Genomic DNA, 55,044 nt, shown 5'->3' with positions numbered 1-55,044 from the left:
ACCGGCCATAGATTACAATTTCGTTTCTGGGAATTTTAAGTTCATTGAGCAAATAACTCAGCCATAATTCCGCATCGGAATTCATCGATTTTTCGGAAATACTTCCGGAATTTTTTCCATACCCTCTATAATCTGTAATTAAAAGATTCCATCCAAGTGGAAGAAAATCTTCATAAATTCTTCCCCATGTTCTCAAACTTCCCGCGTTTCCATGAAAAAATAGTATTGTTTTTTTAGAAAGATTACTCTTAGAAGGAAAAAAAAGTCCATAACTCATTTCTCCATCGGGAGTGGCGAGTTTGATTTCCTGAAATTCATTCGGAAAATGGAATATAAAATTTTCAGAAAGTTTTTCTGGAAAAAAAATCAGTCTTTCTTGATTCCACCAAATTAGAAACAAAATTAAAAAAATAAAAGATAATAAAAATGTAATGATAAGACTCATCGATCGTTTCATACTAAATCAGGGATTTGAAAGAATTTCTTTTTTCCAAAGTTCTTTTCCATAAACGTCAAAAATCTGTAGGATTAGTTTTCTTTCATTTCGTTTTCCGCTTATGGAAATGGTTCCGAAATTCCTTTTGTCGACGAGAGTTTTTTCTACACGTAAAGGATTGTTTTCCGAGCTTGGAGAATGGGGCCTGGATGTTAGTGGAGAAATCGTAAGATCGTAAATCGGTATGTCTTTTTCTTTTAAAAAATTCAATTCCGTAAAATGGCGGTCCCCAGTTAGAAAAATTATATTTTTAACTTTTAAATCCCGAATCGCGGAAAGAATTTTATTTTTTTCTTCTAAATAAGTGGCGTAATTTTCAAAGATCGGATTCGGATTTAAAAATTGTCCTCCCATAACAATAAACTTAAAAGTAGCTTTTGAATAAGCCAATGAATTTGCAAGCCACTGAAATTGTGTTTCTCCTAAAATTTGTCTCGGACCTATCACCTTATTATTGTTAGCTGTTCTAAATGTCCTATTATCTAAAAGAAAAAATTGAACGTCACTCCATGTAAATGAACCGTAAATACCTTCCTTTGCATAATTTGGATTTCCCCAGTGGAGTTTGAACATTTCTTCAGAAGTTTCTCTCATCCAAAAAGAAGAGTCTGCATCGTTTGGACCAAAATCGTGATCGTCCCAAATTGCATAATGATGAACCGATGCAAAAAGAGGAGCAAGTTCTGGAATTCCCCTTTGATGTCTGTAACGATGAAAAAATCCAGTTCTTGAATCCCAATCTGGCTCTCTTAAATAAATGTTATCTCCTAACCAAAGCATAAAATTTGGCTTTTTAGAAAGAATCGAATTAAAGATAAAATATTCTCCTCCATAAGTTTTTCCTGGAGCTTCAAATTCTGGTTCATTTATATAAGAACAACTTCCAAGAGCAAAGGAAAAAGAAGGAGGGTCTTCATTAGAAGCGTATGGAAAAAAAGGTTGGGTTTGAAATACCTGAGAGTGTTCTGCCGGAATTCTTTTTTCATCTATAAGTATATTATAATTATATTTTTTACCTGGTTCAACTTGGTTTGCAATTAACTTTGCGATAAAACCAGTCTCTGGTTTTGTTTGAATTTCTTCGGAAAAAATTTTATGTTTTGAATTTCCAATTTCAGAATATTCTAATTTAACATTAGATTTTCGATCTGTTTGAACCCAAACCAGAACTTCTTTTAAAGTGGAGTATCCTAAAATTGGTCCTGAAACGATTTTTGCTGATTCTGCTCCGAGTATATGACTGAAAAATAGAAAGAGAAAATAGGAAATCGTCTCATATTTTAAAATTCGAAATTTCATAAGTGAATCTCCTTTTACTCGTTAATCGTAAAATTTGTAAAAACTTAAGGACGTATATTAAAAGCGTTTTGGGTTTTCTTTAGAATATTTTTCATAGAAAACGAATTCAAATTTCTGAAAGTAATTTAGCTTTGTTTTTAAATTGTTTTGCAGAGATGTCATCAGACAAAATTGATTTGTTTCGAGCAAGGGCACGGACTGGAAGTTTATTTCCATTTTTAGCCGCTCTTTTGATCCCTTTTTTCAATTCAGATTTCATATCATACAAAAAACCTTCAAAATCCACCTGCATCGTATGTCTTGCAGATGTTATATAACGTCTTTTCATTTTGGATTCATATTTTTCAATTGATTGATTCATTTTTTCTTCAGATGGAAGTTCATAGTTTCCGACCAGATATTCGGAAATCCATTTGCCTTGAAACTCGGATAAAGGAGCAATTGGTCCAAGAGGTTGAAATAACCCTACGAAAAAAAGATTTTTAAATTCTGGTTTTATCATTCTATGAAATAGAGGCAGATGATTGTCTTTTGCTGATAGGAAGTTTTCGTCAAAAAACGGAAATTTTACGTTGTAACCGGTACAATAAATGACTACGTCTATTTCTTCTTCGCTGCCGTCTACAAATATCACCTTATTACCGTTATACGACTCTATATTTGGTTTTGGAATTATATCTCCCCTGCCTAATCGAACGAGAATGTCCTGAGAAATTGTAAAGTGGGCAGCCCCTGGTTTATGATCCGGTTTTTGAAGACCGAAATCTTCAACATTTCCTACTCCTAATTTTAATGCAAATTTTATGATAAGACTTTTTAACCAAAATGGAGTATGAACAGGAAAGAGAGTAGCGATTTTATCTAAAGGTTTTCCAAAGAGATAGTTGGGAATGATATAAGCTCCTCTTCTTGCCGCTAAAAAAACTTTAGATGAAATTCCTGGACGACAGAGTTCGACTGCAATATCCATAGCGCTGTTTCCCATTCCGAGAATCACAACACGCTTTCCAGCCAGTTGAATTGGCTTATTGGGATCTACATACGAATGAGAATGAATGATATCTCCCGTAAATTTTCCTGAAAAATCCGGCTTGGGCCATCTTTGAGACCAGTGATGTCCATTGGATACTATGAGTACATCATAATATTTTTGTTTTCCATCTTCAGTTACTATTGACCATGTTCCGTCTTCTTTACGTTTTACGTGGGTTATTGGAGTTTTAAAAAAAATATGATTTCGAAATCCGAAATGATTAACGTAGTTTATGAAGTATTCTGAGATTTTTTGATGATCCGGATAAGCGGCGTAAGAATTTGGCATAGGATAGTCTTTGTATTCCATTTTGTCTTTATGAGTGTTGGTATGCAGAGACTTATAGATGCTACTCATTTTATTATCGTTCTTGAATTTCCAGTTCCCACCGACTTCACTTCCCGCTTCGTAACACTCAAACGGAATTCCTTTATCTTTAAGCGCTTTGCATACTGCGATTCCACTAGGACCTGCACCTATAATACATACGGTCGGTAATAAAGACATTTCTCTCCTAATTTTATAAATAATAAGTAGTTAAGATATATGATAGGTGTTTTGAAATTATAATATAGTCAATGAAAAAGTTTTGAGTAAAATAGAGAACGCTATAATTACTTAATACTTGTGTAATTAAAATAAGATTGTTATGAATTGTCCCTAAGGTAATTATTGCAGAGTTTATAATATTTATAAAATATAATGTGTTAGTAATTTTTGAATAATAAAATATTATGGAAATATATTTTAATTAGGATGGATTGTCACTTTAGATTTGATTGAATTTGCTATAAAACAATTTTTATGAGCTTTTTCATGAAGACCAGCTAACGTATCTAAGTCTGGAATTTTATCACCTTCAAAAATTACCTTAGGGTAAAGTTCTATTTTAGTGACTATTATCTTTCCTTCTTCGTTTTTTTCTAGAATTGCGATTGCGTTATCCTCGTAATTGGAAACGATGAATCTACTTTTTGATGCGATTGCAAGGAAGGTCAAAAAATGACAACTACATACGGAAGAAGCTAGTAATTCTTCTGGGTTTGTATATTCTGCTTTTCCATAAGTTTCCGGTGTGGATGAGCCATGTAACTTTTGACCACCTTCGTACCAAATCGAATGAGTCCTATCGTAAGAATCGTATTTAAAATCTTCGGGTCCTTTTTTCCAAAATAAACTAATTTTATGTTCGGACATTTTGTTTTCCTCGTAATAATTTAAAGTTTTTCAATAACTCTATAATGTTTATTTAGGATTATATAATAAACTATTTAAAATTCAACCTTACTAGATTCTACAGCATTTGTAAAATCTAACTTATTTTAATTAGATTTACAATTAAGATACGTAAAAATGCTTACTAAAATTAATAGTGAATTTTACAAAGATGCAGAAGTTTTTAAAATAAGTAGAGTTCGCATCGAAATTTGTTAGAATTTTTTGCAATTAAATACCACATTCATTTTTTCGAAATGAAACTTTCGCAGGTTTTTAGAAAAAAATAAAAAAATCTGCAAAATTCACGTACTGATAAAGGTTATGATTGTAAAGATATGGAATGGAAATTCAAAAAATATTTTATTCGTAAAATGAAGTAAACTTTTATTGTTTGATACAAAAAAATTCATCGTTGCTTTTAGTCTTTTTATTAAACGATTTGGGAATTCGTTATGTTTTAGGAAATGTTTTGTTTAAGACTTGTCTTAAAAATGATTTTTAATTTTGCATATAAATTACTTAGTAGAATTTTCTGAAATGATTAATAGTTATTTCAGAAATTTTGATAAAATGAATATTTAATGTACTTCTACTCTAAGTTTTTGGAAAAACCATTGATTTTTCAAAGTACGTAACACTATTAGGCTATGCCCTTAAAAAAAGAAATAAAAAGAAAAACCGATGAAGAGATCTTTGCCTCGGGTCCTGCCTATATCAATTGGATTCGATTTGGCTTGATTTTGCTTTTTTATGCTTCAATTTTAATCAACTGGAAACGCACTAATTCAATTCAAAATATTTTATATTTAAGTGGCACGACCGCTATGTTTTTTAATTTTATCTATAGTTTTTATAAAATTCGAAAAACAGGTAGTATATCTCATACTCTCAGCAAAGCATTTCTTCTGATGGATGTTTTTGTTCAGTTTTTGGTTATGGTGGGTGCAACTATGGATCATCCCGATTTTACCACAGGCGTGGTAAAAAGTCCTATTTTATACGGGATCAGTTATTTATATATAGTTTCCTCCGGGCTTTTGTTAACTCCTAATTTTGTACTTTGGATCGGGTTTTTGTCCGGGGGGGCACAGGCTTTGGCGGTTTTGACTGCGGCACGATACGGTTTGATTTTGACGGAACAAAAGAAACTTGCTAATTCGTTGGGTTATGCTTCTGTTTCGGAACAAATTACAAAAATCTTATTCGTATTTGCTTGTGCAGTAATTGTTCGAATTCTTGTAAAACTGTTTATGCGATTGAGAGAAAATTCCAAGTACAGACAGGAAGCATTAGAAGAATCTCATAAACTAATTGCTCAAAGAAGTTCTAAAATGAAAGATTCCGCATTATATCTGAAAGATTCCTCCAAGAATTTAAAAAGTTTTATGGATGATCTTTCTGTTTTAGTTTCTACGCACGCTTCTTCTTTTGAAGAGATTAGCTCAACAGTGGAACAATTTCAATCTCAAACTGAGAATTCTTCATATAATGTAAAAAATCAGTTTAAAAATATTGAAAGTTTAATCCTTCATAGTAATAATTTAAAATCGATTATAGAAAAAATTTCTAATTTCAACCAAACCTTGGATCAAAGTATGGATAAGGTTCGTAAGTCTGGGGTAATGGTCACTAAGTTTGTAGAAGAACTGTCAGGTTCTCTTTCTTCTTTGGGAGATTCTTTTAGAAGTGTGGGGGAGGTAAATCGAATCATGTCCGAAGTTGCGGATAGGACTAATTTACTTTCTTTGAATGCGTCTATTGAAGCGGCTAGAGCCGGAGAGGCGGGTAGAGGTTTTGCAGTTGTTGCACAAGAAGTTTCTAAGCTCGCAGAAAGTAGTGCTGGAAATGCGGATTTAATTTCAAAAATCATTCGAGATTCTTCTAATCATGTGCAAATGGGTCGAGAGTCTGCTGAAACAACTGCAGGGCATGTAAAAGAACAAGATACCTTAATTCAAGATTTGTTTGTTCGATTTGATGAGTTTTCGAATTTATTTCACGAACAGAGGAAAATTAATTCCGAATTCTTTTCTACTTTAGATCGTTTACGTTCTTTGTCTTCGGAAATAGAACTTGCTTCTTCCGAACAAAAGATGGGATTACGAGGAATTGTAGAAGCAATTTCCTTACTTCAAAATTCTATGGAATCTTTGGTTACAAAAAGTGAAAATTTAAGCGTGGTTGTCAGAGAATTGGAAACACAGTCAGATACGCTTATCCTTGCAGAAATAAACACCTAACAGTGAAAAGATGTATATTTTTTAAAGAAAACTTCTATTTTGAGTTTGTCTCAAAACCTAAACACCGATTCGTAGAGTGTGGTGTTTGCTGAGCTTCATAAAATGTGGGAAGTCATATAAATTTTAACATTAGGGTTGTTGAAAAATCCCATAGTCCAGTTTAATAAAACTGCTTTAATCGACCGTTTCCATAAAATAAAAACAGGCGTAGAATTAATTTTTCAACAACTCTAATGTAGAATTGAAAAATCATCTTGATTCTTGAAATGTGGGAACTACTGCAGATTTATGTTATACTGTTGATTTAGAACGTGCAAGAAACTACACTATTAACATTAAACTCAGGTTATTTTAAAAAACTATATTCTAAAATTATAATAAGCCTAGGTTTCTTTGTTTTTGGCCTTTGAGTTTTTTTGAAATATGTGATTTTTTTGATTCAAATTTGATCCGTTTTACTCCTTGCGAGAACCGTAATGAGTATGGGTGTTTTATTACTCAACTCTGACCATGAAATTAGTTCTGCACTTCAAAAAGATCCTTCCGAGACTGTGACTCTTTTGATTCCGGAAGATATTTGGCTTCTTTTTCCTGAAAAAGACGTTAAGTTGCTTACTAAAAGAATTCCTGCGCTTTTGAAAATTTATGGGAAATATCTTTCTTCGTCGAAACGTCTCGGCAACAAGGCGGACAGAACTTTATATCAACCTAGTCCAGGTAAATTAAAAATGAAACGAATCAATGTTCGTGTTCCTTCCGGAAGTTGGACTCTTTTGGGAACGTTGGCTCAGGCTCATGGTGTGTCTAAGTGTTATCTTTTTAATTATCTTTTGAAATTGGAAGCTCTTGGGGTCGGGAATTCTATCTTGAATACGGTTCGGGCGGGGGTTCCCGCATTTCACTGGTCTTACAGTTATATCCTGCACTTAGACCTGCCAAACAACCGAGTAACTCGAAAACTACACTGTGAACCAGAATCCTATTTTTATGCTTTAGATCTAGAACGGTTTTCTACATAAAAAAATTATAAACTAAAGGAGCCTAAAAAATAGAAACTCCGAACGAATCGACGAGAACAAATATTGATCCCTTATATCAAGATCACTTCGATTTACTATTAAGCTTATTATCTTAGATTTCCCATCCTTAAATAAAGGACCTGGATTTGGTTAAGGAGGTTTAAATTTGCAAAACTCAAATTACAAAGTATCCGCGAACTTTTCCAGGGTTATTTCAGTTGTCATTCTATCCTTTTTCAAATGTTTAGTAAAAAGGAACATTCGAGGAAAGAGAAAATGGCAAATATCTATTACGACGCCGATTGTGATTTAAACTCGCTAAAAGGTAAAACCATCGCGGTAATCGGTTACGGAAGCCAGGGACATGCCCAGGCTCAAAACATGAAAGATTCCGGGTTAAAAGTAATTATTGGTTTAAAAGAAGGATCCAAATCCGTTCAAGACGCAAAGAACGCTGGTTTCGAAGTGTATAGCGTCGCAGAAGCTTCACAAAAAGCGGACATCATACAAATTCTAGCACCGGATACAATTCAAGCGGATCTTTATAAAAAAGATATTGAACCGAATCTTAAAAAAGGAGACGCGCTCGTTTTTTCTCATGGGTTTAATATTCATTACGATTTTATCAAACCTCCAAAAGAAGTAGACGTGTATATGGTGGCTCCTAAAGGTCCAGGCCATCTCGTCCGTAGAGTTTATACCGAAGGAGGAGGAGTTCCTTGTTTGATTGCAATTCATCAAGATTCGTCTGGCGAAGCAAAAAAAAGAGCTCTTGCACATGCGGCAGGAGTGGGTGGGGGTCGTGCTGGAATTTTGGAAACATCATTCCGTGAAGAAACCGAAACGGATCTTTTTGGAGAACAAGTAGTTCTTTGTGGAGGACTTTCCAATCTGATCATGGCGGGTTTTGAAACTTTAACCGAAGCCGGATATGATCCTGAAATTGCATACTTCGAATGTCTTCATGAAGTGAAACTGATCACGGATCTAATTTACGAAGGTGGATTGGCAAGAATGAGATTTTCTATCTCTGATACTGCGGAATACGGGGATTATGTAAGTGGTCCTCGAGTGATCGATCCAGGCGTAAAACAGAGAATGAAAGAAGTTCTCAACGATATTCAAAAAGATAAAGGGGCAAAATTTGCTACCAATTGGATGGCCGAAACAAAAGCGGGCTATCCGAACTTTAAAAATATGAGAGATAAAAATGCATCTCATCCAATTGAATCTGTGGGAAAGAAATTAAGAAGTATGATGAAATGGTTATCTAAATAATTTCGTCTCAAATTTATTCTTAAAGAAAACCCGGCGGATGTTTATCATTTTCCGGGTTTTTTATTTTTTCTCGGATTCAATGATTGAAAGGAAAAAAGTTTTTGTATTTAAAAACTCTTTTGCTGATAGACATTGCATTTTCTGTTTTTTGTCCATAAGTGAAAATATGAATTTGCGGAGAAAATGAAAAAATTTTCTAAAAGTATGAGTTTCTATAGTTTTAAAACTTGTTTGTAAAATCTTGATCTGTGGTAGTTCCCACAAATTAAATCACATTACAAATTCTTAAACATTTACTTTTTGTATGAGTTCCCACATTTAGGAATTGATCTAGAAAATTCAGTCCCTAACTTTTTTCAGAAAAATGAATTCCTTCTGCCGAACTCACGTTAAAATAGGAGTTTTGTAATCTGAAACTATATGTTGAGTTCTTGTAAATCTAGGTATAATTAATAGAGTTTTTGAAAAATTAATTCTCCATCTGTTTCTGTTTTATAGAAACGGTAATTAAAACAGTTTTGTTAATCGTCGCTATGGAATTTTCAATAACTCTAATGTTATAGATTTGTATTTCGTTTTCGAATTCTTCGATCCCAGTGATCGCGATAGAATTTGGGCATAAGTTCATCAGGAAGACAACTGTCAATGTCTGGCCTCTGAGACCAAAAATGAATCAAATCTCTTCGAAATAAGATAAATCAGTGTCTGCATTGAGTTTACTTAGTTTAACCTTTTTTATAAAATAAGTCGAATTTTAGATTCTGTAAATTATTATGATATAGAATTGCAACTTGGAGTTACAATACGATTTATCTGAGATAGATTTCTTTCTGTTTCTTTTACGAATCGGTCGTAAAGTATATACTTTTCGATTCTAATTCGGCCAAATAAATTTTAGATAATTCTTTTTTAAATTGAAGAGTCTCAATTCTTGATTTAAAAAAATAATGACAAAAGGATTTCTTTTGTTACTTTGATTCCATTCTAAATGAATCTTTAGGAGGCTAGGTTTGAAATCCAAGTTATCAGCAATCGTTGTCTGTTTGATTTTATTTTTTGCAACGGATGCATTTGCACAAAAGAGATACGGACTTATTTTCGGAACTAACTATACAGGCAATAAGGCTGGAATTCCGGAACTCAATCTTTGTGAAGCGGACGCAAGTTATTTGAACGATGAAATTCGAAAGGTAGGAAACTTTGATGAAGTTAAAATCGTTCTCGGAAAAGAAGTCACAAAAGATAATATAGAAAAAGAAATCAAAGCTTTAGCAAAGAAAGCGGGAGATAACGATACCGTTCTGCTTTATTTTTCCGGACACGGTGCTTTTCAAAGAGATGCGTCTGCAAAAAATGGGATGAGAAATCTTATTATTTGTTACGACAGGCCTCACCTTCCAGACGATGAACTGAATAAATACTTAGAAAAAATAAAATCTCCTAAGACTGTATTTATCTTCGATTGTTGTTTTTCGGGTGGGATCGCTAAAAAAGGAAAATCGACTCGAGGTTCCGCTGATGTTCCGATTCCCGAAGGAAGTAATGGAACCGTAAAACAGGACGCAGAAGATTTTTTCTTTCAAGATAAAACGATCATTTCTTCTGCAGATGATAACCAAACTGCGATTGAAGTTGGCGGAAGTATCAATCATGGGATTTTTACTTATAACTTTGGAAAAGCCCTAGGTTCTGCAGATTTAAATAAAGATAACGTTGTTACGGCTCTGGAAGCATTTTTCAAATCAAGAGAAGAAACCGTTCAGATGGCAAAGAAATTCCAACATGAACAAGTGCCTCAGATTTCCGGAAACGCTTCTGGCATTTTTCTTTCGGGTAAAAAAAGTCCGGAACCTCCAAAGCCGGTTGATCCTCCAAAACCTCCCGCCCCTTCTGTAGAACCTGAACCAGATCCAGTCAAACCCGATCCTTCACAACCAGTGGTAACTCCGGAAGAACCTCCTGTAGTTCCTACAAATGAAAGAGGAGATTTAGTTTTAAAGACTACGATTATTCAAGATCGTGCATATGGACTTTCGGATCTTCCGCCCGATATTTTGATTTTCGCCAAGAAAAAAAGAAAAGGAAATCGAAACGTTAAAGTTTATATAGACGATCAAGAATTTTCTTCTACTATAACCTCTAATTCTTCCAATTTTTGGGGCGCCGTTAAAAGACAAGGACAGTTGATTCCTGGTAATATCTACACGATCACATTGAACAAGGTTCCAGCCGGAGTTCATAAAATTACGATTAAGGCGGATGATTATCCAGAAATCCAGGAAACGTTTGCAGTTCTTCCAAATAAGAAGAATGAACTTCCGATCAACGTTTCTATGAGCGGTTTTGGTGCTATTCAAGGAAAAGTTTTTTATAAAACTTTGGATAATCCTGTAATTAATCAGCCGATCTTTATGCCTACGATTTCGAGTGTTACTGGAATTCAAAAATTGAATACAGACAGCGAAGGAAATTTCTGGTTCACAAATCTAAAGCCAGGGGATTATGAAATCAAAGCTTCTTTTGCAGAGGATTTGAATCTCAACAATTCAATGATCAACGTAAGAGAAGGAGATGTGACTAAAGTGGATGTCATTTTAAATGTAAAGATGCCTTCTACCAAAACGAAATACTAAAGTATTATATTTCGTTTTTAAGTGAAATAAATGAAAAGCCCGCCAATGCAGCGGGCTTTTTTGTTTTAAAATTAATTCTTGATCCATTTCCGTTGTATTGAAATAGACAATTGAAGCAATTTTGTGAATCTTCACTATGGAGTTTTTCAACAACTCTAATTTAACGTGAGTTCGACGTAAGAAAATTGGGCGAATAATAAACTCAATGCTGCTCTGTGGATCGCAGCATAATAATCGCTTTTACATTTGTTATGCCGAACTCACGTTATTTTAGTCTTTCAAAAAGTTTTTCCATTCGCTAGATCTAAATCTGCGTTTGCGGATTTCCTTTAACTTTTTCATCTGATTTACGTTGAGAAGATTTCCTGCCTTTAGGCCGGCTTCTGGAAGAATGGTATTGTTGATTAGGTTTGCTACTGTTTTGTCGATTGAAAGAAAGGAACTTTTTAGATCTGGGTCCATCTCTGGATAAAACATATGCGCCTCCGTGCGACTTTCTGGTTTGGTTTTAAGTTTTGTTTTTATTGGGAATCCCGCTTATTCTCATCCTTGAGAAAGCAATTGACTCCCAGAACTATCTATCGAAGAAATTGGAAAATCCTTGAGTGTTTTTTTCTTGTACTAATTTTCTCAAAACAATAAAATTGCAAAAAAATGCAGATCCGAATGATCAACAATACGGGTAAAAGGACTGGAAGATTTGTCGCTTATGAATACGGCACAGATTTATTTGGCTACGTATATATGGATAAGATCAAAGGTAAGGATCGAGGTAAATTGGTTTCACGTTGGGTAATGCCGGACTTCGGGTCGTTGGTTCGTTTGTTGGATTTTGAAATTTATAAACGAGAAAATGAACACTACGAAAATATAAGTTCCGTTATTGGATGACTTCTTTTACTCGGATCGATTTGCTTAAACGCAGAGCTGAAAAGTTAAATCAACTTTACGATAAAATTTCCGTTCTTCTTTCCAAACTTTCATTATCTCGTCTTGTTTTCTTTTCCATCTTTTTACTTTGGATTTCTGTTTTCTACTATTTACGTTCTTCAATTCTTTATTATCTTCCTTCTCTAGTTTTTCTTTTTCTTTTTTTCTTTTTTGTCCGGAGATATAAAAAGACTCTTTTAACTCGGGAAAAAATTCGGCTTTGGATTTTTGTTTTGGAAAGAGAATCTGCAAGAATTTCAATCAAAGGTTTTGGTAAAAAATTTGGAACTAAAATTGTTTTGGAAAAAGTTTCTCCTTTAGCCAGAGATTTAGATCTGTTTCAAGAAAATGGCTTATTTTCTTGGTTGGATACTACTTTCACTTACAATGCAGAACAAAAATTGATTTCCCTTTTGGATCTAGAAAATTCTTCTTCGCCTAACAATAGGGAGAATATACTTTTACGTCAGTCTATTGTTCGATCGATTTCTGAAAAAACATTAGCAATTCCTAAAATACTTAGGCTCGCCTCTTATCTAAAGGAAAATCAAGATGTTTCTCACATTTGTACTAAAACTGAAACAAAATTAATTCGAGATGAAAATGCATCCAAATTTTGGGGAAGTTACCCTTGGTTGAAAAAGATATATAGACCAATTACGATTTTGGTGCTTGCATTTATCCCCGCAAACTTACTTTTAGGGGTTCCTTTTCCTGCCTCCGTTTTATTTTTAAATTTGATCCTGTTTGGGCTGTATCGTTCCCGTTCTTTGGAAATTTTTAGACAGTATTATTCTATTTCTAGAAGTATTTCGGGACTTCAGAAAATTCTAATATACTTAAAAGGCCTGAAAATCAGGGATAAAAATGGTAGATTTCTTTTGGAGGATACTTCCAAGGAAGAATTAAGATCTGCTTATAAAGATTTGGATCTGATTTTAAAACGTGTTTCTCTGACCGAAGCTCCTCTTTTACATTTGATTTTAAATAATCTGTTTCTTTACGATCTTTGGATTTTACAGAAAATTTCGAAATGGAGAGAAAAACATTTTATACTTTTGGAAAAATCGATCGAGGATTTAACCTTATTTGATTCTTTATTTCCTTTTGCGAATTTGAAATGGATGTTTCCTGATTATTGTTTTCCGGAAATTCTTTCTGAAAATTCTAAAGAAGGAATTTCAGGTAAGGATCTTTTTCATCCTTTGATTCCTTCTGGCTCCAGAGTTTCTAATCCATTGGATTTTACTGGAAAACAAGATGTAGTACTGATTACGGGCTCGAATATGTCTGGAAAAACCACTTATCTTCGTACGATTGGTGTGGCTTCTATTTTTGCCATGGCGGGTGGTCCGACTCCCGCGTCCAAATTTTCATTACCCGTTTTAAAAATTCATACGAGTATGAGAAACGAGGATAACTTAGAAGAAGGAATTTCTTTTTTTTATTCGGAAGTGAGAAGACTTTCCGAGATCGTAAAAAAGATCAGGGATAAAAATTCGTCTCATCTTGTTCTATTAGATGAAATTTTAAAAGGGACTAATACGAGAGAACGTTCTCTTGCTTGTAAGGGAATTTTAAAAGAACTCAAAAAAAATCGTACAATTGTTTTTGTAACGAGTCATGATCTTGAACTTGCAAAAGTGGAAGGTGTTGTCTTAAAACATTTTCAAGAGGAAGTTTTAGATGGAGATATGTATTTTGATTATAAAATTCGAGAGGGACTAGTTGAAACTAGCAACGCTCTTCGAATTTTAATTCAAGAAGGATTAGATCTGGATTTTACGTAAAAATTCAATCTAGGAACTATTACAAGTTGAATTAATAAAAAAGAATATTATAAATTAATAAAATGAGTCCCTGACTGAAACGCTTTTGTAAAAAACGTTTCACTGAGTTCAGATGGGACCCGCTGAGTTTCAATGGTAGCTCTGGAATCACCCTATGAGTCGTTTTCGATGGATCGCAATATAATAATTGGTTACGCCAAATTAAACGTTAGGTAGTATGGGTATTTATCTGTCATCGGGTTTGGTTCAAATTTTAATTCTCTTGAGATTAGATTTTGTCTCCTGTTGATCTTCCAAGTCATTTCGTAAGTCCAGTGAAAGCTAGGAACTCCCCGGTTCAAATTTTTCACAAAAAAATCCTCCTTTCCACCAAGGTCCTCCAGCCAAAGCATGTAATTAAAAAGATAACACCTCGAAACCCCATGAGCCGCAGCCAACACGCCTAAAGTCGCCCAAACACCAGTATGAACTCGAATACTAAACTTTTTCATTTTACCAACGTCCCGATTGTATTTGATTTTACCCGCCCGGTTATGAAGGCGTTTCATAGAAGCGATTTGCTTAGAATATTTTCTCAATAGAAAAGGGAGTTTGCTCCGAAGGGCTTTTCTTTCCTGAAGATTCAAACGATTCCAATAAACATCTGGAACTAAAAGAGAATCTGTACCAACAGAACCTTCTACCAAAGCAGACTCAATTTTTTGACCGTCGTCCAATAAAAGAATGTCCATACCAGAAACGGTTCTTAGAACTTTCCAAGCGGAACGGTTTATGAAGAAATTTTTTGGGAAAAACAAAATATTTTAAACTAACGTGAGTTCGACGTAAGAAAATTGGGGCGAATAATAAACTCAATGCAACGACTCTCTACGGGTCGTCGTCGCAGCTCGCAAATTTCATAGTTAAAATGGCTCACGACCTAATGTTGCGACAGCAGGCAGCAACGTTTTGAGTTTCCCGAGCGCCAATAGAAGCGAGACGCTGAGTTAACGCGACCCATAGGAAAGCGTTGTGCTGAGTTCAAACGCTTTCGTAAAAAGCGTTTTACTGAGTTCTTTTCGCTCCAATTCCTTCGGAATTTTTCAAACTCAATGCTGCTCACTATGGATCGCAGCATAATAATCGCTTTCGCATTTGTTATGCCGAACTCACGTTAAACTAAGTTCAATGTAAAAACACAGCTCAGTTTTATAGGTAATAAAATTGGATCTTCTGAAATTTAAGGTTATAAATATAAAAATCCAAAATTTGCAGTTAACCCTTTCCTAAAAGAACAATTCCAACTAAAATAGAAATAGCACCTAACGATGCCACTACGGCTGGTACAAAAAAGAAATAGAAAAATCCAGTAATACCAAAACCAAAAGTACAAAATAAAATAGGAATCAAAAGTTTCTGCACGGTTTGAGGATTCGCTTCCGAAAGATTGGATAAAATCCAAAGAAGTATCATCAATGAAATCAATACGATACTCAAATTCAAACTCATTCCGGTATAAAATTGATCGTAAGTTTTTGTAACTCCTTGCATAGGAATTTTAGTTTGTTGCATTATAGAAATTGTGCTTAAGGCTTGAGGATCAGAAGTTTTGTATCTTGTAAAATGGCCGAACGAATGACCCAAAGCAAAAACGAACATCAACGCTGATGCAATCCGAATGAATAATTTTGCTTTCATAAATTTTCCTTAATGTTTTTAAGTTATTTTTTCTTTTTTTCTTCTTTAGATGAAAATAAACTCTTAAATCCTTCCCAAGCGTCTCTAACGTATTCCGATACAACCGAACCAGCAATTCCTCCTCCGTATGGCCCACCTGCGAAAGTAAAAAACGGAGCAAGAATTGTACTTCCTGCAAAAACGGAACCCAACCAGATTGGATCTATATAAGGAATTGATTGTTTAAAAATTCCTTTATAAATGATAGGAATTTTGAAAGCCCTACCGACTATATTTCCACCAAGTCTTAAATTGATAAGTACATCTATGTTTTTTTCAAAACTGATATTTCCTTTTCCATCCGCTTCTAAGCCCTTACCTTGCAGTTTTAGATTTTGAAAATAAAGGTGATTGTTTTCGATTGTAAAATCTGATTTTAAAGAAGCGAATTCTACTTTTCTACCATCGATTCCATTAAATGAGATGATCTTTCCAAGAGTATTTAAAACCGGAATCATGAAGTTTGCATAACCGAATAATTCCCCGTTAAGAATTTGGAGATTTCCGGAACCTTCCATATTTTTAAAAAATTCGGTAGTAAAATCAGAAGAACGGTTATTTACTTCCGTAACAAAATTGAATTTACTAAACATATCTCCACTGATGATTGAATCAGTTACATAAGGCATTAGAATACGATCGGATTGAATTCTATAAGCTTCACCTTGTACTTCAAACCTGGACTTGAAAGGATCAATTTTAGATTTTCCTAATATTTCTCCGTTGTATATATATGCATGAAAACTAGGTATATAAATCCAAGGATAACTATATTTCAATTCCGCTTTTAAAACTGGGATTCTATGTTTTAATGCGTATACGTTTTTGAGATCCACACTAAAATAAAAAACTCCATTGGGCCTATTTGGATCATCAAATTTTTTAGTGAACTCAAAAAGTTTTCCTAATCGAAGTGCGCTGTGGTAATCTACATAGTTCGCGGTAACTTGAAAGGAAACGTTTGTTTTGTAATTCCATAAAACCGTTCCTTTTGCGTTTCCTTCCGCGATTCCAGGCCAGAGAACAGAGATGTAAGGAAATTCTAGTTTTTTATTTGGAAGATCCAATCTGAATTCCATATTTACTTTGATGTCTCCGAACGGATTTCCTCCTTTGTAAGCAAAATTTTTCGCTTGTGCAATAACGTTGAAGTAGATTGATCGATTGGGAATTTTATCGATTTTGATTGTTCCATTTAGGATCGTCTTTGAAAAATCGGCGTTTGGAAAAATAGTCAATAAATCTCTAAAAATTGAAAGAGAACATTTGTCTAAAGTAATCGTAGATTGAAATTTAGAATTTTCGTAAGTTGTAGGAAACTCGTCTAAGTTAGCACTTCCATAAATTTGAAAACTTTGACCGTCCAATTTGCCCTGTAAGGTTAGAACAAAATTGTTTCCGTAAAAAGAAATGTTCAGTGCGGAATTTGAAAGATAAATTTCATATGATTTTTGATGAGTATCGTCTTGATAGTGTACGTAAAAATCTTCGATCTCAACGTTTTTTAATCCTACTTTAAAAATTTCTTTCGGACTAAACAAAGAGTTTTCGACAACGGAAGAAGGATCAAAAATTCTAATAGTATGAATGTGATTTGAGTTTTCTGAATCTTCTTTATCTTGTTGAAAAAACTCAATCAGATCTACGGAGCTATCTTTGTTTTTATGAAGATTGATTTTTCCACCCGAAATATAAACGTCCCTGATTTCTACTTTCTGACCTAATAAACCAAACCAGGAAATGTCTACTTTAATACGATCGCTGATCCCAATGATCAATTCCTCTTTACGAATTTGAACTTCTTTCAGTTCAATTCCAGGAAACGGAAACAAAATTAAATCCGAAGAACCTACTTTAATTTCTAAACCTGTTTCTTGTTCAATTGCGGTAAGAATGAAATCCTTATAAAAGTCCTGACGAATTAGAAGAGGAACTAACGTGAAAGATATAACCGCAATAATTTGAATTAAAATTATTGTAAGAAATCTAATTCGATAGGTATATAAGAATTTTTGAATGCGTCTGAAAAATTTCATCAAATTTCATCTGTTGGAAAATGGCACAATACTTCTCGATCGTTTCTAATTTTTTTCCAAACCGGAACTTCGGATTTACATAAATCTTGGGCGATTGGACACCGAGTATGGAAATGGCAACCCGTAGGTTTATTGACTATACTTGGAATTTCTCCTTTGAGAGGAATTCTATTTTTTTTTCGATCATATACGTCAAACGTGGATTGAAAAAGTGCCTTTGTATAGGGATGTGCAGGAGAAGATACGATGTCTTTTGTATTACCGAGTTCGACAATTTTTCCCAAATACATAACCGCAATCCTATCTGAAATCGATTTTACCACGCCTAGATCGTGAGAAATAAACAAATAGGAAAGACCGAATTCGTTTTTTAATTCGACTAAAAGTTTCAGTACTTGTGTACCTGTAGAAACGTCTAAAGCGGAAACCGATTCGTCACAAATGACAAATTTAGGTTTTAAAATGAGGGCGCGTGCGATTGCGATTCTTTGCCTTTGCCCTCCGGAAAATTCGTGTGGAAATCTGGAAAGAATACTAGAGGATAAATTTACTTTTTCTAAAATTTCTTTGATCTTAGTTTCTGCTTCTTCCTTGGATATTTTTTCGTGAATCTCCAAACCTTCCATTAGAATTTCTGCAATTGTCATTCTAGGATTCAAGGAAGAATAGGGATCTTGAAATATGATCTGAATATTTTTTCTAAAAGGAAAAAACTCGGAGGAAGATAAAGAAGTGATTTCCTTATCTTCAAAATAAATCGACCCAAATTCAGGTTTTAATAATTTTACAAGACCTCTTCCTAACGTGGATTTGCCGCAGCCAGATTCTCCTACGAGTCCTATAATTTCATTGTTTCCGATTTCAAGATTAACTCCATCTACTGCTATGATTCGATTTTTTTTAAAGCCGAATCCGGACTTTGTATAATAACTGATTGTAAGGTTTTCAATTCGAATCATGAATTTTTATCCGGGTTTTTTGCCAGAAAACAAGCCGAAAGATGTGGTTCTAAATCGGATTGTTGTATGGAAAATAAATCAGGTTTATTTTCTTTGCACGAATTGATTGCTATTTGACAACGAGTGGAATAATGACATCCTAACGGATATTGGTCCGGAGAAGGAACAATTCCCTGAATCGGTTGTAAATCTTCCACCGACTTTGCAAGAGAGGGAATCGATTTCAATAAATCTTTCGTATAAGGATGGTTAGGCGAATCGATGACCGAATCTGTTTTTCCGATTTCGACGATTCTTCCCGCATACATTACTACGATTCTATCCGCGATCGTTCCCACAAGTCCGAAGTCATGTGAAATGAATAGTATAGACATTCGATTTTGTTTTTGAAGATGTAAAAGAAGTTCAACCAGCTGTGCCTGAATAGTTACGTCAATCGCACTTGTGGGTTCGTCCGCAATGAGAAGAGACGGATCACACATAAGCGCCATTGCAATGCTGATTCTTTGTAAGATTCCGCCGCTCATCTGGTTTGGATAAGAATATAATCTTTGTTTAATATCCGTAATTCCAACCGAAGAAAGTAGAAACTCGGCTTTTTCAACGGCTTCTTTTCGGTTTTGCGAAACGTGCATCAAATACGCTTCGATCATCTGGTCTTGGATTTTTAGTAAAGGATTGAGAGCGGCAAAAGGTTCTTGAAAAATATACGCGATTTCTTTTCCTCTAAATTTTCTCAATTCCTCCGAAGGAAGTTTTAAAAGATCTTTTCCTTGGTATAAAATTTCTCCGGACCGTATTTTGGAAATATTAGAAGGAATTAATTTAGTCAGTGCAAGTGAAGTGAGAGATTTGCCACAACCGGATTCTCCAATCAAAGATAAAATTTCTCCGGATTTTACTTCGAAATTTAAATCTTGTTGTCCCCACCCACAAGTATACTTCCAGAAACGCATCTAAAACGAGACTGAAAAGTATAAAAAAATACTAAAAAACATTCTTTTAAGAATCTTTTTGGTTCAAAGTTGAGAAGAATTTCTAAGGTTTGTTTCTCTTTCGAAACGAGATTTCATAGATTTAAGAGCTTCAATAAGTGATTGATATTGATGAAAGGAGAGTTTTTCGGAAGGAATTTTGAAGGTTTTTTGAGCCATCGATTCCAAAGAAATCTGATACGGTGCAATTTTATTCACTTGAGAGAGAAGTATTTTGGTCATTTCTTTCTGGTCTATTGAAGGAATTGAGAAGACCTGAGATTTTGGAATGGATCTCTTCTTATCTCGTCTCTGTGATCTTCTGAAGACTCCTGGATGTGCTTTTTTTAATGAATCGATAATCTTTTGAATTTGGCTTTCGGAAAGAAAACTTAGTCTTTCACCCATTGCCAAAGACGAGCTAATCTCTTGAAGAGTTTCCTTTGAATACCCTATATTTCGTCCAACAGCAAAAAGCTGTTTCAAACGTTGCTTTCTTTTCTCTTCTTCAACTGTATCCTTCATATAGTTTTTTTGAGAAATGGTTCGATTTGATCCTTCAAATTCCTCTTCAAAATCCCGGCATTTACAAGACCCATTCCGATAATATCCCATACACCCCGTTTGACTCGGTGCATCCATAGTATCTCCATTTACTTCCGATTTCTATCGAAGCATTCAATCATCGAAATAGATACAGCGGCAACTTGTATCAGTTCGTTTCTATACTCAGAGTAATCATGATTTTTACCTTCGTATCTAAAGTAAGATTCAAGGGCGGCTTTTTGAACTTCGCCAACTTCCTCTCCAAGTATCATACACCATTCCACAGGTTTGTGATTTTGTGGACCGAACTTTAAATCTTGTTTATCGCGTTCTTCGGAGATCTCTTTAAAAATGTTTTCTCTCACTTATTATCTACCTCCCTATATTCCGCTACATGAAATCCGCTTTTGATAAACCAAAGTGCTACACGAGATCGATGGCATTCAACCGGATCTTTTTCATAACAACACAATGCAATTGGATTATTGTTGGAGAGTGTTTTGAGTTGATCAATTATTTCCATAACATTCAAATTTTCTAAAATAGAATCGAATTTTTTCCAGTCATATCCTTCATTTAGCATTTCTTTTGTGGGAGCCAGTATTTTAAATTGAATTTGTTTCCCCTTTGCAATCCAGCGAGGGGAAAATCTTGAAATATTAAAAACAACGTATCCGGCTGCCAGCAGTTTATCGGTTTTATGATGATAGGATGTTACGATTTTCATTATGCCCCTCCTGACCCTTCCTGTGGTGGAAATTTATTTCCGTTGTTGTTTAAATTTTCTTGTGGTTGATAACCACTTCTTTCGATTCGGATCGGTTCTTTGAATAGAACTCGAAATATAAGATACCAGAGGAAAAGAGTAAAAATTCCAACCAGTAACCAGATAGTGAGAGTTCCCATGACCGTATACATAAGAACCAATTCAAAAATTTCTAATTGACTCATGCTGATCTTTGCTTCTCCAAGTATCATTCTCGAATTCCCACTCTTCAACAGACCAACCCAGCTCAGTGAGTTTCATAATTGCGGTCTCTGAATCCGAATCAAGAAGGTCGTATGCTTGATGGAAATCGATAGAGTTTTTCAATGCGACTCTCTCAGGTTCGAGATAGTTTTTTTGATCTTCTAATGTTTCTCTTTCATGCTTTTTTAGATCATCAAAGAAGAGAGATTTTCGAATATTATACAAAAGTTGAGTCACTTCTTCGTATCTTTGGATCGTTTTAATTTGAATGCTCATTGCTTTCTGTTCTCCTTCTTAACTCGACATAGTATTTTCGCATCCGTTCAGTTTTTAAGTAGTCTGGAAGATCCTTCCAACGTCTTGGAGTCCAACCGCGACGAAGGAAGTTTTCACAGTGATTTATCCAAAGATCCTCCGAGCGTTTTAAATCAATGGGATCCTCTTCGTGGCTCATAACTAAAGTCCTGACTCAGTCGGATATTTATCCAGGATCCATTCCACGAGATAAAATATCTGATCAACATTGTCGCTTTGGTTTGAATCTGTTGCTGCAAGGTCTTGGATGGTTTCCAAAACCTTGCGAACTTTTAGCGGAAGTTCGTTCATGCGGCGTCTCCGATCGCTTCGATTTCTACATCCGTTTCGGATGGAGAGATGTATAAACGCTCGGATTCTTCGTTGAGTTCTACCCCGATTTTTTGCATTGCCTTCAATGGTTCCGCAAGGATCTGTTCTTTGTTCAACTCCAACTTAACTCGAAGGAAGACACCGCTTAATCGAGAAACGAGACTGTTAAACTTTTTGAGAAGACCATTCTCTGAAAGAATTCTATCAAAGAGTTTTTGCGTTGCCCGTGTCTTGACACTTGCCGGAATTCTTCTCAACTTTAAAATACCTGTGGTCAATTTGCAGGTTTTATACTCTGGATCAGGAAAGAGATCTTCCTTATGATGATCCACGAAGTGCTTTATCCCAGCCGCAATGTGTTGGATTTTTAAGTCCAATGGGGAAATCTTTTCCTGAAGATCGTTTTGGAGCTTGCTGATTTGGTCGTCTGTCTCGCTCGTGATTCGATCTCTCTGGCGTTTGAACTCCCCAAGCTGTTGCACACGGCTTGGGTGAGGTCATCGCGGTTTACGTAGTTGTTATCCGGTAAATCAACTAATGTATTTTTACTCGTCTTTTCCTTTTTAGCCACGATGACCTCCTATTCTTTCGGTTCCGAATTCTCAGGAGTCATGTCTACTGCGACTCCGCTTGCAGAGGAAGGAATGACTTTAGCAGGTGGAACCTGATTCTTTAGCTTCTTCTTCTTTCCCGTTTTTTTGGTAGCGACTTTCTTCTTCGCAACCTTTTTCTTCTTTGCAATCGCCATACGTTTCTCCTTCCTTTATACCGCGACTTGATCCACGACGAATTCACCCAAAGCAGATTGAAGATCCTTCAATTCACTTTCGAGTGACTTGAGATTTTTCTTTTGTTCTTCCTTTGCGGTTTTCAATCGATCTTTTACGGTTTTGATTTTGTCATCGATCGCTTGAATCTTTACTTTCTTTTCCTCTTCTAAAAGCTGGATCGTTTCTTTCTTCTCCTCCTCTAAAAGTGTAACCTCAGTTTCAAGATCTCCCGAATTCGTTTTAAATTCAGAGATCTGTTTTTTGACTTCAGCTACTCTTTGCAGAGCGTTATTGTGTTCTTCCTGGTTTGCGATTTTCATGTTACCTCTCAATATTAAAATATTGCGTTATTCGTTTGCTGTTCTTAGGAGGACTTCCGCAGACTGAACATCACCCGGTGAACGATCTCTGATTAGATCTATAGCCGCTTCGAACGTCATCTTTTGACCGTCAAGACTCAGTCTTGATTTCTTAATGTCACTTTCGTCACCGCTTAGATATGTAGAGATTGCGGCTTTGCTTAATTCTTTACCCGTAATTTCTCGAACTCTTCTTGCTACTTCACGTTGAGTGATCTTAAGTTTTTTGAGTATTTCTCCAAAGGATTGTGGAAAGATGATCTTTGCTTGATCATAAGTGAGAACTCGATTCCATCCAGGGAATGTTCTCTCGATTTTTTGGATCTGATGTTTCACTCCGAGTGGAGTCGGGAATGTGTTCTGGATAAAAATCTGACGAGACTTTTGTCCATTCTGTCCAGACTCGAATTTGACTTCGAAAGCTCGCTCTGCGAATGAAAGAACTTCGTTGTCTTTAAGCGGTTCCAAATTCGTCTTGCGAATTCTCCATCCAATCTCTTGAGTCTTAATCAAAGAGCGAAGCCAAGGGCCTTCGTTTTTTCCAAACATGACGATTGAGAAAAGATTTTCTTTTTCGGGAATGCTAATCTCATGAATCTTTTTTAGGTCTCTAAGAAGTTTGCCAGAGAGAGCCTGTGACTCATCGAATAATAGAACGATCTTACGCTTTCGTTTAAAAGCGGCAGTAAGGATCTCTCTAAGAATCAGTTGTTTCGCATGAGCGTTTCCGGGAATTTCTCTATCCGGACTAAGTTCAGAGATCATCACTTTCATAATCTGATTGATGTTGTAATCGAAACTTTCATAGCATCTTCCCATTTCAATTACTTGAAACCTATTCGGATAATCGCGCCAAAAATGTAGCATGTGTTCGTATAGAAACGTCTTACCTGCGCCAACATGTCCGACGACGCACTCCCAACCGGAACTGTCGACGGCATGCTTGATTGCTCTAATTACCCTATTTGTGTTTTCCGTATCTACAAAACTCATTCCGCGTTCTCCTTAGAATCGTTAGATTCAAAATCAATGTTATTCAGAATATTCAAAAGTTCATATATTTCTTGGTTAGTAATCGAGCCTTTGAGGGCAAGGCTTGAATTCAGTCGTCCCTGGACGGCTTCAAAAAGTTCAACTGGCATTTCGGAACGATAGATTAAAAGACGTCGTTCGATGTAGCTCCACGCCGATTCCAATTCGGTGAACTCACTTGGTGCCATCGTTGCGGGAGTTTCGACAGGGACTGAATTTGCAGGAAAGTATCGTAGGTTTTCCATTTCTGCTTCTGGATAAAGATCTTCGATCGTAAAAATTTTACGTTGTCTCTTGGCGCCATCACGGATATCTTCACGTAACTTCATACGATCGGTTTTCAGCCATGTGTCCGATGATTGCGTTTGGTATCCTGTATGTTGCGATATACTTCTTGCTCCGTCCGGATTGCAAATATAAAGATTTCCTAATTTATCCTCTGCTACGAGATTTCCTTCGCGGTCTCTGAAGAGAGTGACGTTTTGGCCTACCAAATCCAAAGCGACTCCATAGGAATGATTTCGATATTCGATACAGCCGTAATTGTTGACGACTCGATTATCGAATGTTACTGTAGCGTCGTAAAAGTTTTGCTCTGTAATTCGCCTGATTGGTTTGTCTTTTGTTCCTGCAAGCCAGAGATCAAATCGTCCACTGATTTGATTTTCGTGAATGGTATATAACGTTAGAAAATCATTCAATTCCTTGAGGTCTGCAAACTTCTTGCCGTCGATCGCGGGTTCTATGATGTTTTTATAAATTCCGATTCTACGTTCGACTGGACCTTTTGCTTTGGGCCGCCCTGGTGTGTGTGTTTTAACGATGATTCCACCGAGTCGCGTAAGTGCGTTTTTAGCACCTTTGAGTCCAGACCCCTTGTCGTTATAAAGATATTCTGGAGTTCCTTCAAATGGGTTCCGGCGATCGACTTTAGGCATCCAAGCGCGCTTGAAAAAATCAAAGTAGTCCGCCGTATTCTCGCCCCGATGTTTCGCTCCTGGCGTAATCGCCTTTCCGCCATAGGCCCAAAGATAAAATACTTTTGAGTAAACATCTACGAGAGAATAAATCCACACTTTGATCAGGTTGTCTTTGAGCATTGCGGTCTCTTCGTCTTTGTCGTCCAGAAACCAGCGGCGTTCGATTTTACCGCGTGGGTTTAAAAAATACCTGGCTGCAACGGACGCGTCGACCATGTGCGTAGAATTCGAATACGGTTCTTTCCACGTTCGTGATGCCTCTTCCGATTGCATTTCATGACGTCCGAGACCGAGACGGTTCAACCACCGGTTTGCGGTGGATTCGGTCCAAGGCAGTTGTATCTGTCCGCTGTTTCGTGCCCTCCTTAACGCAAGTTTCATTGAGAGTGGTTTCGGATTTTTGCCAGACAGATTTGAATAAACAATCTCGGCAATTATCTTCGCTTCAGTTTCCCGGAGATCCATTCGTTCAGGATTTAGATTTGATTTTCGCTTTGATTTTATCTGACCTGAGACGACGGCTAACTCTGATCCAATATTAAATTTTTCGAATCTTCTACGGATTGCGTCTTCCGACAACCCAAAGGTGGCGGCTGCTTTACGCATCATTTCACCTTTGGAATGTTTTGACGGAGCCTCTTTCCAAGCCGAATAGAATTCGTAAAACAAATCTGGATCTAATTGTTTCACTCTTGCGTCTCTCCTTGAAAAATATGGCTCGACCACGCCATCTTTAATGTTTTGAGCGAGATTTCCATTGTCGCGATTGTTCGAGATAGATAGATTCCTAACCCACCGTTTCGAGATTCTTCCGGGATGGATTCAATTCGTTGCAGCGCGTCAAGGATCGATGCGTTACACTCATCGATAATTTTTTCCGCCTCTCTTTGACTCTTGATTTTTAGGAGTTTATCCGGATCGATGTCCTTGGATTTCCGAAGAACATCAATTTGGTCGTCTTTCTTCTGGATCGACTTTTCCAGGGTTGCTTGTTTTTTTCGGAGGAGTTCCGCTTCGGCCTTTACGGTTTGATTTTCCGTTTCCAGGGATTTGATTTTTTTCTTTGAAGAATTTTCTAAAGAGGAAATCCGCTCCTCTAAAAACTCTTCCGCGGAAACGACTGTTCCGTCGGAAAGGGTTAAGGTTTCCCCTTCGAGTTGTTTGAGTCGGACTTCCTTGGCAGCTTGCAGGAATCGTTTCGGAGATGCTTCCATGAGTTGTTTAACTCGGTCACCCAGTCCAAACGATTCGATCGCATTCACATATTCTAATGCAACTCTGCCGCTCATATCGAGTTCTTGCTCTACGCAGTCATGAAATCCGGAATATCCAAGCTCATGAAACAGTTCGAGGTTGCGAATTGCTGTTAATGAGAGAGCGGTTTGAAAGATGTTCACCCTGGCTTGAGTGATATACAATTGAGCCAAGGCCTTTCGCTGTTCCGGCGAGAACTCTCTCGCCTCGCTTGCGCTCGGAATTGTCAGGGCCGTTTCCGGTTGCGATACGTTGTTGTCCGAGTCTTCTATTTCGTCTTTGTATTCGTCTAACGCTGATTTGGTTGTCATATTCTACCCATTTGATTAAGTTTGATCTTTGAGTTCGTTGGCCGTGTTGCCTAACTCTCGTTTTCGTTCCGCATCTCGTTTCCAGATTGCTCGGACTTCTTCGATGGAGATTCCAAATTCCATTTCTAAAATCTGAATATGAGCTTTTGTGTTTCGCTTGCCGGATATAACACGGGATAGGTCTCCCTGGTTTACGTTATATGCCATCGAGATTGCACGTAATGTATTCCTACCTTCTCTAATCTTACAGATTTTCAATAACTCTAATGGCAAATGTCTGCCTCTGGGAATACGTGCCATCATTAGGCTTTTTTTTAATGATGGCATATTTTCATTTTCCATAAATCCTCCTGAGGCTCCGTAGGTGGCTCGTAGCTTGTGCGAGTTTGATTTGAATTTTTGGAACAAGCTGCCAGCGAAAACTTTCTGAAAAAAACAAACCGTTCTCTTGGTCTGGCAAGATTAGATTTGTTTGCAGTAACTTGCGCTTTGCACGTTCGAGGGATTGTATCCCTGTCAGGAGTCTGAATTCTCCAGAAAAGAAGCTTTTGCCCGGAAGGAGGTGGATCAATATGTATACGGCTCCGGTTCCGTTAGCTTTTTTAATTTGGCTTTTACCCTCAATCGTATCGGGGTTGAGAATGTAGATCCCGTTACATTCCTCTATGAATTGCCAGGACATTAAAATTTGAATCGTTCGGTAGATTGTTTTTTCCGAACGCTTAAGGTTTCGTGCAACGTGTGTCGGACGAAATCCAACATTAGGATTTTCTAAAAAGAATTTTGCCACCGTCAGGAGAGTCATATTCTTACCGAATCGATTAAGGGTCTCAGTTTTACGAAAGACAAATTCAAACATGTCTTACAGAGTTTGAACTGGTAAACTGTTACTGAGGACTGTCCGCATCCGGAGCATCGTGGAATATTTGAAATAGCAATAGTATCCGAAAAAATGCCCTCGATGGAGTTACCTCCACCGAGGGAAGAGGAATTGCCTGGGTTGCAATCAGACAAGTCGGATGTTGGAAAGATTGGATTAACAAATTTCATGCGAATTTTTCTACCGTGTGGCTTTTTGGATTTTTCGTTTTATACCCTTCTTTGTTTTGAGGGGCTTGGGTGGAAAGTTCCGTAGGCAGAATGTGCAGACGAATGTATTGAGATAGCTCTTCTCCGTTGAGCTTTTTGATGAGGGCATCCGGGACCTTGCTCCAGCAACGATCAAAAACTGTGTAGACGTTTAGTCCGTGGCCTTTCAACAGTTTAACGTGGTCGCAAAGGAAACGGCTGCGGACGCGATCATATTTTCTAAGATTAGCCATTTTGATTATCCTGAATTTTTTTCTTTTCTACCCACTTGGTGAATTGTTTCTTTAGTCCGGCATCATCGATGAAATATTCATAGATTGCACAACGAGAGAGTAAGATTTCTATTGGACTTTTGTCTGATGTGTTCTCGATTTTGAGCACCGAGTCAGCTACTCGTTTGCGATGTATTTTGATTCCGAGCGTTGGATTCATGCCGCGCTTCCTGTATCTTTAGTGAGAACCAGTTGGATATTTTTGAATCCTTCTGTGTTGAGTGCGGCGATCACTCTGCGATTGTTGTTTCGTCCGGCAAAAAATTCATACGTTAATCGCTCATTTAGATTATTATGTTTTGCGAATTTACTTACGTATTTGTAACGATATACAATTTCGCGCTGAATCTCTTCCCGTTGTTGGATCGCGTTCATGCCTTAACTCCAAGGACATGAGCATCGGCTTGAATATAGAAGCCTTCACGCGAATAGATGTTTGTATAAAAATCAATGCTTATGATTGTGATGACTACGTGTAGGAATTGCCGTGACGAATCGTATTCACTTAAACCCTTACGCATTTTTAGATTTAAGATTCGCAATCCATTTGCCTGAATCTCTTCTATGTAATTCCAAGGAATGAAATACCCAACCGCGATCCAATGGAGCGAGATTTTAAAATACGAAGGCATCCAATTTGAGAACTTCAGAAATCGGTGCATCCAATTCAGTTCAATATTCCTTGCGCTCATTTGATTTGATTTCTCCTTGATTTTATGGCCTATTTTTCCGATGCTTTCTCTATGCACGGGGTAGCCTGTAGGTTAGCATAATACCGAATACGGTATTTGTCTATTAAAATTTTTACCGAAATCGGTATTTTTTTGAAAAAGCAAATTGAAAAATTACTACAAGTTCTAAATATGAATCAAAAGGAATTGGCCGACTCTTTGGAGTTATCGCCAGGGAGAATTAATGATTTAATTAATGAGAGGACTAAAGACCTTTCAGCCGAAGCAATTCGTAAGTTAAAAATTAAACATAATGTAAATCCGCTCTGGCTTTTGACTGAAGTTGGGAATATGTTTTCTGATCCCGAAGTTGAGAAAGGGCGCGATGATCAATTGAATGCTGAGTTTCAAATAATTCAGATCCTTAGGAAACGGCCTGTTGCCAAGAGTATCGTGGACAAAATTTTAGATCTAAACCGAGATTTAACAGAGAGTGAATCGAGTGTAATACGTGCAATACTGGATAGCTGGAAAAAGTGATCAACTATCACTTTTATTGATCCATGGTTTTAGAATAATGGAAGTCTCTACTGCTAAATAATGCGCTAAAACGTCGAACCTTAAGCCTGTATTTAAAAATTCGTGAATATGAGTCTTAAAAAAATCAGTAAGGATGGGGACAGACGGATGCTCGTCTTTATCGTCCAGTTTAAAATTACTATTTTGAATATCCATCTTCCAACCCCAGTTCCCGGAATTTTTGTTGTAGCGTTTTAGTATATTAACTGCTATAGACAAATCATGACGTCTCAGCAAAAATAATCCTTGATTGACACAAAAAAATACCGATAATAAAACACGATTCACATGCGCGAATGATTCTGTGTTATTTTTAAAAGTCAATGATAAATTCTCAACAAAAATATGCCAAAAATAATAATCCTTCCGATCGAATCAGGATTATTTTATCAGAGACAGGGTTTCGGCAAAACCAATTGGCTGAGGCGGGAAATGTCAAGCCTCCCACGTTAAATGGGTATTTATCAGGTGCGAGGCCCGTAGGCTTTGACTTTGCGTATGCGTTAATGAAATCACTCGGATATAACCCCTTTTGGATATTATTTGGGGATGGAGAGAAAAAGGTCCCAGCGGAAATATTCTCCGAACTGACTCCGGAAAATCATGATCGGTTTGAGGAAATTGAACGGGATAGAGTTTTTATCAGACAGATCGATGAATCGGGGATAAGAAAGGATATAGAAAGAATTTTGGAACTCAGTCGATCCGACTCAAAGCTGTTTAAGATTTTTTTCGACCGACTTTTTCCTGAAAAGCATGACTAATTTTTATGTGATATATCTCGATCAGCTCTTTGAGCGAGGCTGTTTCTTTTTTTAAATCTCTTGCAAAATTATAAAGAAGAGTTTTTAATTTGTCGTCTGTAGTTTTCATAATCGTCTCACATGAGATGAGACGATTCATTTTCCTTTTCTCTTCATTGCACTTTGTCAACGTATATAACAGGATAACGTTTTTCTGCATGAGCTACGGCGATCGCTCTTCCATGAATTTGAATATCTCTCGTCCGCGCGACAAGTTTATCAAAATCTTTGCTCATCCCTGATGGAATAAAAAGCAGAAATGTGGCAATCACGTTTTTGTCAAAGTATTCGGCTTCGGCAATTGTGTAACCGTTCCAATCGTCGCCGACCTGGATTCCCTCCCAGTTTTTTAAGTTGGTTTGTAAATCATTTGCGTTCCGCATGATTCGGAACTTCAGTTTTCCGTTTACGGTTCCGCCTTCCCACTTGTCTACTCGTTGGAGCGAGCGACATACAAAGTCGAGTTCAACTATAAAATATTTTCTGTCGTTCTTCCATTCTCCGGATTCGGTGGTTCCGTCTTCGCATTTGATTTTTCCCTGGCCGTGTTTCTTGCCATTTACAAAAGAGCCTTCGTAAACACACTGAACACTTCCATCCAGATACGTTAGCTTCCCTTTTCCGTGAGGATCCATTTTAGAATCAAAGAATCCTTCGTAATGATCTCCGTTATCAAACCAACTATAAACCAGTTTAGATGTATCGATCTTTCCATTGATAAAATACATCGTTGAAATTCTTTCGAGGTTATTTGCTTCATACACTTTTATTAAACCATGAAATTTTCCGTTCTTAAAATTACCTTCTCCGATTACACCTTCTTCATTTTGTAATTTCCCTTTTCCGTTTTGACAATCTCCTTCTATACACATACGGGTTTTCTCTTCCGCAAAAATCGGATTTAAGAAAAAGATAAATAAGATAATTGTGATACTGATTGATTTCATTTTTTACTCCAGATGAAAACAATCAATATCCAACCGGACTTGACAATTCGAAAACTTAGTTTTGGTCTGCCGTATGGCCAAAAAAAGTAAGACCTCTCAGAAATCTAATAAACAAAATATTAAACAAACTGTAACAGGATATACGACCGAAGGTTCTTTGTTTAAAAACATACCGATCCAAGAGTTAAAGCAAAAACGTTCTGCTACTTTACAAACGAATCCAGCAATACCCAAAGATCCGGAAGATACCATGACGCCGCAACAAGTTGCAGCTCTACTCAAGCGAAGCGTGCGAAGAATTAGCTATTATCGCCGCGAAGGACTCTTAGGAAAATTTTGGAAGTTTTACGATGGAACGGTTCTCTATTCTCGCATTGGAGTGGATGAATTTTTTCAAAGTCGTTTTTGCGATCGAGAAGAATCATAAACGAGCGGAAATCGCGGCACTTAGGGGGCAATGCCGACGTTGTGCATTCGATATTTCCCATGTTAGCATTGGTGACATGGATGAATTAAAAGCACTTCTACAAATCGATCATATCTCTCTATTTCTTGTTTCCATAATATTATTTTTTATGGTCCTTCTGGTTTATCGAAAGCCGCTTGGATCCATTTTCGGACTTCTTTCCAAACTCATCACAAAACGACTGGATTCAAAAGATACAATCTCTGTCGTTCAAATTCAGACGAACTCTCTTCCGGGTGCGCGGTTCATTCAGGAACACGTAACGTCTATACAATTCATAAACTCACTTCGAGTCCGCGACACAGAAATGTTTTATGACTTTCTTTTTAATCTTGTCAGCGAAGTCCGGGCAAAACTCGGTAACCCGTATCCGAATGTAAAGTTGACGTTCTCTCTTTTGAATGTTGATTACATATCCTCTGCGGCAGTTAGCGCACTCTCAAAAATCTTAATCGATGTAGTTCAGAAAAACGGAATTTTCTTGAACATAAACTTTCCGAAGGATCGATTCAAAAATCACGCCACCAATTTCCGAATACTCGCTGGGGATGCTGAGCACATTTCAATTTCGACCAAAGATCACGGAGGAGCAGGATGAAAAAGATTTCAGTTATAATTTTGCTTTTAGGTGCGTGCGCGGTTTTTCAAAAACTTCCGCCAACCGTAAGAGAAGACAGTAAACAAATTAAAGAAACGAAAACGGCTTTGATCGAGGATCGTCCAGGTGCAACGGAACGAGCAATGTCAGAACTGGATCGATGCGATGCGCGTAACATCGAAAACGCGAAAGAGATACGACGACTAAACGAAGCGTTGAATCGTTGTAACGTATCGAACGAGAAGAAGGACGTGCAATTAACTAAGGTATCTAAAGAAGCCGGAAAGGGTGAAGGAATTCGTTGGACTTACTACGCAATCCTTGGGTTTGGAATCTTTCTGTTGCTCGTTCTTGTTTTGGTTGTAGCGGCAATTCTGGCCTTGAGGCGCAACGGGCTTCCAGTTGTTAGTAGCCTTTTGGGAGGAAGAATCGTATGAATCCAATATTAGATTTTTTGAAATCCGCTTCATTTAAAATACAAAAACATTTTCTTGATTTCGACGCGATCCAGAAAACACAACACTACTGGAACGATTCGACTCTATCGAAAGCAAAAACGAATCGGATCGGTTCGGAAGCAAGTCTTCCAACATTTCCTCCAGTTTTCGGTCCGGTCTTTGTATGCCCAGTCGATGAACCACACATAACGTCTCCGTTTGGTTGGAGAATTCTGAGTATAAACGGAAAACCTTCGAGACAGTTCCATTTGGGGATCGATTTAGGAGGCGAAAGGAAAATCAAAATTCCTGAAGACTGTATTATTAAAACAGTTCTCAAGAAAGACGAAAAGTATCCGGTTCGATTTCGTTATGATTACGAATCCGGAACCTGGATGGATTTGATTTCTAAAAATAAGATTCCTAAAGGTAGAGCTTGGACTCCATACATAATCGCTGTTGGAATCCATACCAGAAATCAATACAAATTCAAACATGTCGATTCCATCGTTTCCGAGGGACAAAACGTAAAGGCCGGAATGATCATCGGAAGATCTGGAAATCTCGGTTATTCCATGGGACCACATTTACATTTTGAAGTTTGGCCTTGGAATAAAAAGGAACAGTCCTGGCCCAAACCGATGGACCCGGCGAAGTTTTTAAAATCCAAAAATCTAATATAAGGAGAGTATAATTATGGAAATTTTAACTCAGGCTATCATTGGATTATTCATTCCGCTCTACGTGGCTCTCGTATTGTTTTTGAGCCAGTGGGCGTTTCGTTTTTTCAACTCCGAATTTGTCCGCCGTGATAAAGCTCGGTTTGTTCTGATTCTTGCAACTGTGATAGCGCTCGTGTTCGAACTTGTAAGATTTGCATCTGGGGATTCCATTCCCGAACTCGGATACTATGCAGTGATTCTGCTTCTTAACTTTTGTTTCACGACAACGTTTTACGAAATTCTGATGAAGCGAGTATTCGCGGCAATCAATTACGCTCACGACACTCCGGTTGCATCGGAAGAACAACCAGATTAATCGTAAGAAAATAGAAATGAGCACAGAACCAGCTATAAGAGAACGCGCTTTTTTCCTCTATGCTATTTCCGGCTCTGGGTCTTCTAAAAATAGCGTAGCGAAACAAATCCGTTCTGAATATGGAACGAAGACTACCGCAAAAACTATCGATGAATGGTCGAAGGAAAAAGACAGGGATGGTTTAACATGGGATGATAAACGGAACCGTCTCGTCGCGAGGGCAGAAAAACAAGTAGAGGCCATCGTTGAAAATCGAATGGTAGAAATTCAAAAAAGAACTAAGACGATTGCAGACTTGTTGTATAAGAAAATTACGGAAGAGACTCCGAAACTTACGAGTCTTGATAACGCTATCTATGCTTATAAAGCAATCTCAGAACTTGAATTGACGTTGCCGCAAAAATATGGAGCACAACTGAATCCAAGTGAGATAATTGGAATCGTTTTAAAAATCTTTAAACGATGTGAACCAGTTGGAAGAGCAATCAGCGACCACTGGGAAAAGAATTTGGCTCTCGAAATTCATCAAGAAATCGAAGCATTTAAACTTTCTAAAGTAAATCAGGTTCCATGATGTCTTCGGGTTTAGAAATATTAGAGTCGATTCATGAACTTGGAACAAAAGAGTTTTCCAAAGTTAAGAAGAAAGATCGCAATTTATACGGAAAAAAGTATGGCAAAGAATCCTTAGCAGCTTTCGCACGCTTTATTGATCCAAAATTCGAAGACCCTCTCCACATAAAATCGATCATTCACCTTCTCGAAAAAATGGAGAAAGGGGAAGTCACGAGAAGCATTATTAACATGCCACCACGAAGGGGCAAAAGTCAGATTTGCACTCGAATCTTCCCTGCTTGGTTTATCGGTAGGCATCCAGATAAAAACGTAATATTACTTTCCTATTCAGATGAGAAAGCCGCGCGTTTTGGTCGTTGGGTTCGAGACTGTGTAGAATCAGAACAATTTTCTCAAATATTTCCAAAAGTAAAAGTTCGTCCTGACATGAGAGCGGCTGCTGAATGGGAAACGACATCTGGCGGACTCGTCTTGAGTGCAGGACTCAAGGGAGGATTCAACGGAGACGGCGCAGATTTGTTAGTTGTCGATGATCCGTATAAGAATCGAGAGGAAGCGACATCGGAGGTAATCTCTGAAAAAATCATCGAGAATTTTATGTCTGTTGGAGAAACGCGTCTTTCTCCTAACGGGATTATCTTGATTCCTCATACTCGTTGGTTGCGCAATGACCTTACCGGAAGATTAACCGGAGAAGATAAGGAGTCCGAAATTGAAGCTGTTTGAGCCTGAGATAAAAGGTGAATGGCATGTTCTCCGTCTTCCTGCAATTTTAGAAGACGGGACTTCTCTTTGGCCTGAAAGATTTAAAATTGAGAATGTTTTGAAACTGAGGTCTCGGATTGGAGAAACCCGATTCAGTGCTCTTTATCAACAAATTCCAATGGATGTTGCCGAAAGAATTTTCAGTGACCCGAAATATGAAGAAACTCCAAATGATGTAAAGATATTTGCGTTTTGGGACCCGGCGTTTCGTGAAGCGAATAGGAAAAAAGACTTCAATGCATTTTCTGCGGGTGGACCGAACGGAGAGAAGTTCTATGTTTGCGCTGGTGAAATATGGCGTGCAGGACTTTTAGAATCTTACGATCGAGTTGAGAAGCTTTGTAAACAACATAACGTAACTCGCCTTTTCATAGAAAACAACAAAGGGGAAACAGCATTAGAAATAGAAATGAATAGGCGAAACATTTCCAGTAAGGGAATTATGAGTTCCGGTTCGAAAGAGTTTAGAATTCAACAATACGTCCGAATGAACTGGGATAAAATTCGATTTTCTCGTTTTGTCTCTACGAAGTATATCAAGCAGATTTTAGAATATTCGGAAATCATAGAACGCCACGACGACGCCCCGGATTCGTTGGCTGGTCTCATCAAAGAAACAAAATTCGGCCCCCAGGCGGAAGGAATGAAAAATCGGATCGGATTTTTTGAAATGCTCCTAAACGAAGGAAGGTGGTAATGGCTCGTAAGCGTCGCAATTATTATAAGAACTTAGGAATCGATACATCCGTCCGCGTTGCAAAATTGGACGCATCTGAATCCGTTGCCCGACTCGATACCCTGATGCACATGGCATCCGGTAAAGGCATTACAGGAAGAGATAAACTACGAGGTGTTGCACCAAATCCCGAACGGATTTTTCCAGTGACTGCACGCGCGCTTTACGAATCAAACGGTTTCCTCGCCAACATAGTTGATTCCGTCTCGGAAGATGCAACCCGCGCATGGATCGAAATCGAAACAAATCGAGATAAGGATGATCCGGACTCAGGTATCAAAGGCCTAAACATATCCAGAATTTTGATGAATGAAATGGAGGAGTTCAAGCTTCAGGAAAAAATTACAGAACATATTCAAGGCTCTCGGATGAATCACGGTGGCTCTCTGCTTTTTTGGGGAATTAAATCGGATATTCCACAGACCGATTTCATGCTTCGTCAACCAATGCCCGAAACGATTCGGAATCTCGAATTCATAAACATAATCGATGCGAGTCGCTTTTCCGTCAGGAGAAAAACGAGCGATCCGCTTTCTAAGTTCTATAACGAGCCGATTTGTTCTGTATCTGGCGTAGAGTTAGATTCTTCCCGGTCACACTGGTTGGTCAATAGCTGGAACTGGGATTCTCAGAGGGGCATTTCCTTAGTAGAAAAAGTCTACGATGGGATTGTTGCAATCGATACGGCCCTTTGGTCGACGACTTCCATGATTTTTGAGATGGCCGTAAAGGTTCTTACAACGGACAAATTGGACTCTGCTTCTCCCGAAAAAACGATGGAGTTTCTTCGGCTGTTACGACATACGCTTTCCACTCAGTCCACTGCAATGCTCGGAAAAGACGAGACTCTTACTCGTCTTGGAAACTCGGGGATTTCTGATTCACAACTCGAAACTCTGTTTTCATTCATTTTTAAAGTCTTGTCAGGTCTCTCAAAAATACCTATTTCGAAAATTTTAGGGCGAACACAATCCGTAATCAATATTGGGAATAGTGATCCATCGGACGACGTAAGTTATTTCGAGGATGTTTCTCGCTTTCAGGAACTCAAAGTCCGTCCCATCATAGACCAATTTATCAAATTACGAATCCGATCGACTGAGGGACAGATTTACAGACTTCTAAATGGCGATTTCGCATCTCTCGACTGGAAGTTTAAATTTAAAACGTTGTGTAAATCTTCCCCTGCATCCGAAGCCGATACAAACCTCAAGAACGCTCAAGCGGATCAAATCTATGTAACAATCGGTTCCCTTTCACCTGGGGAGGTTAAGCAAAAGAGATTTCCTGAAATGGAAAATTTCGATTACTCTCGAGATGATAGCGGCCACTTAGATTTTAGCGAACCGGGTCTTTCAAACCCTGAAGAATTTAATCGTCCTGTTTAACAGTAATTTTGAATGTTCCAAGAATCGAATATAAGGCCATTTTCCGGGGTTTTTGGACTTTGGGGGTATCTTTGGCCAACTTGCGGTTTGCTGAACAATGCTGAACAAGTCCTATTTAAAAATAACAACCTGCCTTTTGCCGTCGTAAACCCATTTTTCCATCCTGCACTGAAAAAGGGGAAAAAACCGTGTATCCGCTAAGTTTAGAACTACAATATTCCAAACTTTGGAGAGATGAGGTTTCCCGTTTTGCCAAACAGGTAAACTCTGTAATCCTCAACGGTGTTCAAACCTATTCTAAAGAGGCACGTGCGGATGGCTATTTCTTTGAGCCTGTTGTTCGGTTGGATGTTTCCGATCTCCGAGTCTTGCTCAACCAACTCAAAAATCAATATGGGGATTTCGCTCCTCGAAAAGAATTCGAATCCCAGATCAAACAAAACGTTCAAATGATCGATGCGTGGTCTCGGGACAAAACGAATTCGTTCATTAACAAACAATATGAAAGTATGAACTTCCCGCCTCGCGCTGGGGTTGTAGGAGGTGATCGATCGTTGTTTCGCGTTCCTGGAATTCCAGTCTCTCAAAAAGAGTCCGGCGAAATTTGGGACCGAGTTAACAAGATGATAAAGGAACAATCGAGTCTTGCGTCCAACGCTTTCCGAGACCACTTCGAAGCTGTTCAGAAAATCGTAACCGATGGACTTACCAAAAGATTGAAGTATCAGGACATTGCTACCCAAATCCAAAACGCAACTGGAGTTTCCGAACGTCGTGCGGAGTTTTGGGCGAAAGACCAAACCGGAAAATTTTTCAGCCAACAAAACAAACTCAGGCAAACAAATGCCGGATTTCCCGGCTTCGTTTGGAGAACTCAAAAAGACTCTAAGGTTCGAGATTCTCATTCACATGTCGCAGATAAATTTTACAAGTGGGGAGAACTTCCCTTTGTTAATCGCAAAGGTGGGCTGCCTGCTCGACTGGCTCCCGGTGACGATTATCGTTGTCGGTGCTGGGCAGAACCTTCATGGGGACCACAGGGATCTAAAAAGAATAATCCGAAGCCTTCTGGTTCTTCCCCCAAAATTATACTTCCCCCACGTCCTCAAACTCAATCAATCGTTCCGATTTTACATTCAGTAAATCTGAATCTTCCCGATCCGACAGTTCACGCCAACATTCAAAAAACGATTTCCGATCTGGATTCCATTTTGAAATTTCCAAAGGATCGAACCAACATCGGAGTCCATTATCTCGCCGGATCTAATTTAAAGAAAAACATCGCGGGCCTTTTTAATCCGAATACGAATCGAATTGAAATCAACAGCGGATTGAAATTTAAAGACACATACCAATCGACTTTTGTTCACGAGTTCGCGCATGCAATGGACTATCGTTGGTTGGGTAAGGATGGACGATATGAAAGTCATTCCGGGCCTGATTTCGCGGAGTTTAAAAACGTAGTTCAAAAAACGGAGTTGTATAAGCGACTACAACAAATCGGTAGAGAGGGGCGAACAAAAGTTCCCGGCCTCGATGTTCCTGTTGCATTGAGCAGAACTCAAAAAAGCTTGATTCCTTATTTTCTTACGACGGAGGAGCTCTTTGCGAGAGCGACGGAGATTTGGACAGCAGAAAGAACCGGTTCTAAAAATCTCCTTGCTCAAATTCAAAAAAAGAATAGTATGAATTTCGTAAATCATTACTGGGATGAAGACGACTTCAAACCTGTCTTATCGGTTCTTGATAAGATATTTAAAACGATGGGTTACTTGAAATGAAACGAGTTTCAGATATACTTCCAACTTTAACACCGGATAAGGTCGCTGAACTTTATGGAAAACTGGGCGACCCCAGTGCACAAAGAAACGAAGTGGTCGCAGCAATTATGAAAGTTAAAAACGTTTCCGAAGACGAAGCCCAAAACATTTTTGATTTCAATCTCTCAATGGTATCTCAGATGGAATCGGATCTCGATTCTCGTAAGTAGTTTCCATCTCTAAAAAATCTTCCTCACCTCCACTAAAAACGTCGGAAATTGCGGTCTCTTGTGTGACCTTGCGACCTTGTTTCTCTGGTAGGTTTACGTTATTATTCAATGCGTGAAACCGGAAAACGGAATTCGTTACGATTCTGCAACTGTCGAGCTGGAAGGACTTATAGAGGATGAAGCCGTTCTTCGGTGCCCTCTCGTCCTCGCTCGTGTCGGTGTATTCCCTTATACTCACTCTGATGGAAGAATTGTTCGAGAGGCAAAATTACCGGAAGAACTTTTCTCTCCGGAAACTCTCGCGTCTATACCGGGGAGACCCATTACTAAAAATCATCCTCCTATTTCAGACAACGACGGGCTGATCAACGATACGAACTATTCGTTATATGCGAAAGGCTCTCTTGGTGACTCTGTAAAAGTGAAGGGCGACGGAATTTGGGTCAATGAAACTATCTGGGACGCAAAATTAAAAGATTCGTTAAAACGACGTGATAAGGTGCAAATATCGTCGGGCTTTCGTTCGAAACTCGATTGGACGCCAGGCACCTTCAGGGGACAACAATACGATGTAGTTCAGAGAGATATTCGTTTTAACCACGCCGCTCATGTTGACAAAGGCCGCGCGGGTGATTCCGTTCGCGTCTACCTCGACCATGCCGATTTTCCGGAAGATATAAACTTTGCCGTCATTGCGACGGATGAAAATCAAACAGGAGAAAATATGTCTGAAAAACGAGACCTGATAAAAGAATTTCGTAATTTTCTAAAGAACTTAGGAGTCGCTCGAAATGATTCCGAGCCTTCTACGGCAACAACTGAACCCGCACCGGAACCTATCGATAAAGGTAAGCAATCGCCTTCACAGGAACAAGAGCAAAATAAGACAAAAGATGATCTTATCAAATCTCTAACAGCACAAGTTGCAACTTTAACCGATGCCCTTGCGGAAATGAAAAAACTTCTGGCTTCCGCAATGGCACCAGCAACTCAGGACTCGATTGCTCAGAGCCGGATAAAGTTGATCGAGACTGTTAAGTCGATCAAGCCGGACGCGACGACGGACGGGGTTTCTGCAAGAGATCTAAAGACGCTGGTCATCAAAGAAACGTTACCTTCTGCAAAGCTTGATTCAATCGACGATCAGGAATTGGACATTCGCTATGAATCTGCCGTAGAGCTTGCTCGCGAAAAAGCGTCTGTTCGAGGCGGTTCGAATAACCAGGAACAACAAAAACCAACTCCAAGGCAAGATGCTGATGATTTGAAGAAAATTCAGGAAGCACGGCTGAAAATGAACAAAAGAGGAGATAAGTAACATGAATCTGAAAATTTTGTTAAGTTTTCTAACCTTGTTTTACATTGTGATTTTCGGGATTTCATATTTCGAAGTAATTCCGTCCGAATTCCTACAAGTATTTTTCCCAATCGGTGCATTATTCGCTCTCATTGGAGCTCCGGTTCCTGAAGGCGGATTGTATAACGAACAACCCGGACTATTGGGAACCTCCTCCAGAGATTCGAAAGACGAGCGTAAGCGAGGAAGCGTTGTTTCAATCGGCAAATTACCTTTTGGTTCCGCAGTGATGCTCGTCTCTGGCGGAGAAGGTATTTCTGTTATAGGTGCTGACGCGGTTCAAGTCTCTTCCAATTTGCGATTTGATGGGGTGACATCCTATTCTAATGCCGCAGGAGACCTGAAAAATCTTTCTTACGACGACGGTGAACTTTGCACCTTCTTTGATAAAGGATACGTTTGGGTTCCTTGCGAGGAAGCAACTACGGAATTCGATACGGTTCGTATTCGAGTTGTTCAAGAAGGCACAAATGTCGTCGGGTCGTTTCGTAGAACCGCTATCCCTGGAAAGACTGCCGTTATCACAGGGGTTAAGTTTGCATCAAACCAAAATGTCGGAATAGCGGAACTGAACCTCGTGTCAGGTTTCACAATCACATTGGATAACTAAGGAGATTATCGATGCCTGAAGCAATATTTAGAAAAGAAGACTCAGAACACATTAAGACAGAACTCTTGACTCCAAGAAAAAACGAACTTGTAGCAAGAAATGTTTTCAACGTGAATTCAGATACGCCAACCTACTCACATGCCTATTCGGCTGAAGGTGTAGAGGATACCGGTTCAGCAAGGATCAGGGAATCCGGTTCGGATTCAGACGGTTTGCCCTTAGTTGGAGAAAAAGCCACAAAGGAAACTGACAAGTTGTTGGTTATCGAGGCCGGCTTTCGGATCACACAGGATGATTTAGACGCGGCGGAAGCGCGTAGGCAATCCGGCAAAGGTAGCGAATACCCAGTGTCCGAAAAACGACTCAACGGAACGAGACGTTATATTGCCGAGAAGGAAAATCGGGTTATTTTTCACGGCTGGAGTCTGGCTGGTAAGAAAATTAAAAGCGGTCTTTTTAACTGGCCTGGAATTCAGGAAGATCAGATTTCTGAAGTAGAAAATGGCAAGACTGGAGTTTCTAAACGCATCTGGAAATATAAGACTCCAGAGCAGATCCTTGCAGACATCGTTGATGCTAAGGCGGAGTTGGAAGGAAGTGGTAAATTCTCAGCAGCAGGAATCCTGATCGATGATGAAGATTATCTTCGTCTACTCATGCCGGTTTCTAGTAGCTCAAACGTAACAACGCTGCAGTGGCTTCTTCAGAATAAAGAACTCTTTTTTCCGCGTGGTTTTATTCGAACGAAGGATTTGTCCTACAACATCCTGAACAAAAAAATCGGGAACGACTCCGTCGGTGGATTTTGCGTTTTCGACGATGCTTCCGATGTTGCGGAAATCATCATCGCAAGAGACTTGGAAGTGGCAGAAGAACCGTTCAGTTCTTACGCCGGACAAATGAAAGTAAGGGCCTATGAAAAGATCGGCGGAATTCACGTTTACCAATCCAAAGGTATCGTGATGCGCTATGGAACTCATACGGTTAAAACCGTATAAGGATCGTCAACCATGCCAAGAGCAAGTATAGCACAGCTTAGAGCGTATGTCGGAGATCCAATCGCGGACTTAACAGATTCAGAACTCCAGTTGTTTCTTGATGATGCTGTCGCAAGCGTCATTGGTAACACTACGCTTTCTGAATCTCACCCGCGATTCAATGAGCTTCAACGTGCCCGAGCGGCTTACTTGCTCTTCAATGCAAATCGTATGAAGAACGAAGTGATGGCAGAATCGGCGGACGGAATTTCTCGTAACTACGATACGAATATTTCACCGGGTATGCAAGTATCTTGGCTGGATCTATATAACCAAAAACGAACTGAAATCCTTGGATTCAGGGGACGAATCGGATAATGCCAGCGATAATTGAAGATAATACGAATCTGGATCAACTCATTAAGGATTTGGAATATATAGAATCGGCAACGATCACAGTCGGCCTTGTAGGTTCCGTTGATAGTGATTTATTGAAGAGTGCCGGGGCCAATGAATTTGGCGCAGTGATCAGGCCAAAGAATTCAAAATGGCTGACGATTCCTTTACTTCCGGAACTTCGCGGAAAGAGTCCTCGGAGTATCTCAGGTCTTAAATTCATTCCTCCGAAAAAAGGAAAATCATCGGCAATGCTCGCAAAGTCGGAAGGTGGTCATTTGGTCCCTCTCTTCATTCTTACTAAAAAGGTCGTTATCCCGGAAAGATCCTGGCTACGCGGAACCTTTGATTTGCAATCCTTCCAAGACGCTGTGATGGCAGAATTTGAAAAAGGAATTCAAGATTTCTTAAATGCGGAAATTGAGGCAATACAGGTTTTGCATCGAGTCGGGCTTAGAGCCGTTTCCGAAATCAAAAACCGAATTGTAAATAATGATCCTCCGTTCAAAGACCTTTCTGGATTGACTACAAATTTAAAAGGAAACGCAAAACCTTTGCGAGATCAATTAAGATTATTTAATGCGATCAACTACGCAATAGATGGGAAGGTGGCTACATGAGTCTTACGGGTGTTTCCGAATCTCTTAAACCGTTCATACGGCCGGTTGTGTATTACAAGAAGATGAAAACGAAGAACGCAAAGGGAGAAGTCATCACTACATACGAAAGCGGAGTTCCTTTGGATTTACCAGTGACCACTGTGAGCACAAGACTACTGATTGCGATGTCGGAAGGATCATATACATCGGAAGATAGAAACTTCTATCAGCTTGGGAACGCTCTTCCAATTGATTACGAGGATAAGTTCGAGTTCAACGGAGTAAAATACCTCGTCACGATGATTAAGGATATGACGTTTGAAGCTGGATACATTCGTTACGTCTGCAAAAAGGAGATTCGTAAATTATGAAATACGAATATATACGATCCGTGATGGATAAACTTCAGGCAGTCTTGGAAGTATCCTATCCCGGAATCAAAATTGAGTTAGGTGATCAGAATGTCGATACGCCTGAGTATCCTTTCGGCTCATATAAGATTCTTGTTTTAAATCAAGATCCGACAAAGTCCGCGTCTTCCTGGATAGAAGCAACGAGCGCGGAAGACTTCAAACAGGCCTTTCGGAAAAATCAAACGGCATCGATCAGTCTCGCATTCCTGCACAACTCATCGATTTCTACATGTTGGGATTTGTGCCAGATGGCTGTTGATTGGTTTGATTCGATTCAAGGGATGACAGAATGCGAAAAGTTTGGAATTACTCCGCAACTCATAACCGGAGATGTCCAAGACAGAACCACCGTTTTGGAATCAACGCAATACGAATACAAGGCGGGATTTGACGTTATGTTCAGATCCAGGAAGTTCAACGAAACACAGGGCAAAACAACCGCAAGCGCGCCTTCGGTTGAATTTCAGGAGGAAGCATGAGCGCACAGACCATTTCCAAAATCGATCCGATTTCAATCAATATTTTTCTTAGAAACACCCCCGTTTCTCAAATGGGATTCGGACTACCGATGATTTTGGGGATCAAAGCACCTATCTATTTTCTTCAAATCGGAACCGCTACGAGTGGGCTCGTTTGGAAATCCGCAACGTCGGGCGTTGTTTTTATCCAAGTAAAATACGTCATCAACGGAAACAATACGGCTCTCAGCGTAGTTCGCTCCGGAACCGGAACGGAAAACGATCCGTATACAATTACGGTCAACGTCGCAACGAACGGAAGCGGAATCGCAACCTCTACCGCCCATCAAATCAAACTCGCGGCGGAAGCAGTCTCCAACGTGGCAGGTGCGACAAAGATCGTAGACGTTGTAGAAGTTGCCAATACCGGAAGCGGTGTTGTTTCAGCGTTTGCTCAAGCACCTCTCTATTATGAAAGATACATGGAAATCACTTCCGCGGATGATCTTTTGGGACTCGGCTTTCTTTCTACGGATAAGGAATACATCCAAGCGACGCAGGTCTTTCGACAAACGCCAAGGCCAAAGACAGTCGCTGTTTTACTTTTGACTACATGGGCGAATGCGGCGACTGAGATCGCAGCTCTCAGAAACTCAGGACAAGACGCTTGGTTTAAAACCATTGCGACTACGCATAACAAAAATGAAATATACACGTTAGGGGACTATCTCGCCTCCATCGAGAAAATGTTCTTTGCTTGCACAGATGATTTGACCGCACTCGTGGGAAGAAATTCGATTTGGGAATATTTGATGATTCACAAGAATCCTGATTCTTTCCCGGAGGCCGCATGGGTTGGAAATACAGCTCCTCGAAGGGTTGGATCGTATAACTACGCATATTTGCCGTTGGATGGCGTGGAGAATTCCGGATACACGAACTCTCAAGCGAGTTCTATCCTTTCCGACAAGGGAAATCTGATCGTTGATTTCGGAGGAAGGCAAGTTCCCTATCCAGGAATTTCGACCGCTCAGGTTTATGCAGATGTGGTAGAAAATCGAGTTTGGTTGAAAGCACGACTCCGAGAGAACATCACAAGTCTCTTCCTAAACTCCGACGTAGTTCCTTACACGATTCAAGGAATTCAAATGATTGAAGCACGGATGCGAGAGGTTTTCGTTCAAGCCGGTGTTCAAGGAATCATCGCGCCTGTCGAAACGGATGCGGACAAAGCGCGCTCCGATTTAGGAGACTATCAATACAAAATCAACTTACCCGAAACGATCGATGAGATTCCGACGAACGATCGGAACAATCGTATTTTGCCTAACGTCACTTTTTCGTGTCGTTTGAGAGGAGCAATTAACGAAGTCGATATTGACGGTGAACTTACCTAAAAGGAGCAATCGAATGAATGGAATTTGGGACCCAAAGAAACTAAACGTAAACTGTAACGGACGTGAAGTTTCCGGAATGAGCCAAGCGGATGGCTTCTTTAAAATCGAACCCGTAACCAAAGAATACATCCTATCTCAAGTTGGCATCAAGGGCGATTGGAATATCTCAGAGGTGTATGACGGACGGGCCAAACTCACGATCGTCCTCATGGGAGATTCACCTGAGAATGAGTTCTTTTTCGCAATGGGAGAAGGAAGACTTCCATGTGTGTTTACGATGAAAGACCGATCCGATGGCGGTATGCTCGGCTTCTCCGCACAAGGGAGAGTTTGGGAAAGACCTACAATCGAACGCGGAAAGGAGTATAAGGATCGGACTTGGGTTTTTCTTCTTCCGGATTATAAAGGAGTTTTAACAGCATGAACAACGAACGAGACCCCATAGCAAAACGAAACGTAGCGGAATATACAGGTCAGACGGTTCAACGAAAATCCGAATCCAAAACAGAATCGATTCCGTCTGACGACCCAATTCTTGTTGAAATCGACGACGATGCGAAAGTCGCAACGATTCAATTCGTTGACGGACATAGTTACAAACTTCAGCATCCTGGAAATCGAAAAGCCCTTCGTTGGAGACAAGAATCGATATCCTTAACGGACGGTTTGAATCAAGACAAACTTCTGGATAAGTTCTTTAAGTTTTGTGTAAAACCAGTCTCACACAATTTTGAACCTACGTTAGACAACATCGAACCGAATCATGTGGAGGTGTGGCTAAGAATGGCTAACCGATTTCTTAAGTGGGAGTTGGAATAACCGGTTCCCAAATTTTGAAGAGGTCCCTTCGATCGAAGAATGGTTAAAATGGATAGACGAAGAAGTCGATCGGGAATTACAAATCTGGAAACCGTTTATTTTGGGAGCAGCACAGTTTAGCCAAAGCGAGATCGAAGACGCACCTACAATTCTATATGCGAAGATCATGGAGGTTGTGGATCGAAGGAAAAAACGAGAAGCGGAAGAGAAGACAGAGGAATTGAAGTTTTTGGCGAAGTTGATCAGAGGAGCCTGATCTTAATCGTATTAGAAAATTCGAATGTATAAAGGAAAAGTAAGAATAAATGGCAGTCAGAGAACTCAAGATAGCTCTTAAAACAAACCAAGGTGATGCTACAGACGCCCTGAAAGAGTATAAGGAAGAATTGAATACTGTAAAAAAACAATTCTCTGATCTGGGTGGTTCTCTCGATTTGTTCACGGATTCCCAGGCCGCCGCTTTTAAAGAGTTCGGTGAATCCATTGGAGACAGCCTTGCCGGAAAAGCTGATCCCGCAATTTCCGAACTCGCCAAAAAGTTTAAAACTACAGAATCAAACATAGAGCGTTTGATTTCAAAATCCCGTGAAGATTTAAAACTGGATTCGGAACTGATCGCAACCGCAAAAGCTGCAGGACTCACAGACAAAGAACTCGAAAAGCTTAATCAGGAAATGTCTGATACGGCGAATAGTGCGGGTTCCCTCTCCGGAATGCTCAAGCAAGTTGCGGCAATCGGAATCGCTTTCGCCGTTGGATCATTTGCTACAGCATCGATCGAAGCGGCTACTGCATTAGAAAAACAAAATGGAATTCTTCAGACTCTTTCTGGCACTCAATATCCAAAGCTACAATCTGCGATCACACAAACGATTCAGAATTCAAAAGGTCTGGCCTCGGAAGGGGGTCTTTCGCAAGTTGCGAATGACGCGATGAAAGCGGGGATGTCCGTTGATTTCATTTCCAAGAATCTTTCCGGGCTCTCGCAAGTTGCGGAAGTAGCTGGCAATGAACTTTCCGCTTCAATGAATGAAGCCTATCAATCTATTCAAACCGGCTCCGATGATTTTCTGAAAAAGAATGGTGTGCTTTTCTCTTCATATACCAAAGAGTTTAATCAGATCAACAACTCTGCAATGACTGAAGTCTCGAAACGTCTTGCCAGAGAAAGGCTGATCTCTACCGCACTCAAAGAAAATTCTGCGCTTCAAGATGCGTATGGATCACATCTAAAATCAGCCTCGGCAATCTTTCAAGCCTACAATCAAAGGATGGGAGACCTGAAGGCATTGTTTGGAAAAGTCCTTCTTGAAGGAATGAAGCCGTTTCTGTCTACGTTCGTTAGTATATTAGAATATTTTACTGTTGGAGAGGACGCACTCAATCGAGTAAAAGGAGCGTTGGTCATATTTGGTTCGGTGTTTACCGGAGTTTTGGTAGCCATTGCCGCGAAGATGGTTGTTGCAGCTTCCGCAACTGCCGGCGGAATGATTCCTGCACTGTATGGAATGGCAGTGGCTGGTTGGGCGGCTATTGCCCCTTGGCTTCCTTTTATAGCAATCGGCGCGGCTGTCGCGGCAACTATCGCCGCAATCGTTTTGATTGTAGACGACCTTCTTGTTTGGATGGATGGAGGCGAATCGATCATAGGGGATTTTCTCGGTCCATTCAAAGATTTTGATATTAAAAAAATATTTGGACAAGCATTTGATTATTTAATCAACCTCGCCAAAAAATACGGAAAGTTTTTGATCATGGCTCTCTTTCCGGTTAGCACTTTGTATTTTTATTTTGATGAAATCGTTGAGTGGTTTAAATCACTTCCCGAAATTATCGAAAACCTATTCAAAGGCATCGGCCCGAAAATCAAAGAAGCATTTTCTGGAATCTTACCTTCCGGGATCTTCAATTTTGGAGCACCTGGAAAAGCGGATAACGCGACAAGTGTTCAAGATGCAATCATTACAAAATCCGGAAAGGTGATTCACACACATCCGGACGACAACTTGGTTGCAGTAAAGGACTTAGGATCACTTGGAAGATCCAAATCTTCCGGAGGAATCTCGGTCAATATTGCAAATGTTACGTTAGGAGCGGGTTCACCACAGGAAAACGCTACGATCTTTGCAAAGTTTTTAGAGAGAGAGCTGGAAAAAATCGCAATCAAACTCGGTCTTTCCGCTGGACTCTCTCCGGAGGCGTTATAATGGAAAGCCCCTTAGCCCGAACTACAATCGCATTAACAGACGGCGACGATGAAATCGAACTCAATGTGTCTCTTGAGATACAACATTCGTATCCCGCCGAGATAACCGGACACCCGATCGAAAAAGAGAAAGGAAAGACCTCAGTCACGGATCACGTAATTCCAGGTCAAAGAGGAATCTCACTCAGTGCGATCCTTTCAAATTCTATCGCAATATTTTCTTTCCGTCGAGTGACTGTAGACGAAAAATTAGAAACGCTCATTCGTTGGCAAACGGAGGGAACGTTTCTAACAATGCTTGGTTATACAACCGGCGGGATTTTCACTAAAATCCTATCGATGCTTCCGTCTTTTTTTCGATACGTTCCGCCGGATGATCCAGACAAGCGATACTTAGGCAGATCTATCGATGAAATTCCAAATCTCTTAATCGGAGATATTACGTTTTCTGAATCTAAAGATATTGGAAATGATATTAGTATAACCTTATCGATTTATCCGGTCCAAATTGTAGAGGCAAAGACCAGGAATTTGAATGCTGTGAAATCAGGAGGGAAACAGCCGATCAAAGAAGTGAACGTAGACCCAAGTAAAAGAATCCTGCTAAAACAAAAGCCATTGTTAAATCATTCTTTTAAGGTTAAATCTTAATATGCCAACGTTTAAATACTTACAATTCAAACCAAACTCTTTTCCAATTCGAAATCAATGTGAAATTGAAGGAAAGGATTATGAGTTTGAGTTCAACTACAATTCAGTTGGTGATTTTATTACGGTTCTTGTAAGAGACTCGGAAGGTAATATTCTATTTTCAACAAAGCTTGTCTACGGAATTTCCTTGAATCACTTTGTAGTGGATGGGTTTCCAAACAATGTCAAACTCATCCCTTTAGATCTGGATGATCTGTATCGAGATGAGTTTGTGGAAATCTCTGTCAACAGAGACACGCTCGGATCTACGGTTCAAATTTATATCATTGAGAAAACGGTATGATCGGAAATCCGAAACTTTACGGCCGTGTTGTTTCTTTGGAAATTCTTCCGAAGACAGGTCTCGGAAAAGAGTTCACCTATCCTCCGTTTGACATCGAATTCGAGTCTGATTTAGAGAAGCTGAATATAACGAAAGTTTTAATCTATAATGTCAACGACGACACGATGGAAATGATAGGAGCAAAAGCCAGGGGAAAAGAATTCCTATATCCCACTGCGATGTTAAGCGCAGGGTATAAAGATGAAAACGGTTTGGTCGTGAGCGGGGAAGTTATTCTTCCCAAAATGAAACAGGAGGGGCCGAATAAGATTTTAGAATTCACTATCTCATCAAATGCCGGTTCCTGGAATAGTTTCTATATTATGAAAACGTATAGTAACCTTCCTGCACAAACTGTCATACTCGATATTCTAACTCAAGGCAACATCAAACCTGGATCTATAACATTAGGAGAAGATAAAGTAATCAATTTTAGCGCAACAAAGTCTTTAGGAGAATGCGTTAAAAGTTTCTGTGAGCTAACAAAATCTCAATACTGGATGCAAGACGGACTTTTACACATCTCCCCGCTCGATCCTCCTTCTAAACCAAGCACGATCTTCTTAGACAATCTTCCGGGCTTATTGGAGTTCCTGAGAAAAATCAAAAAACCTGGAAGGTTACAAGCCTTTTCCGTCACAAGCTCAAATTAAATCAGGTGATTGCAGTCAAAGGCGGAAGTTTAGATGGAGAATGTAGAATCGTAAAAGGAAAACATCGCTTCTCTACATTCCAACCTACGAACTATACCGAACTTGAGGTCCTTCCGTTATGATCACTCTGGACGACGTGATTCTCAAAGCGATCAAAAAGCAACTCGCAAACGTTCAGGTTGGACTTCCTGGAACGATCGAATCGTTTAATCCTTCGTTGATGACGGCTAACGTAAAACTTCTTTTTAAACAGATCAATGGACAAGGGGAAGAGATCGACTTTCCGGTTCTCTCGAATATTAGAGTCGGAACTCTTTGGGCGGGTGATTTCTTTATCAAGCCAGACTACAAACGTGGGGATAAAGTTTGGGTTTCGTTCTCGACGCATGATACGTCAGACGCAATTCGTGGAATCTCAACAGTAGCTTCTGAGTCTTTATTCGATCTTCAAAGCGCCTGTGTGCAATCCGGATTCAAAGGAGATCTTGACGCTCCGGCATTCACAGCAAATCTTCCAGGATTACTAATCGGACACAAACAAGGTCAATCTTTAATTCAATTGGATGACGATACGATCAAAATTCGAGGTGGGCTTATCGATCTTTCAGAGTCAGCCGTATTGGGTGAAACTCTATCACAATTTCTTAAAATGATTCTGGATGTCTTTATAAACAACGCGTCTGCATTTACAACGAATACGGTTCCTGGTTCTCCGGCGGGCCTATCGCCTGTGATCGTTGCAGCATTGACCGCGCGTAAAGCGGAAGTCGATCAGATTATTTCTCACAAGGTGAAGATCGGATGAAGGGCTTGATGGTTGAGAACAACGACATCGTTCGCATCAACGGAAAGCTGGTTGTAATCGAAGGTTTGGAATACTATTCACAACGTATCAGGCATTCAATACGACTGTGCCTCGGAGAATCTGTTTACGAACCATTGAAGGGCGTCGACTGGAATACAATTTTCTCAAAAAAAGTTCCAAAGGATAGAGTCCTCTTCGAAATACAAAAAATTTTACAAAGGGATCCTGAAACCGTTTCAGTTGAAAACATCGAAATCGTAGAAGAGCCAAGTGATAGCAGGAATCTGAATATTCATTTTTCTGCAATTACAGTTTACGGCTTAGTTACGGGAGCAGTATAATGTCCGGAGTTACTTCACAGGGATTCATACGCAAAACGAGGGACGAAATCATCTCCGATCTGGAAGCTAAGTATCGGACTGGGCTTGGATCTGACATCGACCTCTCAATTTTAAGCGAGGACGGAATCCGCATGAGAGTCCTCGCGGATGAGTTAGACGAAATTCATAAGCTTGCGGAAGATATTTTCTATTCCAACTTCGCTCATACCGCAACCGGCGTTTCGTTGGATCGAGTTTTGAATCCTCTCGGTTCCGAACGGCAACCAGCCAAACGGGCAATCGTAGGTTTGCGTTTTTCCGGCGTAAACGGTTCGTTTGTGAATATAGGAACAATTTGTCAAACTGGTAGTGGAATCCAGTTTATTACGATCGAATCCGGAACTGTCTCCGGAGGAAGCGTTTTACTCAACGCACAAGCTCTCAATATTGAATATGGTATCTCGGGTAACGTAAGTGCAAATTTGATCACGACGATCAATACGGCTCTTACCGGAATCGACTCTGTAACAAATCCAGAACCTGCAAGAGGTGGCAGAGTGATCGAAACAGATTCAGAATATCTAAATCGATTTATTGATTCCGGAATCAACGGCGGAAGTTCGGCTGCAAACGTTCAAGGCGCATTAAATAATATTGAATCGGTTTTGTCCGCAAAAGTTTACGAAAACGTTACTGATTTCGTAGACGTTGAAGGCCGAAATCCTCACTCTATGGAAGCAGTCATTGAAGGTGGAACTCCTACGGAAATCGGAGATTGTTTTCTGAAAAACTGGCCGGGTGGTATCGAGTCGTTGGGATCGAATTCAACAACTCTCATTGATAACAAGGGAGTTGCGCGCACCTATTATTTCAATCGACCAACTGACGTTCCTATCTTCGTGAAAATCGATATTCTGCGAGACCTGACTCTTTGGGAAACCGGTTCCGAGACAATCGTAAAAACAAATTGTATCAAGGTGCTCGGTGGCGTTGATGCGATCGGTCCGATTTCCACTTCTTACAAAGGTGACGGAACCGGCGAAGATGTTTTCGCATGGAAACTGATCGCCGCACAAAGCGGTCTGTCCGAATACGATTCCGTTAAAGTTCATGGAATCAAATCTATGGCAGTTAGAGTCGGTCTGTCTGCTCCTGCGACGTTAGATGAACTTGTTATTAGCAGTCGACAAAGAGCAAAACTTGTTACCGCAAACATTCAGGTAAACTTTCTATGAAAAGCATTGATGCGATTCTGCAAAAATATCCTACGTCTCTCTTTAACCGTGATCCTGATTCTGAAATCGGTAGGAAATGGAAAGCGGATCTTGAATTGTTAAACGAAGTTCGAACAACACTCGAATCAATCAGAGGTGTTTCGGATTATAGAATTCAAAACGGAGCGATTCTCGACCTGATTGGTAAAAATCTCAAACAGCCTCGGAACGGAATGGATGATTTTCGTTATCGCATTTTCCTTTCCATAGCGAGACAAAAGCAGAAATCAAAGGGTGACATCTATTCGATGAACGAAATCGGTTCTCAGATTCTTGCGGGAACTGGAACGTTATACGAAATTCAAGAGCTTTGTTATTCAGGTGTCCCAATGTTCTTGGACGGTTCTCTGACACTCAATGGAGAGTATCCGCTTTCGGGAAGTTCTAAAAGACCGGCTACGATTCGAGTCATATTTTCAGGTTCAATCGATACAGTCGTTGTAAGTCCAGAATTCAATAAGGCGATCGCACAGATCCGCGCCGGTGGGGTTCGTTCGATTATAAACTATCGCTTTGAAACATCTACCTTATCAGGAAAATTATATGGCTTTGCTCTTCGTTCATCCATGTTTGACGGGACGTGGCCGCTAAACGGTTTCACAATTCTTTCCGGAGACAAGGTGGGAATTCAACCGTATGAAATCGCGTTCGGAACAGGTGGATTAATTTCTGGAATTCCTCGACCTCCTCAAGATTCGGATACGGGTTTGCAAAATGAAGTTTTTAGAAAGCTCGCCGAGATTCAAAACAATCCGGATGGGACAAGAAGTTTTAAAACGACAATCAAGCAATCCGAATTGATTGGGCAAAGTATCAACGAACTTGCACTTTTTGAAGAAGACGGCAATTTGCTTTTTCTTAAAACCTTCCCTTCTAAACCAAAAGACAATCTAATAGTTTACGATTTCGTAATAAATGAGGAATTCCAATGATTCAAATTCTTGTCAGAGAGACCATGATTGAAATTGCAGGGAAAGATAAAGCAAGAATCGAAATGATTCCGGTTGCAGTGTTTTCGGATCATTCTGAACTCTTGCAATATTGTGAGAAGAAAGGTTTTCAAAAAAATGGAAACGGACTTGAGTCTGAATTCTATCGGGAAATGGATTTGAGACAAATGAAAGAGCAAGTTCGATCCTATTTTAAGATCGAACAACCTTTTAAATTGCATGAACGATTTGTAATTTTTGAACAGGAGTTAAAGTAAAAAAATGGCAGTTTTTAATCCGACAAAAACAAGAACTTGGTCCAAAAATACACCAGCGGACGGGGACCTAATCGACGACGAACTAGATCGTCTCTACGAGAACGATCAGTATGCAAAGGATCGCTCCGATGCAACCGATATGAATATATTGAATTTGTTGATTCCGCTGGGAAGTGTTATAGAAGACAATCTAAACATTGCTTCCACATCTATATTCAAAGATGCGAATGGACAATCTATTCCAAGAACTACTTTTTCAACCCTTTGGAACTTGGTTCATAAAACGGTAACTGGAATCGTTCCAGCAACGGATCGAATCACTGTAAATGCTCACGGCTTCACGGAAGGTCAGCTTGTAAAGTTTGCCTTTACTGGAGGAGGAATCACTGCATTAGTGAATTATTATGTACGAAATCCGACGACAAATGACTTTCAGATTTCTGTAATGGTGACTGGTTCCATACTCGATCTTACGTCTTCTCAAACTGGGGATATGATTACGAATTTGGAATATGGCTTTGGGGACGGTTCAACGACGTTTAATGTTCCTGATCGACGCGGTATATTCGTGAGAGGTGCAGGAGTTCATGGGACGAGAGCAAAGGCTGCGGGCGGAAATTATGACGGTGGACCGGTTGGGTATGCGGGACAGGATGCGATGCAGGACCACCGTCACAATTTTTCCTATAACAATCCAATGGGAATTATTGGAGGAGTCGGGGGATATTGGTTAGCCGGAGGCGGGACAAACGCAGGCAATACAAATTTAGTTATATTAGAACCAATGACCGACGGGGTCAACGGGACGCCACGCCGGGGGAATGAAAATACTCCAGCATATGTAGCAGTAAAATACAAAGTGAGGGTAGCATAATGAATTATATTATCGATAAACATTCTAAAAACGTAATTTGGATTAATACCGACCCGAATTCATTGGCGGGTAAAGACGCATGGAACGATTTCGACCCAAATGCCCATGAAGTCATTCATGCCTTGCATTATAATCCGAAAATCGGAGATATATTTCGAGCCAAGGTGGAAAATGAAACCGCACAAGATTTCGTTCCGAAAAAAGTTTACAACAAGACGACGATGTTTGAAAGGACTCTACAAAATTGGGAAGACGAAATTGATTTGGAAAAAGAAACGGAACGGGAACCGTTGAAAAATCCGAGCGGAAACTTTTTACCATATCAGAAATATACGAACTCGGGTTGGGTGATCGACTTGGAAGAACGAAAAGCTGGTCTTTTGGCGGAGAACCGTCTTATTTTTAACTCAAAATTAGAATCCTATCGGGGGAAAGTCGAATGTCGAAATTCGGTTTGGGATTCCGGAAAAAAATATTTGGAGAATATTCAAAAAACATTGAGTATCTACTCCAAGCAAAAAATTCAAATTCTTCCGGAGTGGAGAGACGCAAACGACACATTTCATACTATGAATGTTGAAGAACTTTCGGAACTGGCCGATACCATTGAAATGGATATTTTCGACGTAGGACGCATGCTCTATGCAAAAAAATGGGAACTGGAAATCAGAATTCAATCCTCTTCTTTAGAAGAATTTTTGGACTTAGCTACAGCTTGGAGCTGAAATGTTTTCAGTTGCGTCTTGCGTGCGTTTTCGCAATTTAAAACGCGCGCGCAAACAAAGATACAACGTACGTAAATGTTCTGAACGACCTGGAAA

The 55,044-nt window shown here is 39.2% G+C and carries 68 protein-coding genes and 3 pseudogenes (1 of these 71 only partly in view); 41 read left to right on the top strand and 30 right to left on the bottom strand.

Annotated features, from left to right (window positions below):
• The 4 genes from LEP1GSC059_RS07340 to LEP1GSC059_RS07325 form a co-directional block, all read right to left on the bottom strand.
• Positions 1 to 457, bottom strand: the 5' portion of a protein-coding gene (locus LEP1GSC059_RS07340; protein WP_020980534.1) for an alpha/beta hydrolase. The gene continues 365 nt to the left of window position 1, outside the view; 457 of the gene's 822 nt are visible here — the first part of the coding sequence; the start codon lies at positions 455 to 457; its stop codon lies off the left edge, out of view.
• 6 nt (positions 458 to 463) lie between these two features.
• On the bottom strand, positions 464 to 1,795 hold the full coding sequence (locus LEP1GSC059_RS07335) for an alkaline phosphatase D family protein (RefSeq protein ID WP_017214982.1): 1,332 nt from the start codon (positions 1,793 to 1,795) through the stop codon (positions 464 to 466).
• Positions 1,796 to 1,901: 106 nt separating this feature from the next.
• Positions 1,902 to 3,335, bottom strand: coding sequence for a flavin-containing monooxygenase (locus tag LEP1GSC059_RS07330; RefSeq protein ID WP_020980550.1), 1,434 nt, complete (start codon positions 3,333 to 3,335; stop codon positions 1,902 to 1,904).
• 240 nt (positions 3,336 to 3,575) lie between these two features.
• Positions 3,576 to 4,025, bottom strand: a complete 450-nt coding sequence (locus LEP1GSC059_RS07325; protein ID WP_017214981.1) for an OsmC family protein — start codon at positions 4,023 to 4,025, stop codon at positions 3,576 to 3,578.
• 668 nt (positions 4,026 to 4,693) lie between these two features.
• On the opposite strand from LEP1GSC059_RS07325, the gene LEP1GSC059_RS07320 reads away from it, so the two are divergent.
• The 4 genes from LEP1GSC059_RS07320 to LEP1GSC059_RS07300 all read left to right on the top strand — a co-directional run bounded on the left by LEP1GSC059_RS07320 (position 4,694) and on the right by LEP1GSC059_RS07300 (position 11,216).
• On the top strand, positions 4,694 to 6,286 hold the full coding sequence (locus tag LEP1GSC059_RS07320) for a methyl-accepting chemotaxis protein (protein ID WP_002176810.1): 1,593 nt from the start codon (positions 4,694 to 4,696) through the stop codon (positions 6,284 to 6,286).
• Between the two features lie 482 nt (positions 6,287 to 6,768).
• On the top strand, positions 6,769 to 7,305 hold the full coding sequence (locus LEP1GSC059_RS07315; protein WP_017214980.1) for a DUF1564 domain-containing protein: 537 nt from the start codon (positions 6,769 to 6,771) through the stop codon (positions 7,303 to 7,305).
• 276 nt (positions 7,306 to 7,581) lie between these two features.
• Complete coding sequence (ilvC, locus tag LEP1GSC059_RS07310; protein WP_002176822.1) at positions 7,582 to 8,583, top strand: ketol-acid reductoisomerase; 1,002 nt, start codon at positions 7,582 to 7,584, stop codon at positions 8,581 to 8,583.
• Between the two features lie 1,010 nt (positions 8,584 to 9,593).
• The gene (locus LEP1GSC059_RS07300) at positions 9,594 to 11,216 is read left to right on the top strand and encodes a caspase family protein (protein WP_002176819.1); all 1,623 of its coding nucleotides are present in this window, start codon (positions 9,594 to 9,596) and stop codon (positions 11,214 to 11,216) included.
• Between the two features lie 270 nt (positions 11,217 to 11,486).
• Here LEP1GSC059_RS07300 and LEP1GSC059_RS07295 read toward each other — a convergent pair whose 3' ends face one another.
• Entirely contained in the window at positions 11,487 to 11,693 is a 207-nt protein-coding gene (locus LEP1GSC059_RS07295; protein ID WP_002176818.1) for a hypothetical protein, read from the bottom strand.
• Positions 11,694 to 11,870: 177 nt separating this feature from the next.
• Between LEP1GSC059_RS07295 and LEP1GSC059_RS07290 the strand changes: the two genes are divergently transcribed.
• Positions 11,871 to 12,107, top strand: a complete 237-nt coding sequence (locus LEP1GSC059_RS07290) for a hypothetical protein (RefSeq protein ID WP_002151442.1) — start codon at positions 11,871 to 11,873, stop codon at positions 12,105 to 12,107.
• Positions 12,104 to 13,936, top strand: a complete 1,833-nt coding sequence (locus LEP1GSC059_RS07285) for a MutS family DNA mismatch repair protein (protein WP_017214977.1) — start codon at positions 12,104 to 12,106, stop codon at positions 13,934 to 13,936. The genes LEP1GSC059_RS07290 and LEP1GSC059_RS07285 overlap by 4 nt, the downstream gene beginning before the upstream one ends.
• Before the next feature lie 191 nt (positions 13,937 to 14,127).
• On the opposite strand, the gene LEP1GSC059_RS07280 is transcribed toward LEP1GSC059_RS07285, so the two are convergent.
• From LEP1GSC059_RS07280 to LEP1GSC059_RS22890, 24 genes and pseudogenes are all read right to left on the bottom strand, one after another.
• The gene (locus tag LEP1GSC059_RS07280) at positions 14,128 to 14,667 is read right to left on the bottom strand and encodes a DUF1564 domain-containing protein (RefSeq protein WP_036057277.1); all 540 of its coding nucleotides are present in this window, start codon (positions 14,665 to 14,667) and stop codon (positions 14,128 to 14,130) included.
• A gap of 523 nt (positions 14,668 to 15,190) precedes the next feature.
• Positions 15,191 to 15,613, bottom strand: a complete 423-nt coding sequence (locus LEP1GSC059_RS07275; protein ID WP_020980535.1) for an LIC_13387 family protein — start codon at positions 15,611 to 15,613, stop codon at positions 15,191 to 15,193.
• A gap of 23 nt (positions 15,614 to 15,636) precedes the next feature.
• Positions 15,637 to 17,688, bottom strand: coding sequence for an AsmA family protein (locus LEP1GSC059_RS07270; protein WP_020980537.1), 2,052 nt, complete (start codon positions 17,686 to 17,688; stop codon positions 15,637 to 15,639).
• Entirely contained in the window at positions 17,688 to 18,647 is a 960-nt protein-coding gene (locus LEP1GSC059_RS07265; RefSeq protein WP_002177096.1) for an ABC transporter ATP-binding protein, read from the bottom strand. Before LEP1GSC059_RS07265 ends, LEP1GSC059_RS07270 begins: the two co-directional genes overlap by 1 nt.
• Entirely contained in the window at positions 18,644 to 19,603 is a 960-nt protein-coding gene (locus LEP1GSC059_RS07260) for an ABC transporter ATP-binding protein (protein ID WP_017214973.1), read from the bottom strand. The genes LEP1GSC059_RS07265 and LEP1GSC059_RS07260 overlap by 4 nt, the downstream gene beginning before the upstream one ends.
• A gap of 63 nt (positions 19,604 to 19,666) precedes the next feature.
• Positions 19,667 to 20,146: a hypothetical protein gene (locus LEP1GSC059_RS07255; RefSeq protein ID WP_017213559.1), complete on the bottom strand. Its 480-nt coding sequence runs from the start codon at positions 20,144 to 20,146 to the stop codon at positions 19,667 to 19,669.
• A 128-nt stretch (positions 20,147 to 20,274) separates the two neighbouring features.
• Entirely contained in the window at positions 20,275 to 20,532 is a 258-nt protein-coding gene (locus tag LEP1GSC059_RS07250; RefSeq protein ID WP_017213557.1) for a MazG-like family protein, read from the bottom strand.
• Entirely contained in the window at positions 20,529 to 20,894 is a 366-nt protein-coding gene (locus LEP1GSC059_RS07245) for a DUF488 family protein, N3 subclade (RefSeq protein WP_017213556.1), read from the bottom strand. The genes LEP1GSC059_RS07250 and LEP1GSC059_RS07245 overlap by 4 nt, the downstream gene beginning before the upstream one ends.
• Entirely contained in the window at positions 20,894 to 21,118 is a 225-nt protein-coding gene (locus tag LEP1GSC059_RS07240) for a hypothetical protein (protein WP_036057265.1), read from the bottom strand. Before LEP1GSC059_RS07240 ends, LEP1GSC059_RS07245 begins: the two co-directional genes overlap by 1 nt.
• Positions 21,096 to 21,413 carry a hypothetical protein gene (locus LEP1GSC059_RS07235; RefSeq protein WP_017214150.1) on the bottom strand — a complete coding sequence of 106 codons (318 nt, stop codon included), beginning with the start codon at positions 21,411 to 21,413 and terminating at the stop codon, positions 21,096 to 21,098. Before LEP1GSC059_RS07235 ends, LEP1GSC059_RS07240 begins: the two co-directional genes overlap by 23 nt.
• Complete coding sequence (locus LEP1GSC059_RS24110) at positions 21,397 to 21,591, bottom strand: hypothetical protein (protein ID WP_061251080.1); 195 nt, start codon at positions 21,589 to 21,591, stop codon at positions 21,397 to 21,399. Before LEP1GSC059_RS24110 ends, LEP1GSC059_RS07235 begins: the two co-directional genes overlap by 17 nt.
• Before the next feature lie 2 nt (positions 21,592 to 21,593).
• Positions 21,594 to 21,743, bottom strand: a complete 150-nt coding sequence (locus tag LEP1GSC059_RS23610) for a hypothetical protein (RefSeq protein ID WP_017214152.1) — start codon at positions 21,741 to 21,743, stop codon at positions 21,594 to 21,596.
• A pseudogene (locus LEP1GSC059_RS07230) lies at positions 21,740 to 22,335 on the bottom strand (host-nuclease inhibitor Gam family protein). Before LEP1GSC059_RS07230 ends, LEP1GSC059_RS23610 begins: the two are co-directional and overlap by 4 nt.
• 9 nt (positions 22,336 to 22,344) lie before the next feature.
• Complete coding sequence (locus LEP1GSC059_RS23605; protein ID WP_017213550.1) at positions 22,345 to 22,512, bottom strand: hypothetical protein; 168 nt, start codon at positions 22,510 to 22,512, stop codon at positions 22,345 to 22,347.
• A gap of 15 nt (positions 22,513 to 22,527) precedes the next feature.
• The gene (locus tag LEP1GSC059_RS07225) at positions 22,528 to 22,854 is read right to left on the bottom strand and encodes a hypothetical protein (protein ID WP_017213549.1); all 327 of its coding nucleotides are present in this window, start codon (positions 22,852 to 22,854) and stop codon (positions 22,528 to 22,530) included.
• 27 nt (positions 22,855 to 22,881) lie between these two features.
• A complete protein-coding gene (locus LEP1GSC059_RS07220; RefSeq protein ID WP_017214153.1) occupies positions 22,882 to 23,886 on the bottom strand; it encodes an ATP-binding protein in 1,005 nt (334 codons plus the stop codon).
• Complete coding sequence (locus LEP1GSC059_RS07215; RefSeq protein ID WP_017214154.1) at positions 23,883 to 25,595, bottom strand: DDE-type integrase/transposase/recombinase; 1,713 nt, start codon at positions 25,593 to 25,595, stop codon at positions 23,883 to 23,885. The genes LEP1GSC059_RS07220 and LEP1GSC059_RS07215 overlap by 4 nt, the downstream gene beginning before the upstream one ends.
• Complete coding sequence (locus LEP1GSC059_RS07210) at positions 25,592 to 26,470, bottom strand: hypothetical protein (protein ID WP_017213546.1); 879 nt, start codon at positions 26,468 to 26,470, stop codon at positions 25,592 to 25,594. Before LEP1GSC059_RS07210 ends, LEP1GSC059_RS07215 begins: the two co-directional genes overlap by 4 nt.
• A 15-nt stretch (positions 26,471 to 26,485) precedes the next feature.
• Positions 26,486 to 26,797, bottom strand: coding sequence for a hypothetical protein (locus LEP1GSC059_RS07205; RefSeq protein WP_235592132.1), 312 nt, complete (start codon positions 26,795 to 26,797; stop codon positions 26,486 to 26,488).
• A gap of 4 nt (positions 26,798 to 26,801) precedes the next feature.
• Positions 26,802 to 27,275: a hypothetical protein gene (locus LEP1GSC059_RS07200; RefSeq protein WP_017213667.1), complete on the bottom strand. Its 474-nt coding sequence runs from the start codon at positions 27,273 to 27,275 to the stop codon at positions 26,802 to 26,804.
• A 241-nt stretch (positions 27,276 to 27,516) separates the two neighbouring features.
• Complete coding sequence (locus LEP1GSC059_RS07195) at positions 27,517 to 27,792, bottom strand: hypothetical protein (protein WP_017213668.1); 276 nt, start codon at positions 27,790 to 27,792, stop codon at positions 27,517 to 27,519.
• Complete coding sequence (locus LEP1GSC059_RS07190; protein ID WP_017213669.1) at positions 27,785 to 27,991, bottom strand: hypothetical protein; 207 nt, start codon at positions 27,989 to 27,991, stop codon at positions 27,785 to 27,787. The genes LEP1GSC059_RS07195 and LEP1GSC059_RS07190 overlap by 8 nt, the downstream gene beginning before the upstream one ends.
• Positions 27,988 to 28,206, bottom strand: a complete 219-nt coding sequence (locus LEP1GSC059_RS07185) for a hypothetical protein (protein ID WP_017213670.1) — start codon at positions 28,204 to 28,206, stop codon at positions 27,988 to 27,990. Before LEP1GSC059_RS07185 ends, LEP1GSC059_RS07190 begins: the two co-directional genes overlap by 4 nt.
• Entirely contained in the window at positions 28,203 to 28,523 is a 321-nt protein-coding gene (locus tag LEP1GSC059_RS22890; protein ID WP_017213671.1) for a hypothetical protein, read from the bottom strand. Before LEP1GSC059_RS22890 ends, LEP1GSC059_RS07185 begins: the two co-directional genes overlap by 4 nt.
• Before the next feature lie 96 nt (positions 28,524 to 28,619).
• On the opposite strand from LEP1GSC059_RS22890, the gene LEP1GSC059_RS07175 reads away from it, so the two are divergent.
• Both LEP1GSC059_RS07175 and LEP1GSC059_RS07165 read left to right on the top strand, forming a co-directional pair.
• On the top strand, positions 28,620 to 29,042 hold the full coding sequence (locus tag LEP1GSC059_RS07175; RefSeq protein WP_017213672.1) for a transcriptional regulator: 423 nt from the start codon (positions 28,620 to 28,622) through the stop codon (positions 29,040 to 29,042).
• Positions 29,043 to 29,404: 362 nt separating this feature from the next.
• Positions 29,405 to 29,845 carry a helix-turn-helix domain-containing protein gene (locus LEP1GSC059_RS07165; RefSeq protein ID WP_017213674.1) on the top strand — a complete coding sequence of 147 codons (441 nt, stop codon included), beginning with the start codon at positions 29,405 to 29,407 and terminating at the stop codon, positions 29,843 to 29,845.
• A gap of 152 nt (positions 29,846 to 29,997) precedes the next feature.
• Here the strand turns inward: LEP1GSC059_RS07165 and LEP1GSC059_RS07160 are convergent, their stop codons facing one another.
• The gene (locus tag LEP1GSC059_RS07160; protein ID WP_017213675.1) at positions 29,998 to 30,831 is read right to left on the bottom strand and encodes an MORN repeat-containing protein; all 834 of its coding nucleotides are present in this window, start codon (positions 30,829 to 30,831) and stop codon (positions 29,998 to 30,000) included.
• Between the two features lie 73 nt (positions 30,832 to 30,904).
• Here LEP1GSC059_RS07160 and LEP1GSC059_RS07155 point away from each other — a divergent pair, with 73 nt between their 5' ends.
• The 33 genes and pseudogenes from LEP1GSC059_RS07155 to LEP1GSC059_RS06990 all read left to right on the top strand — a co-directional run bounded on the left by LEP1GSC059_RS07155 (position 30,905) and on the right by LEP1GSC059_RS06990 (position 54,948).
• The gene (locus tag LEP1GSC059_RS07155) at positions 30,905 to 31,258 is read left to right on the top strand and encodes a MerR family transcriptional regulator (protein WP_017213676.1); all 354 of its coding nucleotides are present in this window, start codon (positions 30,905 to 30,907) and stop codon (positions 31,256 to 31,258) included.
• A gap of 76 nt (positions 31,259 to 31,334) precedes the next feature.
• On the top strand, positions 31,335 to 31,895 hold the full coding sequence (locus tag LEP1GSC059_RS07150; RefSeq protein ID WP_036057227.1) for a hypothetical protein: 561 nt from the start codon (positions 31,335 to 31,337) through the stop codon (positions 31,893 to 31,895).
• Complete coding sequence (locus LEP1GSC059_RS07145; RefSeq protein WP_017213678.1) at positions 31,892 to 32,332, top strand: hypothetical protein; 441 nt, start codon at positions 31,892 to 31,894, stop codon at positions 32,330 to 32,332. Before LEP1GSC059_RS07150 ends, LEP1GSC059_RS07145 begins: the two co-directional genes overlap by 4 nt.
• Positions 32,329 to 33,015, top strand: coding sequence for a M23 family metallopeptidase (locus tag LEP1GSC059_RS07140; RefSeq protein ID WP_017213679.1), 687 nt, complete (start codon positions 32,329 to 32,331; stop codon positions 33,013 to 33,015). The genes LEP1GSC059_RS07145 and LEP1GSC059_RS07140 overlap by 4 nt, the downstream gene beginning before the upstream one ends.
• 13 nt (positions 33,016 to 33,028) lie before the next feature.
• Complete coding sequence (locus tag LEP1GSC059_RS07135) at positions 33,029 to 33,370, top strand: hypothetical protein (protein ID WP_017213680.1); 342 nt, start codon at positions 33,029 to 33,031, stop codon at positions 33,368 to 33,370.
• 16 nt (positions 33,371 to 33,386) lie between these two features.
• Positions 33,387 to 33,944 (top strand): hypothetical protein, encoded by a 558-nt coding sequence (locus tag LEP1GSC059_RS07130; RefSeq protein WP_017213681.1) that lies wholly within the window; start codon positions 33,387 to 33,389, stop codon positions 33,942 to 33,944.
• Complete coding sequence (locus tag LEP1GSC059_RS07125; RefSeq protein ID WP_017213682.1) at positions 33,944 to 34,672, top strand: terminase large subunit domain-containing protein; 729 nt, start codon at positions 33,944 to 33,946, stop codon at positions 34,670 to 34,672. The genes LEP1GSC059_RS07130 and LEP1GSC059_RS07125 overlap by 1 nt, the downstream gene beginning before the upstream one ends.
• Positions 34,659 to 35,408 carry a hypothetical protein gene (locus LEP1GSC059_RS07120; RefSeq protein WP_017213683.1) on the top strand — a complete coding sequence of 250 codons (750 nt, stop codon included), beginning with the start codon at positions 34,659 to 34,661 and terminating at the stop codon, positions 35,406 to 35,408. Before LEP1GSC059_RS07125 ends, LEP1GSC059_RS07120 begins: the two co-directional genes overlap by 14 nt.
• Positions 35,408 to 36,835, top strand: coding sequence for an anti-CBASS protein Acb1 family protein (locus LEP1GSC059_RS07115; protein ID WP_017213684.1), 1,428 nt, complete (start codon positions 35,408 to 35,410; stop codon positions 36,833 to 36,835). Before LEP1GSC059_RS07120 ends, LEP1GSC059_RS07115 begins: the two co-directional genes overlap by 1 nt.
• 188 nt (positions 36,836 to 37,023) lie before the next feature.
• Entirely contained in the window at positions 37,024 to 38,616 is a 1,593-nt protein-coding gene (locus LEP1GSC059_RS07105; RefSeq protein WP_017213685.1) for a minor capsid protein, read from the top strand.
• Entirely contained in the window at positions 38,613 to 38,825 is a 213-nt protein-coding gene (locus tag LEP1GSC059_RS07100; protein ID WP_017213686.1) for a hypothetical protein, read from the top strand. The genes LEP1GSC059_RS07105 and LEP1GSC059_RS07100 overlap by 4 nt, the downstream gene beginning before the upstream one ends.
• A 112-nt stretch (positions 38,826 to 38,937) precedes the next feature.
• Positions 38,938 to 40,143 carry a DUF2213 domain-containing protein gene (locus tag LEP1GSC059_RS07095; protein WP_017213687.1) on the top strand — a complete coding sequence of 402 codons (1,206 nt, stop codon included), beginning with the start codon at positions 38,938 to 38,940 and terminating at the stop codon, positions 40,141 to 40,143.
• A gap of 1 nt (position 40,144) precedes the next feature.
• Positions 40,145 to 40,792 (top strand): structural cement protein Gp24, encoded by a 648-nt coding sequence (locus LEP1GSC059_RS07090; protein WP_017213688.1) that lies wholly within the window; start codon positions 40,145 to 40,147, stop codon positions 40,790 to 40,792.
• 11 nt (positions 40,793 to 40,803) lie between these two features.
• Positions 40,804 to 41,790, top strand: coding sequence for a major capsid family protein (locus LEP1GSC059_RS07085; RefSeq protein WP_017213689.1), 987 nt, complete (start codon positions 40,804 to 40,806; stop codon positions 41,788 to 41,790).
• Positions 41,791 to 41,802: 12 nt separating this feature from the next.
• Positions 41,803 to 42,147: a hypothetical protein gene (locus LEP1GSC059_RS24850; protein ID WP_017213690.1), complete on the top strand. Its 345-nt coding sequence runs from the start codon at positions 41,803 to 41,805 to the stop codon at positions 42,145 to 42,147.
• Positions 42,147 to 42,785: a hypothetical protein gene (locus tag LEP1GSC059_RS07075; protein WP_017213691.1), complete on the top strand. Its 639-nt coding sequence runs from the start codon at positions 42,147 to 42,149 to the stop codon at positions 42,783 to 42,785. The genes LEP1GSC059_RS24850 and LEP1GSC059_RS07075 overlap by 1 nt, the downstream gene beginning before the upstream one ends.
• On the top strand, positions 42,782 to 43,135 hold the full coding sequence (locus LEP1GSC059_RS07070; RefSeq protein WP_017213692.1) for a hypothetical protein: 354 nt from the start codon (positions 42,782 to 42,784) through the stop codon (positions 43,133 to 43,135). The genes LEP1GSC059_RS07075 and LEP1GSC059_RS07070 overlap by 4 nt, the downstream gene beginning before the upstream one ends.
• Entirely contained in the window at positions 43,132 to 43,656 is a 525-nt protein-coding gene (locus tag LEP1GSC059_RS07065; protein WP_017213693.1) for a phage neck terminator protein, read from the top strand. Before LEP1GSC059_RS07070 ends, LEP1GSC059_RS07065 begins: the two co-directional genes overlap by 4 nt.
• A complete protein-coding gene (locus LEP1GSC059_RS07060) occupies positions 43,653 to 45,032 on the top strand; it encodes a DUF3383 family protein (protein ID WP_017213694.1) in 1,380 nt (459 codons plus the stop codon). Before LEP1GSC059_RS07065 ends, LEP1GSC059_RS07060 begins: the two co-directional genes overlap by 4 nt.
• A gap of 13 nt (positions 45,033 to 45,045) precedes the next feature.
• Complete coding sequence (locus LEP1GSC059_RS07055; RefSeq protein ID WP_017213695.1) at positions 45,046 to 45,456, top strand: phage structural protein; 411 nt, start codon at positions 45,046 to 45,048, stop codon at positions 45,454 to 45,456.
• A complete protein-coding gene (locus tag LEP1GSC059_RS07050; RefSeq protein ID WP_017213696.1) occupies positions 45,453 to 45,851 on the top strand; it encodes an LIC_12613 family protein in 399 nt (132 codons plus the stop codon). Before LEP1GSC059_RS07055 ends, LEP1GSC059_RS07050 begins: the two co-directional genes overlap by 4 nt.
• Positions 45,852 to 45,882: 31 nt before the next feature.
• Positions 45,883 to 46,107: a hypothetical protein gene (locus LEP1GSC059_RS07045; protein WP_036057207.1), complete on the top strand. Its 225-nt coding sequence runs from the start codon at positions 45,883 to 45,885 to the stop codon at positions 46,105 to 46,107.
• Between the two features lie 49 nt (positions 46,108 to 46,156).
• A complete protein-coding gene (locus LEP1GSC059_RS07040; RefSeq protein WP_017213698.1) occupies positions 46,157 to 48,058 on the top strand; it encodes an LIC12611 family phage tail protein in 1,902 nt (633 codons plus the stop codon).
• Positions 48,058 to 48,695, top strand: a pseudogene (locus LEP1GSC059_RS07035) (phage baseplate protein). Before LEP1GSC059_RS07040 ends, LEP1GSC059_RS07035 begins: the two are co-directional and overlap by 1 nt.
• Before the next feature lie 14 nt (positions 48,696 to 48,709).
• Positions 48,710 to 49,051, top strand: coding sequence for a phage baseplate plug family protein (locus tag LEP1GSC059_RS07030; protein WP_017213700.1), 342 nt, complete (start codon positions 48,710 to 48,712; stop codon positions 49,049 to 49,051).
• Positions 49,048 to 49,865 (top strand): annotated as a pseudogene (locus LEP1GSC059_RS07025) (phage protein). The gene LEP1GSC059_RS07030 and the pseudogene LEP1GSC059_RS07025 overlap by 4 nt, the downstream one beginning before the upstream one ends.
• Positions 49,865 to 50,548: a Gp138 family membrane-puncturing spike protein gene (locus tag LEP1GSC059_RS07020; protein WP_201028171.1), complete on the top strand. Its 684-nt coding sequence runs from the start codon at positions 49,865 to 49,867 to the stop codon at positions 50,546 to 50,548. Before LEP1GSC059_RS07025 ends, LEP1GSC059_RS07020 begins: the two are co-directional and overlap by 1 nt.
• The gene (locus LEP1GSC059_RS07015) at positions 50,545 to 50,889 is read left to right on the top strand and encodes a contractile injection system sheath initiator (RefSeq protein ID WP_017213703.1); all 345 of its coding nucleotides are present in this window, start codon (positions 50,545 to 50,547) and stop codon (positions 50,887 to 50,889) included. The genes LEP1GSC059_RS07020 and LEP1GSC059_RS07015 overlap by 4 nt, the downstream gene beginning before the upstream one ends.
• Positions 50,889 to 52,103, top strand: coding sequence for a baseplate J/gp47 family protein (locus LEP1GSC059_RS07010; protein WP_017213215.1), 1,215 nt, complete (start codon positions 50,889 to 50,891; stop codon positions 52,101 to 52,103). Before LEP1GSC059_RS07015 ends, LEP1GSC059_RS07010 begins: the two co-directional genes overlap by 1 nt.
• Positions 52,100 to 53,074: a hypothetical protein gene (locus LEP1GSC059_RS07005; RefSeq protein WP_017213216.1), complete on the top strand. Its 975-nt coding sequence runs from the start codon at positions 52,100 to 52,102 to the stop codon at positions 53,072 to 53,074. Before LEP1GSC059_RS07010 ends, LEP1GSC059_RS07005 begins: the two co-directional genes overlap by 4 nt.
• Positions 53,071 to 53,349: an LA_1064 family peroxide-responsive upregulated protein gene (locus tag LEP1GSC059_RS07000; RefSeq protein WP_017213184.1), complete on the top strand. Its 279-nt coding sequence runs from the start codon at positions 53,071 to 53,073 to the stop codon at positions 53,347 to 53,349. Before LEP1GSC059_RS07005 ends, LEP1GSC059_RS07000 begins: the two co-directional genes overlap by 4 nt.
• Before the next feature lie 4 nt (positions 53,350 to 53,353).
• Positions 53,354 to 54,223: a hypothetical protein gene (locus tag LEP1GSC059_RS06995; protein ID WP_017213217.1), complete on the top strand. Its 870-nt coding sequence runs from the start codon at positions 53,354 to 53,356 to the stop codon at positions 54,221 to 54,223.
• A complete protein-coding gene (locus LEP1GSC059_RS06990; RefSeq protein WP_017213187.1) occupies positions 54,223 to 54,948 on the top strand; it encodes a DUF4376 domain-containing protein in 726 nt (241 codons plus the stop codon). Before LEP1GSC059_RS06995 ends, LEP1GSC059_RS06990 begins: the two co-directional genes overlap by 1 nt.
• Positions 54,949 to 55,044 lie beyond the last annotated feature (96 nt).

It is taken from the genome of Leptospira noguchii serovar Panama str. CZ214 (assembly GCF_000306255.2).
Lineage (GTDB): Bacteria > Spirochaetota > Leptospiria > Leptospirales > Leptospiraceae > Leptospira > Leptospira noguchii.
Note: the sequence above shows the minus strand (reverse complement) of the source record. Positions and strands in the feature narration are given on the sequence as shown.

Coding starts and splice junctions, on each gene's coding strand:
- LEP1GSC059_RS07065 (WP_017213693.1), top strand. CDS start 43,132: ATGAAATACGAATATATACGATCCGTGATGGATAAACTTCAGGCAGTC.
- LEP1GSC059_RS07160 (WP_017213675.1), bottom strand. CDS start 30,831: ATGAAATCAATCAGTATCACAATTATCTTATTTATCTTTTTCTTAAAT.
- LEP1GSC059_RS07255 (WP_017213559.1), bottom strand. CDS start 20,146: ATGAAGGATACAGTTGAAGAAGAGAAAAGAAAGCAACGTTTGAAACAG.
- LEP1GSC059_RS07190 (WP_017213669.1), bottom strand. CDS start 27,991: ATGAATCCAACGCTCGGAATCAAAATACATCGCAAACGAGTAGCTGAC.
- LEP1GSC059_RS07290 (WP_002151442.1), top strand. CDS start 11,871: ATGCAGATCCGAATGATCAACAATACGGGTAAAAGGACTGGAAGATTT.
- LEP1GSC059_RS07205 (WP_235592132.1), bottom strand. CDS start 26,797: ATGCCATCATTAAAAAAAAGCCTAATGATGGCACGTATTCCCAGAGGC.
- LEP1GSC059_RS07085 (WP_017213689.1), top strand. CDS start 40,804: ATGCCTGAAGCAATATTTAGAAAAGAAGACTCAGAACACATTAAGACA.
- LEP1GSC059_RS07055 (WP_017213695.1), top strand. CDS start 45,046: ATGAATGGAATTTGGGACCCAAAGAAACTAAACGTAAACTGTAACGGA.
- LEP1GSC059_RS07165 (WP_017213674.1), top strand. CDS start 29,405: ATGATAAATTCTCAACAAAAATATGCCAAAAATAATAATCCTTCCGAT.
- LEP1GSC059_RS07155 (WP_017213676.1), top strand. CDS start 30,905: ATGGCCAAAAAAAGTAAGACCTCTCAGAAATCTAATAAACAAAATATT.
- LEP1GSC059_RS07130 (WP_017213681.1), top strand. CDS start 33,387: ATGAGCACAGAACCAGCTATAAGAGAACGCGCTTTTTTCCTCTATGCT.
- LEP1GSC059_RS06990 (WP_017213187.1), top strand. CDS start 54,223: ATGAATTATATTATCGATAAACATTCTAAAAACGTAATTTGGATTAAT.
- LEP1GSC059_RS07280 (WP_036057277.1), bottom strand. CDS start 14,667: ATGGACATTCTTTTATTGGACGACGGTCAAAAAATTGAGTCTGCTTTG.
- ilvC (WP_002176822.1), top strand. CDS start 7,582: ATGGCAAATATCTATTACGACGCCGATTGTGATTTAAACTCGCTAAAA.
- LEP1GSC059_RS07015 (WP_017213703.1), top strand. CDS start 50,545: ATGAAGGGCTTGATGGTTGAGAACAACGACATCGTTCGCATCAACGGA.
- LEP1GSC059_RS07325 (WP_017214981.1), bottom strand. CDS start 4,025: ATGTCCGAACATAAAATTAGTTTATTTTGGAAAAAAGGACCCGAAGAT.
- LEP1GSC059_RS07070 (WP_017213692.1), top strand. CDS start 42,782: ATGAGTCTTACGGGTGTTTCCGAATCTCTTAAACCGTTCATACGGCCG.
- LEP1GSC059_RS07090 (WP_017213688.1), top strand. CDS start 40,145: ATGAATCTGAAAATTTTGTTAAGTTTTCTAACCTTGTTTTACATTGTG.
- LEP1GSC059_RS07235 (WP_017214150.1), bottom strand. CDS start 21,413: ATGAGCATTCAAATTAAAACGATCCAAAGATACGAAGAAGTGACTCAA.
- LEP1GSC059_RS07260 (WP_017214973.1), bottom strand. CDS start 19,603: ATGCGTTTCTGGAAGTATACTTGTGGGTGGGGACAACAAGATTTAAAT.
- LEP1GSC059_RS07075 (WP_017213691.1), top strand. CDS start 42,147: ATGCCAGCGATAATTGAAGATAATACGAATCTGGATCAACTCATTAAG.
- LEP1GSC059_RS07240 (WP_036057265.1), bottom strand. CDS start 21,118: ATGAGTCAATTAGAAATTTTTGAATTGGTTCTTATGTATACGGTCATG.
- LEP1GSC059_RS23610 (WP_017214152.1), bottom strand. CDS start 21,743: ATGAACGAACTTCCGCTAAAAGTTCGCAAGGTTTTGGAAACCATCCAA.
- LEP1GSC059_RS24850 (WP_017213690.1), top strand. CDS start 41,803: ATGCCAAGAGCAAGTATAGCACAGCTTAGAGCGTATGTCGGAGATCCA.
- LEP1GSC059_RS07060 (WP_017213694.1), top strand. CDS start 43,653: ATGAGCGCACAGACCATTTCCAAAATCGATCCGATTTCAATCAATATT.
- LEP1GSC059_RS07335 (WP_017214982.1), bottom strand. CDS start 1,795: ATGAAATTTCGAATTTTAAAATATGAGACGATTTCCTATTTTCTCTTT.
- LEP1GSC059_RS23605 (WP_017213550.1), bottom strand. CDS start 22,512: ATGGCGATTGCAAAGAAGAAAAAGGTTGCGAAGAAGAAAGTCGCTACC.
- LEP1GSC059_RS07135 (WP_017213680.1), top strand. CDS start 33,029: ATGGAAATTTTAACTCAGGCTATCATTGGATTATTCATTCCGCTCTAC.
- LEP1GSC059_RS07220 (WP_017214153.1), bottom strand. CDS start 23,886: ATGAGTTTTGTAGATACGGAAAACACAAATAGGGTAATTAGAGCAATC.
- LEP1GSC059_RS24110 (WP_061251080.1), bottom strand. CDS start 21,591: ATGAGCCACGAAGAGGATCCCATTGATTTAAAACGCTCGGAGGATCTT.
- LEP1GSC059_RS07145 (WP_017213678.1), top strand. CDS start 31,892: ATGAAAAAGATTTCAGTTATAATTTTGCTTTTAGGTGCGTGCGCGGTT.
- LEP1GSC059_RS07330 (WP_020980550.1), bottom strand. CDS start 3,335: ATGTCTTTATTACCGACCGTATGTATTATAGGTGCAGGTCCTAGTGGA.
- LEP1GSC059_RS06995 (WP_017213217.1), top strand. CDS start 53,354: ATGGCAGTTTTTAATCCGACAAAAACAAGAACTTGGTCCAAAAATACA.
- LEP1GSC059_RS07125 (WP_017213682.1), top strand. CDS start 33,944: ATGTCTTCGGGTTTAGAAATATTAGAGTCGATTCATGAACTTGGAACA.
- LEP1GSC059_RS07115 (WP_017213684.1), top strand. CDS start 35,408: ATGGCTCGTAAGCGTCGCAATTATTATAAGAACTTAGGAATCGATACA.
- LEP1GSC059_RS07315 (WP_017214980.1), top strand. CDS start 6,769: ATGGGTGTTTTATTACTCAACTCTGACCATGAAATTAGTTCTGCACTT.
- LEP1GSC059_RS07270 (WP_020980537.1), bottom strand. CDS start 17,688: ATGAAATTTTTCAGACGCATTCAAAAATTCTTATATACCTATCGAATT.
- LEP1GSC059_RS07245 (WP_017213556.1), bottom strand. CDS start 20,894: ATGAAAATCGTAACATCCTATCATCATAAAACCGATAAACTGCTGGCA.
- LEP1GSC059_RS07010 (WP_017213215.1), top strand. CDS start 50,889: ATGTCCGGAGTTACTTCACAGGGATTCATACGCAAAACGAGGGACGAA.
- LEP1GSC059_RS07200 (WP_017213667.1), bottom strand. CDS start 27,275: ATGACTCTCCTGACGGTGGCAAAATTCTTTTTAGAAAATCCTAATGTT.
- LEP1GSC059_RS07050 (WP_017213696.1), top strand. CDS start 45,453: ATGAACAACGAACGAGACCCCATAGCAAAACGAAACGTAGCGGAATAT.
- LEP1GSC059_RS07150 (WP_036057227.1), top strand. CDS start 31,335: ATGGATGAATTAAAAGCACTTCTACAAATCGATCATATCTCTCTATTT.
- LEP1GSC059_RS07005 (WP_017213216.1), top strand. CDS start 52,100: ATGAAAAGCATTGATGCGATTCTGCAAAAATATCCTACGTCTCTCTTT.
- LEP1GSC059_RS07195 (WP_017213668.1), bottom strand. CDS start 27,792: ATGGCTAATCTTAGAAAATATGATCGCGTCCGCAGCCGTTTCCTTTGC.
- LEP1GSC059_RS07140 (WP_017213679.1), top strand. CDS start 32,329: ATGAATCCAATATTAGATTTTTTGAAATCCGCTTCATTTAAAATACAA.
- LEP1GSC059_RS07285 (WP_017214977.1), top strand. CDS start 12,104: ATGACTTCTTTTACTCGGATCGATTTGCTTAAACGCAGAGCTGAAAAG.
- LEP1GSC059_RS07275 (WP_020980535.1), bottom strand. CDS start 15,613: ATGAAAGCAAAATTATTCATTCGGATTGCATCAGCGTTGATGTTCGTT.
- LEP1GSC059_RS07225 (WP_017213549.1), bottom strand. CDS start 22,854: ATGAAAATCGCAAACCAGGAAGAACACAATAACGCTCTGCAAAGAGTA.
- LEP1GSC059_RS07320 (WP_002176810.1), top strand. CDS start 4,694: ATGCCCTTAAAAAAAGAAATAAAAAGAAAAACCGATGAAGAGATCTTT.
- LEP1GSC059_RS07100 (WP_017213686.1), top strand. CDS start 38,613: ATGAAACGAGTTTCAGATATACTTCCAACTTTAACACCGGATAAGGTC.
- LEP1GSC059_RS07040 (WP_017213698.1), top strand. CDS start 46,157: ATGGCAGTCAGAGAACTCAAGATAGCTCTTAAAACAAACCAAGGTGAT.
- LEP1GSC059_RS07000 (WP_017213184.1), top strand. CDS start 53,071: ATGATTCAAATTCTTGTCAGAGAGACCATGATTGAAATTGCAGGGAAA.
- LEP1GSC059_RS22890 (WP_017213671.1), bottom strand. CDS start 28,523: ATGAGCGCAAGGAATATTGAACTGAATTGGATGCACCGATTTCTGAAG.
- LEP1GSC059_RS07030 (WP_017213700.1), top strand. CDS start 48,710: ATGCCAACGTTTAAATACTTACAATTCAAACCAAACTCTTTTCCAATT.
- LEP1GSC059_RS07295 (WP_002176818.1), bottom strand. CDS start 11,693: ATGTTTTATCCAGAGATGGACCCAGATCTAAAAAGTTCCTTTCTTTCA.
- LEP1GSC059_RS07265 (WP_002177096.1), bottom strand. CDS start 18,647: ATGATTCGAATTGAAAACCTTACAATCAGTTATTATACAAAGTCCGGA.
- LEP1GSC059_RS07210 (WP_017213546.1), bottom strand. CDS start 26,470: ATGACAACCAAATCAGCGTTAGACGAATACAAAGACGAAATAGAAGAC.
- LEP1GSC059_RS07185 (WP_017213670.1), bottom strand. CDS start 28,206: ATGAACGCGATCCAACAACGGGAAGAGATTCAGCGCGAAATTGTATAT.